Origin of the sequence: Microbacterium panaciterrae (assembly GCF_039541635.1) — a bacterium.
Taxonomy (GTDB): Bacteria; Actinomycetota; Actinomycetes; order Actinomycetales; family Microbacteriaceae; genus Microbacterium; species Microbacterium panaciterrae.
Genome location: NZ_BAABGP010000013.1, coordinates 1 through 57,224 on the forward strand (window position 1 = coordinate 1; position 57,224 = coordinate 57,224).

Below are 57,224 nucleotides of genomic sequence, written 5' to 3' on the forward strand. Positions count from 1 at the left end.
GGAGAAGTCGACACCTCCCCAGTTTCGCCACTCAATCACCAGGCATATAGGAGACACGCCCTAGCGAGCCGCGCCCTCACAGATGCTGGTCGGAGCGCAGCGCGAGCACGGTCAGCTCGTGGCGGGTGCGGACGTCGAGCTTCGCGAAGATCCGCCCGCCGTGCACCTCGACCGTGCGCACCGACACGTGCAGGGCGAGCGCGATCTCACGATTCGTACGCCCCTCCGCCATCCGCAGTGCGACGTCGAGCTCCCGCGGGGTCAGGATCGGCTCCCACGCCGCGCGACAGACCTCGAGCGGGGCGCTCGCGTGCGAGGGCGACTCGAACACCGCCGTGGTCCTGGTCGGACGCCGCAGCTCCCCGAGCCGGCGCAGCCGCTCCTCCACCATGCCGCGCCACGCCCGCGCGCCGGATTCGTCGAACAGGCTCCGCGCCGCGCGGAGATGGCGCACCCCGCCTGCGTGGTCCCCGCGGACCACGCAGGACGATCCCAGCAGCGCCTCGACCCTGGCCCGGTCGAACGGCGAGCGGATCGTGCGGCTCTGCTCGGCGACAGAGTCCAGATCGGTGCTCCAGGAGGCGTCACGGGCGGAGCGGATCCGCTCCCGCAGCGACCGCGCCGCGGTGGCGTCCGGTGGCTCCAGTGGCGCGCGAGCGCCCAGCGGCCCGATCTCGTCCAGTCCCGGCACGCCGAGCGACTCGGACGGCCGACCGCGGTCGGTCCAGATCCGCATGTGCACGGCGGCCTCGTCGCTGCGGCCCTGGAGGTAGGCGTCGATGGCGCGATCCACGAAGCCGTCCGGTTCCACCGCCCAGGGCACGGCGGCCGCGAGATCCCGGGAGAGGGGGCCGAGGCACCCGTCCACGGCCAGCTCGAGCCGCCGCGCGAGAGCGACGGCGAGACCGGCGAACGGCAGCGCGACCGGCAGTTCCGCCGCGGCGGCGGCAAGCAGATCGCGGGCGACGCCGATCCGTCCGCTCCACACGTGCAGCAGCGTCTCGGCGACCGCGCGGCGCGCCCGGAGCAGCGGGCTGCGATCGTGCAGCCCCGCGGACCCGTCCTCCGCTGCGGCAGCACCGGGTTCGGCGAGTGTGCGTACTCCGGCGTCCGGATCGCCGTCCAGACCTGCGCTGAGCGCGTGCACGACGCGCTGGACCCCCTCGCCGGCGTCGATGGAGCCGGGATCTGCGACGCCCGCGAGCGCGTCGCACCACGCCAGCAGCGGCGCCCGCGCGCCCGCTTCTCTGACCATGCGCCCGCCGACGGCCAGCCAGGCGGCGCTGCGCTCGTGGTCGCCGCGTTCCGCTGCGAGCAGGGCGCCCAGCGCCGCGGCATGCCGATACCCGTCGTCGCACGCCTCTGCGGGGATCAGCGATTCCGGCGCCGGCACCGAACCGTGTCGCAGCGCGAACGCCAGCACGAATCCGGCCACCGCGTCGGCGCGACGATCATCGTCCGCACCGAGGACGTGCTCGAGGCACGCCAGCGCGTCGGCGACCCATCCTCCGGCCAGCGCCGCTCGTCCGGCGCAGAGCAGCGCGCACGAGTGCGAGAGCGTGCCCGCCTCCGCATGATCCACCGCCTCGGCGGCCAGCGACCAGGCGGCCTGGGCGTCGCCCGTCTGCAGGGCCGCGGCCGCGCGATCGAGCAGGGGCGCGACCAGGTCGGGGTCGCTCAGCACGGCGCTGCGCGCGCGATGGTGCAGCGCGGCGTGCTGGTCCGTCGTCGCGGCGAGGATCGCCGCCAGTCGCTGATGCGCGGCCAGGCGCGCGGGCTCCGCCGCCGTGCCGATCAGGTGGATCCGCAGAGCCGGATCCGCGAATCGGAACGTGCCGGCGGTGAACTCCACAACCTGCGCCAGCGGAGAGAGCGCCACGTCGTCCGTCCCGCATCCGGCGATCGCGCAGAAGGTCTCGGCGCGACCCCGCTCGCACAGGGCGATCATCAGCAGCGCTGCGGGATCCGCTCCCAGGGGCACATGCGACGCCGCAGCCCGGGAGATCGCCGGAACGAGTGGCAGCGGGTCCGGTAGGACTCTGCTGCCGCCGCGCTGCTCGGCCGTCAGCGCGAACAGCATCTCGTCGACCGCGCTCGGGTCTGCGCCACAGGCGGCGACGACTGCCGCGCGCACGTGCGGTGCGGCGGGCGCCCCTTCGGAGGCGTCATCCTGCCGCGCACGGAAGACCGCACCATTCATCGCCACGCAGCCCCCCGCCGTCGTCGTCCTGTGCGCGTCCTCGTGCACATTCCGAGAATGCTATCAAACAGCTGGGAGCGTTTCTGTGCTCAGTCCTCTTGTGCGTCGTCCTCGACCCGGTACGGATCCGCCTCGCCGGCGTAGCTTCCGGTGGCCGCGAGCTTCGCGACCTCCTCGTCGCGCTCCCGCGCCTGACGCAGCAGCTCGCTGAGGTGATCCGCGTTCTCCGGCAGCGCGTCCGGGATGAACTCGAGCGTCGGCACCAGGCGCACGCTGAGCTGGCGCCCGACCTCCTTGCGCAGCAGCCCGGTGGCGGCAGTGAGCGCGGCGCCCGACGCCACGCGCTCCTCCTCGGTGCCGAGCACCGTGTAGAACGCGCTGGCGTGCTGAAGGTCCCCCGTGACGCGCACGTCCGTGATCGTCACGAATCCGAGGCGCGGGTCGCGCAGCCCCTTCTCCAGCCGCTCGGCGAGGATGACGCGGATCCGATCCGCGAGTCGTGCCTGTCGTTCTCCGGCCATGACCAAAACCTATCTCTTCTTCTCAGCGCCCCGAGGAGGGGCGAAGCCGGATGGCGTTCCGGACCGAGTATTGGGGAAGGGGCCCCACTGACTCGGTACGGAACGCCATCCGGCGTAGCCGGGTCCCACTCAGGAACGCGGCTTCTCCACCATCTCGGTGGTCTCGATCTCGTCGCCGATCTGGATGTCGTTGTACTTGCCCAGTCCGATACCGGCCTCGAAGTCCGTGCGGACCTCGGTGACGTCATCCTTGAACCGACGCAGCGACTCGATGGCCAGGCCATCGGCGATGACGATGCCGTCGCGGATGACGCGCGCCTTGGCGTTGCGCGTGATCGTTCCCGACCGCACGATGACACCGGCGATGTTGCCGAACTTGGAGGAGCGGAACACCTCGCGGATCTCGGCGACACCCGACTGGATCTCTTCGAACTCCGGCTTGAGCATGCCCTTGAGCGAGTTCTCGATCTCGTCGATCGCGTTGTAGATGACCGAGTAGAACCGGACATCCACGCCCTCGCGCGCCGCAGCCTCACGGGCCTTCGGGTCGGGGCGGACGTTGAAGCCCACGATGATCGCGTTGTCGATCGTCGCCAGGTTCACATCCGACTCGGTGACGGCGCCGACACCGCGGTGGATGATGCGCAGCTGCACCGAACCGTCGACCTCGATCTTGAGCAGCGACTCCTCCAGCGCCTCGACGGCACCGGACACGTCGCCCTTGATGATGAGGTTGAGCGTCTCGACCTTGCCCTCTTCCAGAGCACGGGTGAAGTCCTCGAGCGAGATGCGCTTGCGGGCCTTGGCCAGCAGGGCGTTGCGCTCGACGGCCTCGCGCTTCTCCGCGATCTGACGCGCCATGCGGTCTTCGTCGGTCACGATGAAGACATCGCCGGCGCGCGGGACGGAGTTCAGACCCTGCACCTGGACCGGGCGCGAGGGGTAGGCCTCGGCGACCGCGTCACCGTTCTCGTCCACCATGGCGCGGACGCGGCCGTAGGCGGTGCCCGCCACGATCGCGTCGCCGACCCGGAGCGTTCCGGACTGGATCAGCACCGTCGCGACCGAACCGCGGCCCTTGTCGAGCTTCGCCTCGATGGCGATGCCTCGCGCGGCCTTGTTCGGGTTCGCCGTGAGGTCCAGGCCCGCGTCTGCGGTGAGCAGCACGGCGTCCAGGAGGTCCTGGATACCGGTGTTCGCCCGTGCCGACACGTCGACGAAGATGACGTCGCCGCCGTACTCCTCAGCGACCAGACCGTACTCGGTGAGCTGCTGACGGACCTTGGCCGGGTTGGCCTCGGGCTTGTCGACCTTGTTCACCGCGACCACGATCGGCACACCGGCCGCCTGGGCGTGGTTCAGCGCCTCCACCGTCTGGGGCATGATGCCGTCGTCGGCGGCGACCACGAGGATCGCGATGTCGGTCACCTGCGCACCACGGGCACGCATAGCGGTGAACGCCTCGTGACCCGGGGTGTCGATGAAGGTGATCGCCCGCTCGATGCCGTCGTGCTCGGTCCACACCTGGTAGGCGCCGATGTGCTGGGTGATGCCACCGGCCTCGCCCTCGATCACGTTGGTCTGACGGATCGCATCGAGCAGTCGCGTCTTACCGTGGTCGACGTGACCCATGACGGTCACCACCGGAGGACGGATCTCGAGGTCATCCTCGCTCTCCGCCTCCAACTCGGCCTCGAGGTCGAGACCGAAGCCCTCGAGGAGCTCCTTGTCCTCGTCCTCGGGCGAGACCATCTGGATCTTGTAGCCCAGCTCGGCGCCGAGCACCTCGAAGGTGGCCTCGTCCAGCGACTCGGTCGCCGTGGCCATCTCGCCGAGGTTGAACAGGATCGTGACGAGCGTGCCGGGCTGCACGGTGTAGCCGCGCAGCGCCTCGAGCTTGTCCGCGAAGTCGGCGATCGACGCGCCACGGCGCAGGCGGATGATCTCGCCGTTGCCCTTGGAGACGTTGACGCCGCCGACGATCGGCGCCGACCGCATCTCGAATTCCTGGCGCTTCGCCCGCCGCGACTTGCGCTGCTTGCTCTTGCCCGCGCCCTTGCCGAAGGCGCCGGCAGTGCCGCCGCCGGGGCCGCGGCCACGACCGCCGCCCCCACCGGGACGACCGGCGAAACCGCCGGCCGGAGCGCCACCGGGACGCTGGAAGCCGCCACCGGCACCGGCACCGGCACCGCCGGGACGACCGGGACCGCCGGGACGCTGCTGGAACGGAGCACCGGGACGACCGCCACCGGCACCGGGACGACCCGGACGGGCGCCGCCCTGACCGGGACGAGGAGCACCGATGCGCGGCGAGTCAGCGCGCGGAGCCTGCGGACGCGGGATGTTTCCCGGCGTCGGCCGCGAGCCCATGCCCTGCGCCGAAGCGAACGGGTTGTTGCCCGGACGCGGTCCGGCAGGACGCGAGCCCATGCCCTGCGCCGAGGCGAACGGGTTGTTGCCCGGACGCGGGGCGCCGGGGCGAGGAGCCGCGGATCCACCCGGCTGGGGCGGAGACGACTTCTCGGCGGCCGGGGCCGTCGGCGCGGCCGGAGCGGACGCGGCCGGAGCGGCGGCCTTCTCCTCGACCGGAGCCGGAGCCTCGGCGGGCTTCGCCGGCCCGGGCTTGGGCCCAGGGGTCGGCGCCTTGGGACCGGGCTTGGGCGCACCGGAGGACGCCGACGCGGGCTTCGCCGCGGCGGTGGCCGTCTTGACGGGTGCGGCCGTGGCCGGCTTTTCGGCCTCGATGGCAGCACGCAGCTTGCGCGCGACCGGGGGCTCGATCGTCGATGAGGGGGACTTCACGAACTCGCCGAGCTCTTTGAGCTTCGCGAGTGCGAACTTGCTGTCGACGCCGAGTTCGGCGGCGATCTCGTGCACGCGTGGTTTACCAGCCACAATTCTCCTGTCAGGGTCGGTCCGCCCTGACAGGGCAGACCACTAGTCGCGGACGGGTCTCATTTCGAGCCGTTCACTTTGTTTCCATAGCCGTTCAGCCGTTTCTCGAGGGTCTGCATGTTCTCTGCTTCCGGGAACTCCAGGGCAGTGGACACACGGAGCGCACGGGCGAAGGCGCGGCGCCGCAGAGCGGTATCCACGCACTCCGGAGCCGGATGGACCCACGCACCCCGCCCCGGCAGCACGGCGGCCTCGTCGAAGACGAGTTCACCATTCCGGATCACCACCCTGAGCAGGGAGGCACGAGATGCACGAGCGCGGCATCCGACACACGTTCGTACTGCATCCATCTTACACCTCGGAACGACAGCGGAATTCCTGCGGCTCCGTCACGCGTCCAGGATCGAGTCCGGCTGGATGTCGATCTTGGCGCCCGTGAGCTTGGCGGCGAGGCGGGCGTTCTGGCCCTCCTTGCCGATCGCGAGCGACAGCTGGTAGTCCGGGACCAGCGCGCGCACGGCCTTGGTGTTCGCGTCCAGGACGAAGGCACTGGTGACCTTGGCCGGCGACAGCGCATGAGCGACGAACGTCGCCAGATCCGCGTGGTAGTCGACGATGTCGATCTTCTCCCCCGCGAGCTCCTCGGTGACGGCGCGGACGCGCCGTCCCATCTCGCCGATGCAGGCGCCCTTGGCGTTGATCGACGAGTCGTTCGCCCTCACCGCGATCTTGGTGCGGTGCCCCGCCTCCCGGGCGAGCGCCACGATCTCGACGAGGCCCGCCGCGATCTCCGGCACCTCGAGCGCGAACAGCTTGCGCACGAGTCCGGGGTGCGTGCGCGAGACGGTGATCTGGGGCCCCTTGAGCCCCTTCGCGACCGACGTCACGTAGACACGCAGCCGGGATCCGTGCGTGTACTCCTCGCCGGGGACCTGCTCCTCAGGCGGGAGGATCGCCTCGACGGAGCCGAGGTCGACGTGGATCATGCGCGGGTTGGGCCCCTGCTGGATGACGCCGGCGACGATGTCGCCCTCCTTGCCGCGGAACTCGCCGAGCACGGCTTCGTCGGCGATGTCGCGCAGCCGCTGGCTGATGACCTGCTTGGCCGCGAAGGCGGCGATGCGGCCGAAGTCGTCCGGAGTGGAGTCCTCCTCGCCGATCACTGCGCCCTCTTCGTCGCGGACGGGGACGAGCACGGCGACGTGGCCCGTCTTGCGGTCGAGTTCGACGCGGGCGCCGTCGGTGAGCTCGCCGTCGGCGGAGTCGTGCTTCGCGTAGGCGGTCAGGACGGCCTGCTCGATGATCCCGATGAGTTCGTCGAAGGGGATCTCCTTCTCGCGCTCGATCGTTCGCAGCAATCCGAGATCGATATCCATGACGGCCTCCCTGTTCAGCTCTCGTCGGCGCCCGAGTGCACGCACGACATCCGTACAACGATACCCTGGTCCGGCTCCCCCGCGCGATCGAAGGCCCCCGCCGCGGGGCTCGAGGAGGACCGAGTTGACCACGTACGAAACGATCGTGATCGGCGCGGGCATGTCCGGCGTCACGGCGGCCCGGCTGCTGGCCGATGCCGGACGCCGCGTCCTCGTCCTGGAGGCACGGGACAGGATCGGCGGGCGGATGCACACGGATCGCGCGGCCGGGTTCAGCGTCGACCTCGGCGCGTCCTGGATCCACGGCATCGACGGCTCCGAGCTGTGGAAGCTCGTGCAGGCGCTGGACATCCCGACGCGGGAGTTCACGGTCGGCAGCTTCCAGGCGGGCGGCCGAGCCATGTCGCACTTCGACGGGGACGGCGCTCCGATGGCCCCTGCCGCCTCCGCGCACTGGGTGGCCGATGTCGCGACGGCCGAAGCCGCGCTGCAGCGGGCGATCGCGGATTCCGCCCCGGGCGAGTCCTATCTCGACGTCACCGAGCGCGCGCTGGACGCTCTCGAGCGCGAGCAGGACGCGCTCGATCCCGAGCGCATCGACGAGATCCGGGAGTTCTTCCGGCACCGGGTCGAGGAGCAGTGCGGGGCGTGGATCGGCGACCTGGACGCGCACGGGCTGGACGAGGACGCGATCGACGGGGACGAGGTGGTGTTCCCCCGGGGCTACGACGAGATCCCGCACCGGATCGCGGACGGTCTCGACGTGCGTCTCGGGCAGGTCGTGCGGCGCGTGATCCGCTCGGCCGACGGCGTGCGCGTCGAGACCGGCGCCGACGTCTTCGAGGCCGCATCCGCGGTGGTCACGGTGCCGCTCGGCGTGCTGAAGTCCGACGCGATCCGGTTCGAGCCGGCCCTGCCCGAGAGCGCGGCCGGCCCCATCGCACGCCTCGGCATGGGGGTCTTCAACAAGATCTTCCTGCAGTTCCCCGCGCGGTTCTGGGACGAGAGCAGCTACGTGCTGCGCGCGCTCGGCGAGGCCGGGGAGCACTGGCATTCGTGGTACGACGTGTCGATGATCAGCGGTCTGCCGACCCTGCTCACCTTCGCTGCCGGCCCCTTCGGCAGGCACGTGCAGGAGCTCGACGACGCGGCCGTGGTGGCCGATGTCGTCCATGCCCTGCGCCGCATGTACGGCGCCGCCGTGCCGGATCCGTCCGCGCACTGGATCACGCGCTGGGGTCAGGATCCGTTCTCGGTCGGCTCGTACTCGCACATCGCGACCGGATCCTCGCACCACGACCACGATGCGCTCGCGGATCCGATCGACGGCGTGCTGCATTTCGCCGGCGAGGCGACCTGGGGATCCGAGCCCGCGACCGTCGGCGGCGCCTACGCCTCCGGCGTCCGCGCGGCGGAGCGGATCCTGGGTCGCGAGGTCGACCTCGCCGCCTTCGCGGACAGTGTCCGCGCCTCTTCCACACCGGTGTGAACCGCGGGCGGCGGATCGGTCAGGTCAGCCCCGGGGAGCGGATCCGAGCTTGTTGATCGCGCCGATCAGACGGAACAGCCCGCCGACGGTGCGCTGGTCCAGATGCAGCGCGAGCCGCGGCAGGTCCAGCGCGTCCTTGTCCGCGAGTTCGGCCGGAAGCGGCGCGGAGCGCTCGATCCGCCCTGACGCGAGCAGAGCACCGAACTCGTTGTTGAGCTCGTTGATCTCCGCATGCGTGGGTTCCGCGCGCAAGCGGAGCACGAGCACGTCGCCCACCCAGCGCAGCGAATCGTAGTTGCGCCAGAATCCGGTGATCTCGGCCGTCGCGTCGGCGACCGAATCCGTGATGACCACCCGATCGAAGTCGCCCGGCGAGATGACCCCCGTGGGCGCGAGATCCTCTTGCACGAAGCGCTCGAGCCCCCGCCAGAACGTGCCACCGGGCTCGTCCAGCAGCACGATCGGCATCGGCTCGGCCTTGCCGGTCTGCTGCAGCGTGAGCAGCTCGAACATCTCATCCAGCGTGCCGAATCCCCCGGGCAGGCAGATGAATCCGCGGGACTCCTTCATCAGCATGAGCTTGCGGGTGAAGAAGTACTTCATCGCGACGACGTGGTCCTGCTCGTTCACGACCTCGTTCGCCTGCTCCTCGAACGGCAGCCGGATCGAGACGCCGAGCGACCGCTCAGGACCCGCGCCCTCCGCGGCGGCCTGCATGATCCCCGGACCTGCGCCGGTGACCACCATCCAGCCGTCCGCGGCGAGGGCGGCCGCGACATCGCGCGCCTGCCGGTACAGCGGATCGTTCTGCGCGGTCCGGGCGGATCCGAACACCGTCACCTTGGGCACCCCGTGGAACGGTGCGAACAGGCGGAACGCGTCGCGCATCTCGCTCAGCGCCGCCGAGGCGATCTTCAGATCGAGCCGGCTGGTGTGATCCTCGCCGAGCAGCACCGCCGTCTGCAGCATCCTCATGATCAGGCGGCGGTCCGTGTGCACACCGGCATCGTCGAGCACGGCGTTGATCTCGGTACGCAGGGCTGGGGGCAGCAGTTCGTCGATCATGTCTCCAGCGTGTCACGCGCCCGTGAACGACGGGTGCCGCCACACGGATCGCCGACCCAGGCGGTCGCCTCAGTCCCAGGGCATCGGTCGCCCCGGCACGCGGGCGCTGTCGTCGGGCAGGTGCGGCAGCTCCTCTCCGCCGGCACGGATGCACAGCCAGCGCAGCTGTCCCGGGCTGTCGGGCCGCGCCCGCCAGGTGCGCACCATGTCCTGCCCGACCCGCACCACGGTGCCGGGCCCGACCTCGACCAGGTCGTCGCCGACGCCCATCTGTCCGCGTCCGCCGAGGAACACGTAGAGCTCCTCGATCCGGGAGTGCGTGTGCCAGTAGCCGGCCTCCTCCCCCGGTTCGAGCGCATTCGCCGTCATGCCGATGTACTGCATCGTCAGCTCGTGATCGACCACGCGGCGACCGTCGCGCGAGCGCGCCTCGTCGAATCCGCCATGATGCCCACGCCATTCGTCCGGCCCGCCGATCTCGGTGACCTCGTAGTCGCTCATGCGTGATGCTCCTCTCCGGCTTCGCGCCGATGTCGGATCACGATCGCACATGTCCGGGAGCGGCGACCAGTGCCTGCAGCGCGTCCGCGGCGGCGCCGGCCCCGTCGATCCCGCGCAACCGCAGGCCGATGCGCTGGGCCGCGGTCGTGAAGCCGGGCTCGCCCAGCAGACGCAGGACCGCCCGGCGGATCGACTCCGGCGACGCCGTGTGCTTCATCGAGAGGCCCGCCCCGGCGTCGACGACGGCCTTGCCGACCATGGGCTGGTCGAGCATCGGGTGCCCCGGCAGTATCAGCAGCGGGACCCCGTGAACGAGCGCGCGCAGGGTCGTGCTGTACCCGCCGTGTCCGATGACGAGAGACAGGTGAGGGAGCAGCTGCTCATGCGGAAGCCGTTGGTGCACCTGGACGTTGGGCGGCACGATCAGGTCGCCCGGGAGCGCCTGACCACCCGTGGTCACGACCGCTTCGACGGGCAGGGTGCCGAGCGCGTCGATCACGCGCCGATACACCTCGGGCTGGCCGGGCAGCGAGGTCGTGGACAGGCTGACCAGAACGCGCGGCGGATCCTGCCTCTGCGCGGGCACACCCGTCTCGCAGCTGCCGGTCCAGATCCAGTCCGACGTGGCGGGCGCCGGATCCAGTGCGCGATCTCCCGTCACGATCCGCAGATCGGCCGCGCCGTAGACCCGACCCAGCCGTGTGCCGCGCAGCGCCGCGAGAATGCCGACGGGCCCGTGTGCGAGCACGCCCGTCCAGTAGGTCGGGAAGGTGTGCGAGAGCACGGCGGTGGGCACGCCGGCCGCGAGCGCCGCGGTGGTGCCGACCGCGACGAGCGGGTCTGTGATCGCGACGTCGGGTCGGAGCCGGATCAGCTCCGTGCGGATCCGCTCCCGCGCGGCGTCGTCGGTCGCCAGGCGCACCGCCTCGCCGATCGCCGCGGCCACGGAGCGGGGCCGGGTCGGATCCCAGAACGAGAGCTCGTCGATCGCGGTGAACGAGGCCCCCATCTCCGCCGCGGCGGCCGCGGTGCGCGGATCTCCGAGGAGATGGAGCTCGTGGCCCCGTGCGGCGAGAGCCCGTCCCACTGCTATCTGGGGCGGAAGGTTGCCCCCGCCCTGGACCGTGATGAATGCGAACCGAGCCATGGCATCCTCCTCACAGAACTTTCCTGACAGCGCCGATCAGGCGCTGCATCCGCTCCCGTGTCTCGTCGAGGCTGAGCCCGCGGTCGATGCGCAGCAGCTTGTAGGTGTACAGATCGGTGGCGACGACCAGCAGGTCGACCGCCTCGGCGCGCGCCGATGACGGCAGCGCGGCCAGCGCCTGAGCGAACACCTCCTCGACCCAGGTGCGATGCAGAGCCTTCCCTGCGTCCACGATCTCGGCGATCAGCGGTTCCCACGTCTCCTGCCCGAGCAGGACCAGCGTGCTCGCGCTCGTGCGCTCGTAGTGCGCGAGGAGGGCGTCCACCGAGGCGTCCACATCCTCCGGGTGGATCGCCCGCTCGGCCAGCACGACAGTGCGGCCGTGTACGGCAGCCGCCTCGAACAGTCCTTCCCGACTGCCGAACTTGCGCAGCACGGTCTGCACGGTCACGCCCGCCCGCTCCGCGACGATCGGAAGCGTGACGGCGCTCAGCGGACGCTCACCGGTCAGCTCGATGGTGGCATCGAGGATCCGCAGCCGGCTCGACGCCGCCTGCGCCGCCCGGGTCGTCATGTCGTATTCGCGCGGCATTTTCATGTTGATTACGGTTTACATCAATTGCCGAACCATGTCAATGACAACAGACATGAATGTTGTCCGCGGCACGACGCGAGAAGGCCCCGAACCGATCCTTCCGGGATCCGCTCGGGGCCTTCTCGGCAGCGATCAGCGCCTCGTCAGGGCGTGCAGCGCGTCCGCGATCGAGACCGTGTCGCGCTCGCCGGTGCGGCGGTCCCACAGCTCGACCTGCCCCTCGGCAGCGCCACGGCCGACGACGAGGACACGCGGCACGCCGACCAGCTCTGCATCACCGAACTTCACGCCGGGCGAGACCTTCGGGCGGTCGTCATAGAGCACATCCAGACCGCCCGCCTCAAGCTGGGCTGAGACGTCGGCGGCGACGTCGAACACGACCTGGTCGCGGCCTGCGGCCACCACGTGCACGTCGAACGGCGCGACGGAGGCCGGCCAGATGAGACCCTTCTCGTCGTTGTTGAGCTCGGCGATGATCGCGAGGATGCGGGTCACGCCGATCCCGTAGGAGCCCATCGTGACGGTGACCAGCTTCCCGTTCTCGTTGAGCACCTTGAGGCCGAGGGTCTCGGCGAAGAACCGGCCGAGCTGGAACACGTGGCCGATCTCCATGCCGCGGGCGAGGTGCACCGGGCCGGAGCCGTCCGGCGCGGGATCGCCCTCGCGGACGTTCGCGATCTCGACGACGCCGTCGGCCGAGAAGTCGCGGCCGGCGACGACCGAGTGCGCGTGCTTCTGGTCGAGGTTCGCGCCGGTGATCCAGCTCGTTCCCTCGACGACGCGCGGGTCGAGGAGATAGCGGATCCCAGTGGCCGATTCCTCGCCGAGGACGGCTCCGGTCGGGGACCACGGGCCGATGTAGCCCTTGACGAGCAGCGGATTGTTCTCGAAGTCGTCGGCCGTCGCCGGCTCGACCTCGGCCGGAGCGAAGGCCACCTCGGCGCGCTTCTCGTCGACCTCGCGGTCGCCGGGAAGGCCGACGACGACGAGCTCGCGGGTCCCGTCGAGGTGGGTCAGCGCGAGCACCACGTTCTTCAGGGTGTCGGCGGCCGTGAATTCGCCGTCGAGATGCGCGTTCGCGTGCGCGACGAGCGTCTCGATCGTGGGCGTGTTCGGGGAGTCGAAGATGACAGGGGACCCGGCTGCGTCATAGGCGACGGGCTCGGGTGCGGCCGTGGAGAACGCCTCCACGTTGGCGGCATATCCGCCGGCGGAACGGACGAAGGTGTCCTCGCCGACGGGGGTCGGGTGCAGGAACTCCTCGCTGCGCGCACCGCCCATGAGGCCGTTGTCCGCGTTCACGATGACGTACTCGAGGCCGAGGTGCTGGAAGATGCGCTCGTAGGCGTCCCGCTGCGCCTGGTAGCTGACCTCGAGGCCGGCGTCGGAGGCGTCGAAGGAGTACGCGTCCTTCATCGTGAACTCGCGGCCGCGCAGGAGACCGGCGCGGGGGCGTGCCTCGTCGCGGTACTTGTCCTGGATCTGATAGATCGTGAGCGGGAGGTCCTTGTACGAGGAGTACAGGTCCTTCACGAGGAGGGTGAACATCTCCTCGTGCGTGGGCGCGAGGAGGTAGTCGGCGCCCTTGCGGTCCTGCAGGCGGAAGATCCCGTCGCCGTAGGACTCCCAGCGCCCGGACTGCTCGTAGGGGTCGCGCGGCAGCAGCGCGGGGAAATGGACCTCTTGCGCTCCGGCGTTCGCCATCTCGTCGCGGATGATCTTCTCGATGCGCGCCTTGACCTTCAGGCCCAGCGGCAGCCAGGTGAAGATTCCTGGGGCGGCGCGCCGGATGTAGCCGGCGCGGACCAGCAGCCGGTGGCTGGTGACCTCTGCATCGGCAGGGTCTTCGCGAAGCGTGCGGAGGAAGAAGTTCGAGAGACGAGTCACCACGTCTCAAGTCTAGTGACGCGAAAAGCCCGGCCCCGTGCGGGTGACACGCGGCCGGGCTCTTTGGGCAGGGATCAGTTCAGGGCGCGGGTGCCGGCCGGGATGATGCCGCCGGCGTAGATCTCGGCCGCGTTGTCCTGCAGCGCGGTGAGCGCGACGCGCTGGGGCAACGGCCCGTACGAGATGCGCGCGATGCCGAGCGCCTCATACTCGGTCGAGGTGAGTGCGCCGGGCAGGCCGATCACGCTCACCTTGCCATGGCCGATCCCGTCGACGAGCGCGCGGGTGGTGTCGGCGTCGAGGATCCCCGGTACGAACACGCAGGTCGCTCCGGCGTCGAGGAACGCGGTGCCCCGGGCGATCGCATCCGCGAGCGATTCGGCGGCCGGACGGCCGCCGCCGCGGACGAAGGCGTCGGTGCGGGCGTTCAGCACGAACGGCACGCCCTCCGCCTCGCCCGCGCGGATCATCGCCTCGACGTTCGCGGCGGCCTCGGCGAGCGGGCGCAGCCGGTCTTCGACATTCGCGCCGACCACGCCGGCGCCGATCGCGAGGCGCACGGTCTCCCCCGGGTCGCCGTAGCCGTCGTCGAGGTCGGCGGTGACGGGAAGCTCGACGGCCGCCGCGATCCGGCCCACCATGTCGAGCATGAGCTCACGCGGGATCGCGCCGTCGGCATAGCCGAAGGATGCGGCGATGGGGTGCCCGGCCGTGGCGATGGCCGTGGTCTCGGGGAGAGCGGCGATCGCCTGCGCGGAGACGACGTCCCACACGTTGACGACGCGGAGGATCTCTGAGGCCGCGTACAGCGCGGCGAGGGAACGGGCCTTGTCTGCGGAGCTGGTCATGACACCACGCTAATGCCCGGCCGGCAAGACGAGGGCGGCTTAGGCTGACCCCATGCCTCAACGTCGATCGCACGTCGCCCCATCCGCCGCGCAGAGCGACCTCGCCACCGCGCTCGCCGCGCTGCGCACCGAACTCGACGCGCCCACGGAGTTCTCCGCCGAAGTGCTCGCGGAAGCGGCTTCCGCGGCGCCCCCGGCACCGGATCTCGACCTCCGCGACGTGGCGTTCGCGACGCTGGATCCTGCCGGGTCCATGGATCTGGATCAGGCGTTCCAGCTGGAGCGGAGCGGATCCGGATACACCGTGCGCTACGCGATCGCGGACGTCCCCTCGTTCGTCGCGGCGGGTGGCGCCCTCGACGCTGCCGCGCGCGCCCGCGGGGAGACGCTGTATGCGGCGGACGGCACGATCCCGCTGCACCCGCGGATCCTGAGCGAGGATCACGCCTCCCTGCTCCCGGATCAGGATCGCCCCGCGCTGGTGTGGACGTTCGCGCTCGACGCGGCCGGATCCGTCACCGGCACCCGTCTGGAGCGCGCGCTGATCCGGTCCCGCGCGAAGCTCGACTACGTCACCACGCAGGCGGATCTCGACGCGGGTCGCGACTCCCCCGCCACGCTGCTCCCGGAGTTCGGACGACTCCGCGTGGAGCAGGAGGCCCAGCGCGGAGGCGCCAGCCTGAACCTGCCGGACGAGGAGGTCGTGCGGCACGACGACGGCACGTACGCGATCGAGCGCCGCAGCCCCCTGCCCGTCGAGGACTGGAACGCGCAGCTCTCGCTCATGACCGGCATGGCCGCCGCGCAGCTGATGCTGCAGGCGAAGGTCGGGATCCTGCGGATCATGCCGCAGCCCGACGAGGCGACGTTCGACACGTTCCGGCGGCAGACCGAGGCGCTCGGCGTACCCTGGACGACCGGCCGCTACGGCGAGTACCTGCGCGCGCTGGATCGCACGGATCCGCGCACGCTGCCGATCCTGGAGGCCGCCTCCGCACTGTTCCGCGGCGCGGGCTACGTCGCGTTCGACGGCCAGCTGCCCGCCGAGACCACGCAGGCCGCGATCGCCGCACCCTATGCGCATGCCACCGCTCCACTGCGACGACTCGTGGATCGCTGGTCCCTCGCCATCTCGCTCGCCGTGAGCCAGGGTGACGACATCCCGGCCTGGGTGCGCGAGAGCCTGTCGCAGGTGCCGGATCTCATGCGCGCATCCGCGCAGCGTTCCTCCACGCTGAACTCGAGGACCGTGAATCTCGTCGAGGCCGCGCTGCTCGCTCCGCGCGTGGGCGAGACGTTCGACGCCGTCGTCATCCGACGCAACGGCGGGCACGGATCCGTGCAGATCGCCGATCCCCCGGTGACAGCCCCGATGACCCTGCCGGATTCCGCAGCGGCAGGATCCACGATCCGGGTCACCCTGACCGGTGTGGATGTCGCGAAGGGCGAGGTGGTCTTCGCCGTCGCGTGACGCAGAGAGGACCCCGTGACAGGCGACCCGACGCCCTCCTATTCGGAGAGTTCTCCACACATCTCGACTTTCTCTGCGAATGTCGGAGGTGCCTGAGAGAATGAAGCATGGAACTTTTCACCGAGATCGACGCGCAGGTGCAGAACCTGCGTGCGATGGTTGGTGACGCGCTCGATCCCGCCGAACTGCGCGCGACCGTCGGCGCGCTGACGGACGACGAGGTCGTCAGCGCCCTGCGCGCGTGCTCCGCAGTGGTGCGCAGCATGGAGCGGATCCGCGTCGTCGCGTCCGGGGTCGCCGCGACCCGCTCCACGCGCAGCGCCGGTCAGAGCGGCCTGGCACAGTCTCGGGGTCATCGCAACGCGGCGGCGCTGCTTCAGGAGATCACCGGATGCACGAAAGCCGAGGCTGCTCGGCAGGTGCGCGTCGGAGAGTCCCTGTTCGCCGACGCGCCCCGCGACGAACAGAACGGCGAACCGTCGGGTCCGGACGACGGCCCGACGGGCACGGACGACGCACGCCCGGACCACGACGACGCAAGTGACGACGACGCCCTCCCGCCCTTCGAGCCGTGGCACGCCGCGCTCGATCGCGCATTGCTCGGCGGCGCGCTCACCCCGGCGCAGCACGACGCGATCCGACAGGGGCTCTCGGATCCACCCGCATCAGACGCGGCGGCCGGCGAGCGGGAGCGCGCGGAACACGAAGCCCTCCTGCGCGAGTTCTGGGCGCTCGCCGCCGACCAGCTCGTCGCTGCGGCGGCGCACGACACCCCTGAGATGCTCGGCGCCGCCGCCCGGGCGATCCGCGATCGGCTCGACCCCGACGGTGCCACCAGACGCTTCCAGGAGCGGTACGCGCGACGCTCCTTCCGGATCTGGACCACGGCAGACGGGCACCGGCGGGGCGCGATCGACTTCGACGATGAGGGCTATGCGTGGGCCGCCACGATCATCGCGAACGCCCTCCGGCCCCGCACAGGAGGCCCTCGCTTCGTGGATGCCGAGGAGAAGGCGCGCGCGAAGGAGTTGACGGAGGACACGCGCACGAACGACCAGCTCGGCTACGACCTCATCATGGATCTGCTCCGCGCCGGCGCTCTCGCCGACGCGGCCACCGTGTTCGGCACGCGCCAGGCCGGCGTCCGCCTGGTCCAGGTGGTCGACGCCCACGGCACCTCGTCGGCGGTCGCGCACTCCGAAGACGGCCTCGTCACCTTCCCGTCATCCGTCGCCGATCAGCACCGCTGCGACAGCGGCGCGGTCGCCGTCACCGTCGATGCCCGAGGAAACCCGCTGGATGTCGGGCGGGAGCACCGCCTCTTCACGCCCAAGCAGCGTCTCGCGCTCGCGATCCGTGACGGCGGGTGCCGGTGGCGCGGATGTGACCGACCCGCCTCCTACGGCGAGGCGCATCACATCGACGAGTGGCACAGGGACCGAGGTGGCACCGACATCGATCGCGGCATCCTGCTGTGCAGATTTCATCACATGCAGCTCCACCACGGGGGCTGGCGCATCACGCGGCACAATAAGGACGACTTCGTCTTGCATCACCGGAGTGGAGAGTCTTGGGTCCTCACGACGAAGCTCGCCCTGGCATACGCCTGGGCCGGGGTCGACCCGCCGCCGAAGAGATTCCGGCGAGCGGCGTGAGCCCGCTTCGCCCCAGACTCGCCGCGACGGACATGGCTTCGCCATCGCGCCGATCCGGCCTTCGCTCAGGCCGAGACTGCGACCGCTCAGGCGGGAACGGCTCCCGTCCGCATCACGAGCAGCTGCGGATCCGAAAGATCCAGCGAGACGCGGATCGATGTGAACTCCGCAAGCGATGACACATGCGTGCCGCCGCACAGGATGGACGCGGTGCCCTCGGGCAGCGCGCACACCCACCGTCGGCGGTCCACGATGGTGTCGCCGTCGACATCGATCCGGCTCGGCGCGGCCGATGCCACCCACGCGGCGAGTTGCGCGTTGATGTGCGCCTCCCGTTCGGCCAGAGTCGCGGCGAAGCCCTCGGTGTCGAAGCCGGCCTTGCGCAGGCTCTTGCCGAGCCGATACTCGTCGACCGCACCGTCGGAGTGGATGAAGCTGGTCTGGTTCGCCCGGCTCTCGAAGTCCGGGGATCCCAGCGCGTCGGATCCGGGATCCTTGCGCCACAGGTCGGCGATCGCGAGATCCAGCGCGAGCGAGGCGAGATGGCAGGCCGTGTGACCGCGGCTGAGCCCAGCCCGGCGCTCGGCGTCGACGACGGCCTCGACGCGGGTGCCAACGGGCAGCACGACCGGCGCATCCTCGACCCGGTGACCGACGAGCCAGGTCCAGCCCTCGGCCCCGCGCTTGACCGGGATCTCCGCCCCGGCCGCGATCTCACCCTCGTCGCTCGCCGCCGCCATCACGGCCTCGGTCACGACGAACTCGACATCCCCGGCCCGCAGCACGCCGCTGTCGCCCGGCTGATCCGGCCAGGTGTGGTCGACCGGGTGGAACGGGGTCCGGTCGAGGACGACGACAGCACCCTCACCCGCCGGCTGCACGCCGACGACGAGCGCGTGCTCACTGAGGGATCCCGAGGGGAAGGTGACGACGGTGCTGTTCTGCACGGCCGCTCAGCTCGTGACGACCTGCGCGGTGCCGAGCGGGGCCTCCGGGCCCATCTCGGCGGCGAGCCGGTTCGCCTCCTCGATGAGGGTGGCGACGATGTCCTCCTCGGGCACGGTCTTGATGACCTCGCCCTTGACGAAGATCTGCCCCTTGCCGTTGCCACTGGCCACTCCCAGGTCGGCTTCGCGCGCCTCACCAGGACCGTTCACGACGCAGCCCATGACGGCCACCCGCAGCGGCACGGTCATGTCCTTGAGACCCTCGGTGACGTTCTCCGCGAGAGTGTAGACGTCGACCTGGGCACGCCCGCACGACGGGCACGACACGATTTCGAGCTTGCGCTCGCGCAGGTTCAGCGACTGCAGGATCTGGTGGCCGACCTTGACCTCCTCAGCGGGAGGCGCCGAGAGCGAGACGCGAATCGTGTCGCCGATCCCCTCGCCGAGCAGGATCCCGAACGCGGTCGCCGACTTGATCGTGCCCTGGAACGCCGGGCCCGCCTCGGTCACGCCGAGATGCAACGGCCAATCGCCCATCTGCGCGAGCAGCCGATAGGCCTTCACCATCACGACCGGGTCGTTGTGCTTGACCGAGATCTTGAAGTCGTGGAAGTCGTGCTCCTCGAACAGCGACGCCTCCCAGCGCGCGCTCTCCGCGAGGGCTTCAGGGGTGGCCTTGCCGTACTTCTCGAGCAGGCGAGGATCCAGCGATCCGGCATTCACGCCGATCCGCAGGGACACCCCTGCGGCCGTCGCCGCCGCGGCGATCGCGCCGACCTGGTCGTCGAACTTGCGGATGTTGCCGGGGTTCACGCGCACGGCGGCGCAGCCCGCGTCGATCGCCTGGAAGACGTACTTGGGCTGGAAGTGGATGTCGGCGATGACCGGGATCTGGCTCTTCTTCGCGATGATGTGCAGCACGTCGGCGTCATCCTGCGACGGCACGGCGACGCGCACGATCTCGCAGCCGGAGGCCGTGAGCTCGGCGATCTGCTGCAGCGTCCCGTTGATGTCGGTGGTCTTCGTGGTCGTCATGGACTGCACGCTGACGGGCGCGTTGCCGCCGACGAGCACCTTGCCGACCTTGATCTGGCGGCTCTTGCGACGCGGGGCGAGGACATCGGGAATCCGGGGCATCCCCAGGTTGACAGCTGGCACGTCATACAGGTTACCCGCGCGCGGCTGGACGGGATCCGTGTGATAGTTTCGGCGCATGTCCGTGAACACCACCTGGTGGCCCGCCTCCTAGGCGGTGAGTTCGCGTTCCACGATCCAGACCGCCCCCTCCGGGGCGGTCTTGTCGTTTCTGCCGCGCCGGATCCCCCTTCAGGAGACCGAGATGACTGTTGCCGACCGGATCCGCGCGCTCGCGGCCGAGACCTCCTTCGTGCTGCTCGCCCGGGAGGGATCCGAGAGCGTGGAGCTGCTCACCGGTGAGCTGGTCGACGTCGAGAACCTCGCCGACATCCCGCTCGGATCCGCGTCCGATCGCCGCGAGGTCTTCGCGATGGTCCCCTACCGCCAGGTGCGCGAGCGCGGGTTCGAGGCGCAGGACGACGGCGCCCCGCTGCGCTGCCTGCTGGTCGCCGAGCACCTGCACCTTCCCGCGGACGAGGTGCGCGCGGCGCTCCCCTCCGACACTGTCGCCCTGCACGACGGCGGATTCGACCTCAGCGATGACGAGTACGCCGGCATCGTCGAGCGGGTGATCGCCGACGAGATCGGTCGCGGCGAGGGCGCGAATTTCGTGATCCGCCGCGACTACACCGCCACGATCGACACGACGGGCGAGAACGCCGAGCGGATCGCGGCGCTGACCTGGTTCCGCGCCCTGCTCGAGCACGAGCGCGGCGCGTACTGGACCTTCGCCGTGGTCACTCCCGGCGTCATCGCGGTGGGGGCGAGCCCGGAGGCGCACGTCGTCGCGCAGGGCGGCGTGGTCACCATGAACCCGATCTCGGGCACGTTCCGTCACCCGTCCGGCGGCTCGACCGCCGCAGCCCTCAGTGAGTTCCTCTCCTCGACGAAGGAGACCGAGGAGCTGTTCATGGTCGTCGACGAGGAGCTCAAGATGATGAGCGCCGTCTGCTCGGACGGCGGACGGATCACCGGCCCGCACCTCAAGCAGATGTCACGCCTGACGCACACCGAGTACATGCTGCGCGGCAAGAGCCGGCTGGATCCGCGCGAGATCCTGCGCGAGACGATGTTCGCCCCGACCGTGACCGGATCCCCGATGCAGAACGCCTGCACCGTCATCCGCCGGCACGAGCGCAAGCCCCGCGGGTACTACTCCGGAGTGGCGGCGCTGTTCACCCCGAACGAGGACGGCGGTCATGATCTGGACGCGCCGATCCTCATCCGCACGGTCTATCTGAAGGACGGCGAACTCAGCGTGCCGGTCGGGGCGACGCTGGTGCGTCACTCGGATCCGGCCGGCGAGGTCGGCGAGACTCACGGCAAGGCCGCGGGCGTACTGGGCGCGATCGGCGCCGTCGCGCGCGACGCGGTCGCCGAGGCCCGGGAGGATCCGGATGCGCCGGGTGCGGGAACGACCCCGGCCGACGATCCGCAGATCCAGGAGCTGCTCGCCTCGCGTAATGCGCGCCTGGCCGAGTTCTGGATCAACCCGCAGGACGGCGGATCCGAGTCCGCGGTCGTCGCGCCGTTCGCCGGGCGCACCGCGATCGTCGTCGATGCGGAGGATCGCTTCACCACGATGCTCGCCCACCAGCTGCGGCACCTCGGACTCGAGGTCCGGATCGTGCCCTGGGCCGCGGCGTCCGACGCCGACGTCGACGCGGCCGATCTGCTCGTCGCGGGCCCCGGCCCCGGAGACCCGCGCGACAGATCCTCGGCACGGATCGCCCGGATGCGCGAGCTCGTGACCCGCCGCCGCGACGCGGCGCGACCGCTGCTCGCGGTGTGCCTGAGCCACCAGATCCTCGCGGACAGTCTTGGCATCGAGCTCGCTCCCCTGGCCAGTCCCCACCAGGGGCTGCAGAAGTCGGTGCCGGTGTTCGGCGAGGTCGCGTCGATCGGCTTCTACAACACCTTCACCGCACGGGTCAGCCCCGGCACGACGACGGCAGGGCCGGCCGAGGTGTCCGCGGATCGTGTGACCGGCGACGTGTACGCGCTGCGCGGCCCCTCCTTCGCCTCGGTGCAGGGCCACCTGGAGTCGATCCTGTCGCGCGACGGCATGACGACGCTCGAGCGTCTGGTCACTCACGCGCTGAGCTGAGCAGAAAGCGCAACGAGAGCGCAGGGGTCGGGATCTCGGGCGCGCAGGCATCGGGACTGGCGGGGCGCGCGAAGCGCGCCGGGACCGCGCGCCCGAGATCCCGACCCCGGAGCGGGCCCGATCTACGTCGGCAGCTTCACCGATCTACGTCGGCAGCTTCACCGGGTTGAACAGGTCGGCGACGAGCAGCAGCGCCCCCATGGCGATCAGGATCCCGGCCACGACGATCGTGAGCGGGACGAGCCTCGTGGCGTCGACCGGCTTCGGCGGCGGGCGCCGGAACAGCTTCGCCCAGGCCCGTTTCAGGCCCTCCCAGAGCGCGACCACGATGTGGCCGCCGTCCAGCGGCAGCAGCGGGATCAGGTTGAACACGAACAGTGCGATGTTCAGCGATCCCAGCAGGCTCAGCAGCACGGCGACGCGGTTCAGCAGCGGAGCATCCGCCGCTGCCACCTCACCGGCGATCCGACCCACGCCCACGACGCTGAGCGGACCGTTCGGATCGCGCGGGGTGCCCGTGACGAGCGAGACCCCGACGTCCCACAGGCGCACCGGCAGGTTCGCGATCAGGGAGACCACCGCGCCCGAGTTGGTGACGGCCTGTTCGACACCGGCGCCGATCGGCTGCTGCACGTAGGCGACTTGCGCGCCGACGCCGGCATAACCGACCGTGTGCATCACGGCGTGACCCTTGTCATCCACGACGGCCCTGCCGTTGCCGTCCACCGCCTGCCGCTGCGCGGCCACCGGCGTCAGCTGCAGCGTCACCCGCGCGCCGCTCCGTTCCACGACGAGCGGGATGGTCCTGCCCGGGGAGGCCTGGATGATCGCGCTCGCCGCGGCGAACGTCGACACGGCCGTCCCGTCGACGGACACGATCCGGTCTCCCGGCTTCACTCCCGCCTGGGCGGCCGGGGCGATCGGGTCGGACGCGGCACAGGCGGTCTGGGTGGACCCCGCCGGCAGCACGCACTGCGACACCGAGGCGATCGTCGTCGTGCCCTGCTGGACCCCGATCCCGCTGAGCAGAACCGTGAAGATCACCACGGCGAGCACCAGGTTCATGAACGGGCCGCCGAACATGACGATGATCCGCTTCCATACCGGGAGCAGGTAGAACACCCGGCTCGCACGGCCGGGATCGATGGTCTCGTCGTTCGCGGCGCGGGCATCCTGGATCAGCGTCCGGAACGCGCCGCGAGACGCGGTGTGCTCGCCATCGGCGCCCTCGGGCGACGGCGGGTACATGCCCGACATCGAGATGAAACCGCCGATCGGCAGCGCCTTCACACCGTACTCGGTCTCGCCGAACTTCCTGGAGAACAGCCGCGGCCCGAAGCCGATCATGTACTGACCGACATGCACGCCGAACAGCTTGGCGGGCACCAGATGGCCGAGCTCATGCAGGGCGATCGATACGCCGAGCCCGACCAGCACGAACAGCAGGCCGCCGACGTATAACAGGATCTCCACCCCGCCACGCTACCGGTGCCGGGCTAGGAAAGCGCCGTGCCCTTCGACAGGCTCAGGGACCGAAAAGCTCAGGAGAGCTTCGCGATCGCCTTGTCGGCGGTCGCCCTCGCCCACGCCTCGGCCGCGGCCAGCGTCTCGACCGTGAGCGACTCCGGCGGATCGTGCGCGTCGACCACGCGCTCGATCGTGTCGACGATGCTGAGGAACGGGATCCGCCCCTCGTGGAACGCGTCGACGGCCTGCTCGTTCGCCGCGTTGTAGACGGCGGGGTACGTCCGGCCCGCCCTGCCGACCTTCTTCGCCAGCGCGACCGAAGGGAACGCGGCATTGTCCAGCGGCTCGAACGTCCAGCTCGCGGCCTTCGTCCAGTCCAGCGGGCGCCCGACGCCGCCGACCCGGTTCGGCCAGTCCAGCCCCAGCGAGATCGGCAGCCGCATGTCCGGCGGAGAGGCCTGCGCGATCGTGGAGCCGTCGATGAACTCGACCATCGAGTGCACGATCGACTGCGGGTGCACGACGACGTCGATCCGCTCGTAGTCCACGCCGAAGAGCAGGTGCGCCTCGATCACCTCGAGGCCCTTGTTCACCAGCGTCGCCGAGTTCGTCGTGACCATCCGCCCCATGTCCCAGGTCGGGTGAGCGAGCGCCTCGGCCGGCGTGACCGCGTTCATCTGCTCGCGCGTGCGCCCGCGGAACGGTCCGCCCGACGCTGTCACGACGAGTCGGCGCACCTCCTGCTTCGTGCCGGCGCGCAGCGCCTGCGCGAGGGCCGAGTGCTCCGAATCGACGGGGACGATCTGACCCGGCTCGGCGAGAGCGGTGACCAGCGCCCCGCCGACGATCAGAGACTCCTTGTTCGCCAGTGCCAGCGATCGGCCGGCCTTCAGCGCGGCGAGCGTGCTGCCGAGCCCGATGGATCCGGTGATCGCGTTCAGCACGACATCGGCCTCGACGTCACGGACCAGCTGCTCGGCCTCGGCCGCACCGAGCGCGGTGTCGTCGACACCGAACTCCTCGGCCTGCGACGCGAGAGCGTCCGTCTGCGAGCCTGCGGCGAGCCCGACCAGCTCGAAGCGATCCGGATGGGACCGGATCACGTCCAGAGCCTGAGTGCCGATGGAGCCGGTGGATCCGAGGACGATGACGCGACGCATGGGTTCAGCCTATGCGGACCGGGCCCGCCGCGAATCGATCACGACGGGCCCGGTACCAGGGAGGCGGCGTCCCGCTACTGCGCGGCGGCGGCCGCCGGGACCGTGCCGAGGATGTCGACGACGAACACGAGCGTCGAGTTCGCGGGAATGGATCCCTGCGCCGTCGCCCCGTAGCCGTCGGCCGGCGGGATCACCGCGAGCACCTGCGATCCGACCTTCTGCCCCTCGAGCGCCTTCCGGAATCCGGGCACGACGCCCGTGGTCTGGAACTGCGTCGGGGCGCCCCGGGTCCAGCTCGAGTCGAACACCTTGCCGTCGGCCCAGGTCACGCCCGTGTACTGCACGACGACGAAGTCGCCGCTGCCGACGGTCGCGCCGTCGCCCTGCTTCAGCACGGCGACCTGTGTGGCGGTCGGCGCATCGGCCTTCGGCACGGTGATCGTGGGCTCGCCGTTCTTCGCGAGCTTCACGGTCGGCAGGCCCGCCTCCGGGGCGACGGCCTTGCCGGTCGCGACGGTCGGGAGCTTCTTGGTGGACTGCGCGTACACGACGAGCGGCTTGGCGCCTTCGCCGAGCAGCTTGCTGGGCAGGGCGAGCACGACGGCGGATCCGAGGGGCTGGCACTCCAGCGCGGCGACGAACAGCGACTGCTGCTGCGGGTCGAGCAGGATCGGGAGCTGGTCGTCGACGCCGCGCGTGCTCGAGTCGAGCACGCTGTTGTCGGTGGCGTTCACGATCCGGTACTGCACGGAGACGAGGTCGCCGGCGACGACATCCTTGCCGTCCCCCTTCTTCACGACTGACCGCTGCGCGGCCGTGGCGGCGTCGATGTTGGTTCCGGAGGGCACGGTGACGGTCAGGTCCTTGCCGGACCCGGAGACCTTCACCGCGTCGGACGCCGTGCCCGGCTTCGCGTTGAGCAGGCACTTGGAGGAGGCGGACGGGGAGGGCGTCGCCGAGGGATTCCCGGCGCCGGCACAGCCGGACAACAGCAGGGCTGTCGCGGCGACAGCGGAAAGAGCGGCGGCAAGACGGATGCGCACGAAAGACCTCGAGACGTTGAGACGAACCCGCCTATCCTGCCTCATTCCGCTTTGTCGCCGCTGAGTGGTCGAGCGATTTCGACATTCCACCCTGGGAATAGACCCTGATCTAGCCTTGACGAGTGACTGAGGACCCCGAACCCGACGCGCCCGCCGACGAAGACGTCGCCGAAGAGCTGCACCGCGCCGGCGCCACCTACCTGCTCGGACGGATGATCCTGGTCCCGCTCACGCGACTCGTCTACCGTCCGCGTGTCGAGGGCCGCACGAACGTGCCGAAGACCGGGCCGATCATCGTCGCCTCGAACCATCTGTCGTTCATCGACTCGATCGCCATTCCGGTCGCCGCCCCTCGTCGCGTGCACTTCCTGGCGAAGTCGAGCTACTTCGAGGGCACGGACTTCAAGGGACGCCTGGTCGCGAACTTCATGCGCGCGGTCGGCGCGATCCCGGTCCGCCGCGGGGCGGGCCAGGCCGCACTCGACGCCCTCGACGAGCAGCGCCGACTGCTGGATGCCGGGCTCGCCGTCGCGCTCTACCCGGAGGGGACCCGCTCCACCGACGGGCGGCTGTACAAGGGGCGCACCGGCGTCGCGTTCCTCGCGCTGCAGACCGGCGCGCGCGTGGTCCCGGTCGGCGTGATCGGCACCGACAAGGCCATGCCCGTCGGCGCGAAGATGCCCAAGATCGGCTCGAAGGTCACAATCCGGTTCGGCGAACCGCTGGATCTCTCGCACCACGGTGCCGCGAACTCGGGGCGCGCGCGCCGGGGCGCGACCGACGAGATCATGGCGGCGATCCACGCGCTCAGCGAGCAGGAGCTCGCCGGCGTCTACAACGAGGTGCCCGCTCAGGGCGCCATCGAGAAGATCAGGCAGGCGCTGCCGCACGAGCGGCGCTGACCTCCTCGGCTCAGGGCGGCTCAGGCGACGAGGATCGTGGCTTCGTGGCGCACCGGGAACGACACCGAGTTCGCGATGAAACACCACGCGTTCGCCTGCGCGTGCGCCGCCTCCGCCGCCGCACGCATCGACTCGTCCGCGATCGTCACGACCGGATGCAGCACGACCTCGGTGAACGCGCCGCCACCACGGCCGTCCTCCTGCATGGTCCCGCTCGCGTCGTCGCGGTAGTCGAGGACGACGACGCTCGCGGTCACGCACGCGTGCAGGTAGGACAGCAGGTGGCACTCGGAGAGGGCGGCGAGCAGCAGATCCTCAGGGTTCCAGCGGCTCGGATCCCCGCGGAACGGCTTGTCGGAGGACGCCAGCAGCTCGGGCTTGCCGGCGACCCCGATCGTGCTGGCACGGTCGTAGTCGCGGTAGCCGGAGGTACCGGTCCCGCGGTTCCCGGTCCAGGTCGTCGTCAGCGCGTAATGGTGCGTTCCGAGGCTCATGGACCCATCGTGGCATTCCACGAGGTCGCACCGGGCCCGTAAGCTGGCTCCGTGGTGCAGACTCTGACCGTCCAGGATGCCGTGGAACTCGCCGTCGTCGAACGCAACGGCTTCATCGAGTCCCGTCACATCGGAGCGGCGGTCGTGCTCTCCTCGGAGGGCGAGGTGATCGTCCGACACGGCAACATCGACGCGCTGGTGCTGCCTCGCTCGAGCATGAAGCCGCTGCAGGCCGTGGCCTGCCTCACCGCGGGTGCGCCTCTGGAGGGCGAGCAGCTGGGCATGTCGACCGCGAGCCACAACGGCACCGATCGGCACGTCGCCGTCGTGCGGGAGATGCTCGCCGGCGGCGGCCTCACCGAGGACGACCTCGGCTGTCCTCCGGATTGGCCCGGTGACTCCGAGACCCGTGACGAACTGGTCCGGGATCACGCGGGCACGGCGCGGATCCGGATGAACTGCTCCGGCAAGCACGCGGCGATGCTGCGCGCCTGCGTGGCCGCCGGCTGGCCCACCGAGGGGTACCTCTCCCCCGACCACCCGCTGCAGCAGCACATCAAGGAGGTCGTGGAGCGGCTCAGCGGCGAGCGCGTCGCGGCGACCGCCATCGACGGCTGCGGCGCGCCCGTGCACGTCATCACGCTGCTCGGCCTCGCGCGGGCGCTGCACCGGATCGGCACCGCCTCGGAGCGTTCGCCGTTCGCGATGCACCGGTTCGCCGGCGCCCTGGTGCGCATCGTGCGGGAGAACCCGTGGACGATCGAGGGCCCGGGGCGCCCCGACACCATCGCGATCGAGAAGCTCGGCGTGTTCGCCAAACACGGCGCCGAGGGCGTGATGGTGATGGTCGCCCCCAACGGCGCCACCGTGGCGCTGAAGACGCTCGACGGCTCCGGCCGTGCGGCGACGATCGTCGCCGCCACCCTGCTCGCCCGCGCGGGCGCGCTGACCGATGCGCAGGTCGACGACCTCGCCTCGGGCCTTCCTCTTGCCGTCCTCGGAGGCGGCAGCGACGTGGGGGCCATACGCCCCGGCGCCGGAATCTGAGCGCCCTCACAAGGGGCCGTACCCGCTTGGGAAGAAAGGAGCCACGATGAGGATTTCGGTCCCCACCGAGGTCAAGAACAACGAGTTCCGCGTCGCCCTCACGCCCGCCGGAGTGCACGATCTCGTGCTCGCGGGCCATGAGGTCTTCGTGCAGTCCGGCGCCGGTGCCGGATCCTCCATGTCCGATGCCGACTACCTCGAGGCCGGAGCGACGCTGCTCGATGATGCCGACGAGGTCTGGGCGCGCGCCGAGCTGGTGCTGAAGGTGAAGGAGCCGATCGCCAGCGAGTACCACCGCTTCCGCAGCGACCTGGTCCTGTTCACCTACCTGCATCTCGCCGCCGACCGCCCGCTCACGGATCGCCTCGCCGAATCCGGGATGACCGCGATCGCGTACGAGACGGTGCAGCTGGCGTCGGGCGGGCTCCCGCTGCTCGCTCCGATGAGCGAGGTCGCGGGGCGTCTCGCCCCGATCGTGGGCGCGAACACGCTGATGCGGTCGAACGGGGGCCTGGGCCTGCTGATGTCGGGCGTTCCCGGCACCCGCCCGGCCACCGTCACGGTGATCGGCGGCGGCGTCGCCGGCGCGAACGCCGCGGTGATCGCGGCCGGCATGGGCGCCGACGTGACCATCTTCGACACCAACATCGCCCGGCTGCGCTATCTGGACGACTTCTTCGGCGGTCGTGTGAAGACGGCCGCGTCGAACCCGCTCGATCTGCGCCGCGCGGTGATCGCCTCCGACCTCGTCATCGGATCGGTGCTGATCCCCGGGGCGAAGGCGCCGAAGCTGGTGACGAACGACATGGTCGCGCAGATGCGTCCGGGCAGCGTGCTCGTGGACATCGCGGTCGACCAGGGCGGCTGCTTCGAGGACACGCACCCGACCACGCATGACGACCCGACGTTCCGCGTGCACGACACCGTGTTCTACTGCGTCGCGAACATGCCGGGCGCCGTGCCGAACACGTCCACCTCCGCGCTGACGAATGCGACCCTGCCCTACGTGCGCGCGATCGCGTCGCGCGGCTGGCAGGCCGCTCTCCGTGCGGATGCGGCTCTCGCCGGGGGCCTGAACGTGACGGGCGGCCGGATCGCGAACGCCGGCGTCGCCACAGCGCACGGACTGCCGCTCGCGTCGCTGGACACGGTGCTCGGCTAGATCCACCCGTACGGCCCGCCCGCTTCAGTCGCGGGGCGGGCCGTGCAGGATCACCCGCGACGGCCGTCCGTCGGCATCGATCGTCCAGGCACGCCCCGCGAACGGCGTCGCATATGGTGCGATCTCGCGCACCCCGACGAGCGTGCGCAACTCGCGTGCCGCCTCGGCGAGCACGAGCACCTCGCCGGTGCGCGCGATGCGCTGCCACAGCGCGTACTGCCGCTGCCACGAATCCGCGTCGCCGACGATCATCCGCAGCTCGTCGGTCGCCCGCGGGCCCTCTGCCAGCATCACCGGCGCGCCGTCCGCCAGAACCTGTACGGCACCGGCCCCGAATCGACCGGCGAGCGTCTCGGCGGTCCGCGCCGGGGAGGCGCTGACCACCCCCACCAGCGGTTCACGGGGCTCCCAGAGCACCGGAAGCACCGCCGTCCCTCCCCTCGCGTCGTCCGGTACGGCTGCGGCGTCCTCCGCCGTGGGCAGCACGAACTGCACCTCCACGGCCCCTATGCTCGCTCTGCCCGGCGGACGCTCCGGGTCGAACCCACTCGGCTCCCCGCCCGCGGCCAGGTGCTCGGTCCGGCTCGAGGTCCGCAGGATCGCCCGGGCCGGCAGCAGCTCGGCGAGCCCGGAGATCTGCCCGCTGCACCGCGCGGCACTGAGCAGGACGGTGCAGCCGTGCTCCCCCGCCGTGCGGATCACCCGCTGCAGGCGCTCCAGCCAGGCTCCGGAATATTCGATGGGGAAGGCCGCAAGGTGACGGTCCACATCGTCGACGGCGAGCAGCGGCGGCATGGGGCGCCGCCCGTCCGCGATCTCATCGACGATGCTCCAGGCCTGTTCCGGGTCCTGCGGAAGCCGGACGGCCGCGGGAACCTGCGCGCTGAGCGCCCGCAGCATGCTGCTCTTGCCGGAACCCGGCCCGCCGAAGACGATCAGCCCGCGGTCGCGGCCCGGCCGCAGCGTGCGCAACGTCTGCTGTTGCCGTTCCGGCTCATCCGCGATGCCGACCACGATCGCGTCGTCCTCGGGCACGGCGAGCTGGGAGAGTTCCAGCCGGCGCGGCAGCGGCGGCTGCCAGGGGCTGCGCGCACGATCCTGCCCGCGCGATCGCTCGATCACCGTCCGGAGCTCGTCGGATGCCGTCCTGGCCACGCGGAACATCGCGGGGACATCGTCCTTCGGACGCCGCACGAGCGCGAGACCCCGGCCGGCCGCGTCGCCGGGCAGCATCGCAGCCGCCTCCGTGCCGATCATCGCCCGACTGTCGGCCGGGTCGGTGACCCGCAGGGCGATCCGCAGCGGACAGTTGGTCGCGAGCGCGTCCCTGACCACCCCGGTCGCGCGCTGGGTGCCCAGGATCAGGTGCATGCCCAGCGCTCGCCCGCGGGCCGCGATGTCTGTGAACACGGCCGCGAGATCGGGATGCTCCTGCAGCAGCGCGGCGAACTCGTCGACGACGATGACCAGCCGGCCCAGCACGCCTCCGGCCTCGGCGATGCTGCGCAGGCCATGCTCGGCGAGGATCTGCTCCCGGCGTCGCAGCTCGGCACGCAGGCTCCGCACGCCGCGCTCCGCACCGCCCGCGTCCAGATCCGTGATCACGGCTGCCACGTGCGGCAGGGCGCGCAGCGGTTCGAACGCGGTGCCGCCCTTGAAATCCGCGAGCACGAAGCTCACCTCGGATGCTGGGTGAATGGCCGCGAGCCCCGTCACCCAGCTGACGAGGAGCTCGCTCTTGCCCGCCCCGGTCACCCCGGTGACCAGGGCGTGCGGGCCGTCGGCGACGAGATCCACCGCGACCGGACCGTGCGCGTCACGGCCCAGCGCGATGCTCAGCCCGTCCGTACCGCCCCCGCTGCCCGGCGCGGACACGATGTCGGCGCCCAGCGCGTCCTGCAGTGACACGGCGGCCGGGATCTGCGCGTCGCCCTCCGCAGCTCCGATGAGCGCCGCGACGAGCGCGTCGGCCTGATCCTGCGAGATCCCCTCCACCGCGCAGGTCCGCACGCCCAGCGGCGAGCGGACCTCCGCCGCACCCGGCTCCACGATGTCGATCACCGCCTCATAGCCGGCGGGCGGGGCCGCCCCCGGCGCTGCCAGGGCCAGGCGCGCACCCGTGGACGCCGTGCGCCGATCCCCGACGTGCACGACGAGCGCTTCGGGACCGCGCCGCTGCGCCTGCGGCAGACCGGCGATCCCCAGCCGCGCGATGCCGTCCCCTTCGAGCCGGATCGCACCCGGCGCGTGCCGCAGGCAGAGCTGCAGCACCATCGCACGCGCCACGGCGAGAGCGAGCGGCGCGGGCCCCCGCACGCAGACACCCGCGGTCACGGCCACCGTGAGCGGCACACCGGCCAGGGTGCCGTGCTGGGCGCGGAAGACGTCCGCCCGATCTCCTGTGCCGCTGAACCGCAGCGGCGAGGGGCCGTGCCCCCGCCCGACGGTCAACTCCGCCTCGCCGGACAGCGCCCCCCGCCGCAGCGGCGGGTCGGACAGACACCCCCTCAGGTCGGGCGCCGCACGGAGCTGTCGGGCGCGTTCCGCCTCGGTCCGCGCCGCGACGATCTCCTCGACGCGCTCCCACGCCGCCGCCTCGTCCACCGCGGCGAGCCTGGTCGCGCGCCGACGCTGCCTCATCCCGTCCAGGAACGAGGCGAGGATCATCACCGGCCCGAGCGCCGCGAAGCACAGCGACAGCGGTGAGCGCGTGACGGCGAAGAGCACCACCCCGGACGCGACCGGCACGATCGCCGCGAGCAGCGGCAGCGGGGCGCGCGGTGGTGCCGACGCGGGATTCGGAAGGACGATCGTCTCAGCGGGATCCATGCTGATATCTCAGCCGGATCCTCTCGGTCGCGGAGCGGTCCTTGCGGAACCGGTGGACTACTCGGCCGCGAGCGCTTCGGTGGAGGACGTCGTGGGGTGGCGCTGCGCGTCCACCACGACGATGGTGACGTTGTCGCGGCCGCCGTTCTCCAATGCCGCCGCGAGCATGGCGTCGACGGCGGCGTCCGGGGCCGGGTTGAGGCCGAGGAAGTGCTGGATCCCGTAGTCCGTGAGCTCCTTGGTGAGCCCGTCCGAGCAGATCACGAACCGGTCGCCGTCCTGGACGCTCAGCTCGCGGTAGTCCGGCGGCAGCGCTTCACTGACCCCGACCGCGCGGGTGATGACGTTGCTGTAGGGGTGCCCCTCGGCCTCTTCCGGGCTGAGGCGCCCCGCGGTGATGAGCTCCTGCACGACGGAGTGGTCGGTGGTGATCTGGGTGAGCGCGCCATCGCGGAGCAGGTAGACCCGGGAGTCGCCGATGTTCAGCGACACCCAGCGGGCGTCATCGTCGACCAGCGCGAAGAGCACGCCGGTCAGGGTCGTGCCGGTGCCCTCGTCCGTGGTGTCGGGGTGCGCGAGGATGTCTTTCACGGCGGCGCCCAGTGCCGTCTCGATCGCCGCTGTGGTCACCTCTCCGGACGCCACGACCTCTTCGAGTCGCGCGATCGTGCGCTGACTGGCGATCTCTCCGCCGGCGTGCCCGCCCATGCCGTCCGCGACCACGAACAGCGGGAACTCGGCGAGATACGAGTCCTGATTGTTCTCTCGTCGCCGCCCGGTGTCTGTCGCGCCCGCCCACTGCAGGACGATCGTGTCGCCAGACGCCAGCACCACCTCACGCGTGTGCGCCGTCGAACTCTGACTCACTGCGGTTCTCCCCATCCTCGGGCGATCGGTGCGACCGTTGAAGTCTCACACATCGTAGTGGAATATCGTCGTCGCCGTGCGGCTCAGACCGCGGGGTCCGCGGGCAGCGGGAACAGCGCATCGATCGCGGCGAGCTCCTCTGCCGTGGGCGACCAGGCGGCCCCGGCTCGGGCGTTCGCCTCGATCTGGGCGGGGCTGGTGGCGCCCGCGATCACGGACGCGACCCCGGGCTGTGCGAGCAGCCACCCGAACGTCGCGTCCAGCATCGAGATGCCGCGCTCTTCGCAGAACGCGCGGTACGCGTCCAGGGCGTCCCAGGGGGCGTCCTGCCACAGGTGCGCGCGGGTGCGCATGATGCGGCTCTGGGCCGGACCTCCATCCCGCGTGAACTTCCCCGTGAGCAGCCCGTTGTGCAGCGGGAAGAACGGGAAGAAGCCCAGGCCGAAGTGATTCGCGGCCGGGAGCACCTCGCGCTCCGCCGCGCGGGACAGCAACGAGTACTGATTCTGCGACGAGATGAACCGGGCGCTGCCGGTGGCGCTCAGCTCCGCCTCCGCGATCTGCCAGCCCGCGAAGTTGGAATGTCCGAAGTAGCGGATCTTCCCCTCGCTCACCAGGTCGTCCAGGGCGTCGAGCGTCTCCGCGACGGGCGTCAGCGGATCGGGCGTGTGCAGCTGGTAGAGATCGATCCATTCCGTGCGCAACCGGCGCAGCGACTCCTCGACGGCCTTGCGCACGTAACGGCGCGAGCCGAGGCCGGCCGGGAAGTCGTACCCCATGTCATAGGACGCATGACCGAACTTGGTCGCCAGCACCACGCGTTCGCGGCGGCCCTCCAGCGCCTCCCCCATCAGCGTCTCGCTGAGACCCGGATCCTTGCCGTACATGTCGGCCGTGTCCAGGAAGGTGACGCCGTGCTCGATCGCGGCGTCGAGGACGGCTCTGGTGCCCTGGATCGTCTCGGTCACGGTGCCGGCGCGACCGAAGTTGTTGCAGCCCAGTCCCACTGCGGAGACCAGGAGTCCGGACGACCCGACCCGACGTTCAGCGCTCATCCCTCCACGCTACCCGAGCGGGAGAGCCGGAACGCGCTGGCGCTCTCAGGCCGGCATGACAGAAGCCCCCGGTCCGAGGACCGAGGGCTTCCGGCAAGGATCACTCCGAAGGCTGCTCACCGTTCGCCGGAGCGTCAGGCGCGGCGGCCGGAGGTGCGGGCGGAGCCGGCGGGGCGGGGGGCGTGACCGGCGGGGCCGGGGGCGTGACCGGCGCGGCGGGAGCAGCGGCGGGCGGGGTCACCGGCGGCGCCTGCGGGGCGGCTGGCGGCTGGAAGCCCTGCTGCGGCGCCTGCGGGGCGGCCGGCGGCTGGAAGCCCTGCGGCGGCTGCGGGTACGTCGGCTGCTGCGGCGCGGCCGGTGCGGCGTAGCCCTGTGCGGCCGGCGGCTGGTAGCCCTGCGGTGCGCCGTAACCACCAGCCGGAGCGGCGGACGGCTGAACCGGAACACCCTGCCACACGGTGCGGTCGCCGAAGAAACCGTTGCCCGCCCAGGACGCCGGCGCGATGTTCGGGTTCCAGCGGGACTTGTCGAACGCGTTGATGCCGAGCCAGACGATGCTCAGGAAGAAGTACAGGACGACCCAGCCGGCGCCCTTCTGCAGCTTGAGGCCGATCCGCCACGCGGCGATGCACAGCAGCACGGCGGACGCGATCCCCGTGAAGAAGTTGAGGATCGGGATCACCGACGCCACGATCGTGATCAGGATCAGCCACGGCGACAGGTCGCCCAGCTTCAGGAACACCATCTGGTTGTAGATCGGAACCCACGCACGCCAGCGTCCCTGCACGCCGGCCTTGTCGAAGATCTTCATCATGAAGATCGAGCCGACCACGTACACGGCGATCAGGAAGATGAAGAAGGTGAGATAGAACCCGGCAAGGGCTGCGTACACCGCTGTCGGATCGGAATAGCTGTCCATGATTTCCTCCGGAGAGTTTGTGATGCGTGCGCATCGAGGAACGCTCACTGTGAATCAGCTGAGCACTTCGACGCGATCACCCTACCGTGTCTGGGCGTCGCACTCACGAACTATCTGCGGGCCGTCGGCTGATCCGTCACCAGTTCCCACACATCGCGCTCCTGTGTCTCGCGCAGCGGTACGCCGGATCGCCGCGCCCAGCCGAGCAGTGTGCGCCTCGACCCGGCCCGTGGGCGCTCCTCCGCGAGCCGGCGCACGAGCTCGCCCTTCGCATGCTTGTTGAAGTGGTTCAGCGCCTTGCCCTGTGCCGTGACCACGCGCACGTATGCCGATGCCACGCCGTGGGGCACCGGCCCGAGGTCCGCATACGCCTCGGAGCGCAGGTCCAGCACGAAGTCCGGCGCGGCCGCGGCGATGTGGGCGGACACCGCATCGGCCCAGAGCCGGCGCAGCGCCGGCAGCCCCGGGACGGACGCGGCAGCGCCCAGCCGGTAGGACGGGATCGGATCCAGGCCGCCCACCGGACCGAACGGCGCACTGTGGATCCGCACGTGCGCGCCGAGCCAGCGTCGGGCGTAGCCGTCCAGCGAGGCCGCGTCGAGTGCGTCGTAGAGCACGCCGGTGTAACGGTCCACGGCCGGCATCACCGGTCCTTCGCGCAGCGCGGCGTTGTCCCGCACCGCCTCGGCGAGCTGCTTGTCGCTGAGCTTCAGCACGCGGCGGGTGTTCTCCGCATCGCCTGCGAGCGCCACGAGGGCGCTGAGCACCTGCTCACGCTGCGGCAGCAGGCCGGGCAGAGCCCAGGACGACGGATCCGCCGGTCCTCTCGTTCCGCCGGGACGCTTCGTCTCCGATGGCGGCAGCAGGATCATCATGCGGCGAACTCTCCTCGAAGGTCCGTGGACGGCGAATGCACGAAAGCGCCGGACCCCCGCAGGGATCCGACGCTTCCGCGACGTGTGGGCGTGATCAGGCGACGAGCGCCGCGTTGCCCGCGACGATCGTCAGCGAGTCGCCCTCCATCGAGACGAACCCGTCTCGCGCGGTGGCGAGGACCTTGGTGCCGTCCAGCTGGGTGATGCGCACCTGGCCCGCAGCGAGGATGGCCAGCACGGGTTCGTGCCCGGCCATGAAGCCCAGTTCGCCTTCGACGGTCTTCGCGACGACGAGGCTGGCCTCTCCGGTCCAGAGCTCCGCATCGGCGGAGACGAGGCTGACGTGCAGAGCCATGCTCAGGCGTTCTCCTTCTGGATGCGCGCCCAGTTCTCCTCGACGTCCGAGATCGGGCCGACGTTGAAGAAGGCCTGCTCGGAGATGTGGTCGAAGTCGCCCTTGCAGATCGCGTCGAACGACTCGATCGTGTCCTTCAGCGGCACCGTGGAGCCCTCGACACCGGTGAACTTCTTCGCCATGTAGGTGTTCTGGGACAGGAACTGCTGGATGCGGCGGGCGCGGGCGACGACGATCTTGTCCTCTTCGGAGAGCTCGTCGACACCGAGGATCGCGATGATCTCCTGCAGTTCCTTGTTCTTCTGCAGGATCTGCTTGACCGTGGTGGCCACGCGGTAGTGGTCCTCGCCCAGGTACCGGGGGTCCATGATCCGCGAGGTCGAGGTGAGCGGGTCGATCGCCGGGTACAGACCCTTCGAGGCGATCTCACGGCTCAGCTCGGTGGTCGCGTCGAGGTGCGCGAACGTTGTGGCGGGGGCCGGGTCGGTGTAGTCGTCGGCGGGCACGTAGATCGCCTGCAGCGAGGTGATCGAGTGGCCGCGCGTCGAGGTGATGCGCTCCTGGAGCACACCCATCTCGTCGGCGAGGTTCGGCTGGTATCCCACCGCGGACGGCATACGGCCGAGCAGCGTGGAGACCTCGGAACCGGCCTGCGTGAAGCGGAAGATGTTGTCGATGAACAGCAGCACGTCCTGCTTCTGCACATCGCGGAAGTACTCCGCCATGGTCAGCGCGGACAGCGCCACGCGAAGACGCGTCCCCGGCGGCTCGTCCATCTGGCCGAACACGAGGGCGGTCTTGTCGAAGACACCCGCCTCTTCCATCTCGGCGATGAGGTCGTTGCCCTCACGGGTGCGCTCGCCGACACCGGCGAACACCGACACACCGCCGTGGTCCTGCGCGACGCGCTGGATCATCTCCTGGATGAGGACGGTCTTGCCGACACCGGCGCCGCCGAACAGGCCGATCTTTCCACCCAGCACGTACGGGGTGAGCAGGTCGATCGACTTGATGCCGGTCTCGAACATCGTGGTCTTCGACTCGAGCTGGTCGAAGTTCGGCGCCTTGCGGTGGATCGGCCAGCGCTCGGTGACCTCGATGGTCTCGCCGGGCTCGAGGTTCAGCACCTCGCCGATGACGTTGAAGACCTTGCCCTTGGTGACGTCGCCGACGGGGACGGAGATCGCCTCGCCGGTGTCGCGCACCTCCTGGCCGCGGACCATGCCGTCGGTCGGCTTCAGCGAAATGGCGCGGACCAGATCGTCACCGAGGTGCTGAGCGACCTCGAGCGTGATCTCGGTCGACTCCTCGCCGATGGTGATGGTGGTCTTCAGCGCGTTGTAGATGTCGGGGATCGAGTCGTGCGGGAACTCGATGTCGACGACCGGTCCGGTGACGCGAGCAACGCGCCCGACGACCGTCGTGGCGTTTGCCGTGGCGGTGGCAGTCATATCTTCGTCTCTCTCCTGAGGGTCTTACTTCTTCGACGACAGTGCGTCGGCGCCGCCGACGATCTCGGCGATCTGCTGCGTGATCTCGGCCTGACGCGCGTTGTTGCGCAGCCGGGTGTAGTCGGTGATGAGCTTGTCGGCATTGTCGCTGGCCGACTTCATCGCCTTCTGCGTCGCGGCCTGCTTGGCGGCGGACGACTGCAGGAGAGCGTTGAAGACGCGGCTCTGGATGTACACCGGCAGGATCGCGTCGAGCACCGTCGCGGCGTCCGGCTCGAACTCGTACAGCGGGTAGACCGCAGTGCCGGCCTCGGACTCGTCGGCCTCCGCGATCTCCAGCGGAAGCAGGCGGACCGTCTCCGGCGACTGCGTCATCATGCTGACGAACCGGTTGTAGACGAGGTGGATCTCATCCACGCCGCCCTGTTCGCCACCGCGCTCGAACGCCTCCAGCAGCGAGGCCGCGATGGCCTCCGCCGTGTGGAAGGACGGGGTGTCCGTGTCGCCCGTCCACTCGGCCGCGGCCTGAATGCCGCGGAACTGGAAGTAGCCCACCGCGCGGCGGCCGATGAGGTAGAACACCGGCTCGCGACCCTCCGAGCGCAGCAGCTCTGCGAGCTCCATGCCCTCGCGGAGGATCTGCGAGTTGAAGGCGCCCGCGAGTCCGCGATCCGAGGCGAAGATCACGACCGCGGAACGGCGGATCCTCTCGGGCTCGCGAGTGAGCGGGTGGTCGACGTTCGAATGCGTCGCGACGGCGGAGACGGCCCTCGTCACAGCCCGCGCGAAGGGCGAGGACGCGTTGACGCGCGCCATCGCCTTCTGAATGCGCGAAGCCGCGATGAGCTCCATCGCCTTCGTGATCTTCTTGGTCGTCTGAGCAGAAGAGATCTTCTGCTTGTAGACCCGGAGTTGTGCGCCCATAGCTCTGAATCCCCGCGACTACGCGCGGCGGCCCTTGACGATCTTCTCCTGGTTCACGTCTTCGACGTCCGCGGCGCTGTGCTCCTCGTGGCCCGGGGCGCCGATGGCGTGGCCCTTGCCGCTCTGGAACTCGAGGACGAAGGCGTCGGTGGCCTTCTCCAGCTCCGCGACGGTGGCGTCGTCGAGGACGTTCGTCTCACGCAGGGTGTCCAGCACCTTGGTGTGACGACGCAGGTGATCCAGCAGTTCGCGCTCGAAGCGCAGCACGTCGGAGACCTCGATCGAGTCGAGCTTGCCGTTGGTGCCGGCCCAGATCGACACGACCTGGTCCTCGACCGGGTACGGCGAGTACTGCGGCTGCTTGAGCAGCTCGGTCAGACGCGCACCGCGGGACAGCTGACGGCGCGAGGCCTGGTCGAGGTCGGATGCGAACATCGCGAAGGCCTCGAGCGAGCGGTACTGCGCGAGCTCGAGCTTCAGCGTTCCGGAGACCTTCTTGATCGACTTCACCTGGGCGTCGCCACCGACACGGGACACCGAGATGCCCACGTCGACCGCCGGACGCTGGTTCGCGTTGAACAGGTCGGACTGCAGGAAGATCTGGCCGTCGGTGATCGAGATCACGTTGGTCGGAATGTACGCCGAGACGTCGTTCGCCTTGGTCTCGATGATCGGCAGACCGGTCATCGATCCCGCGCCGAGCTCGTCGGACAGCTTCGCGCAGCGCTCCAGCAGACGGGAGTGCAGGTAGAAGACGTCACCCGGGTAGGCCTCGCGGCCCGGCGGGCGGCGCAGCAGCAGGGACACGGCACGGTAAGCCTCGGCCTGCTTCGACAGGTCGTCGAAGATGATCAGGACGTGCTTGCCGGCGTACATCCAGTGCTGGCCGATGGCCGAGCCGGTGTAGGGGGCGAGGTACTTGAAACCGGCCGGGTCGGACGCGGGAGCAGCGACGATGGTCGTGTACTCCAGGGCGCCGGCCTCTTCCAGCGCGCCCTTGACGGAGGCGATGGTCGAGCCCTTCTGGCCGATGGCGACGTAGATGCAGCGCACCTGCTTGTTGACGTCGCCGGACTCCCAGTTGGCCTTCTGGTTGATGATCGTGTCGATCGCGATCGCCGTCTTGCCGGTCTGGCGGTCGCCGATGATGAGCTGGCGCTGGCCGCGGCCGACCGGGATCATCGCGTCGATGGCCTTGATGCCGGTCTGCATCGGCTCGTGCACGCTCTTGCGCTGCATGACGCCGGGCGCCTGCAGCTCGAGAGCACGCTGGCCCTCGGAGGCGATCGCGCCGAGCCCGTCGATCGGGTTGCCGAGCGGGTCGACCACGCGGCCGAGGTAGCCGTCGCCCACCGGGACCGAGAGCACCTCTCCGGTCCGGGTGACCTCCTGGCCGGCCTCGACACCGGAGAACTCGCCCAGGACGACCACACCGATCTCGTGCTCGTCCAGGTTCAGTGCGAGGCCCTTGGTGCCGTCGGCGAAGGTCACGAGCTCGTTCGCCATGACGCCGGGCAGGCCCTCGACGTGCGCGATGCCGTCCGCCGCGTCGATGACCGTGCCGACCTCGGTCGCCACGCCGCCCGTGGGCTCGTACGCGGCGACGAAGTCCTTCAGCGCGTCACGGATGACGTCGGGGCTGATCGAAAGTTCTGCCATTGTCTTCCCTTTGTGTTCGGGGTGCGCGGCTTCCCGCGCGAAAGTCGTGTTTCAGCCCGCGAGCTTCTGCCGGAGATCGGCGAGGCGGGCGGAGATGCTGCCGTCGATGACGTCGTCCGCGACCTGCACGCGCAGGCCCCCGACGACCGAGGAGTCGATGACCTCGTTCAGCGCGACCTGCCGGCCGTAGCGGCCGGTGAGGACCGCCCCGAGCCTGGCGCGCTGCGGCGCGCTCAGCGGTGCAGTCGTGCGCACGGTCGCGACGATCCGATCGCGCTGCGCGGAGACGATCCGCATCGCGCGGCTCAGCAGCCGGCGCACGCGGCGCCCGCGCGGCTGGCGCACGAGCGAGGTGACGATGAGGGTCGTCGCGGGATCCAGCCGGGCGCCCACGAGCTTCCGCACGAGCGCGGCCTTGCCCTCCCCCTCGCCCAGGCGGCTGCCCAGCGCGAGCTCGAGCTCGGCGTTGTCCGCGACCAGGCGCGAGACCGAGAAGAGCTCGCCCTCGAGGTCGACGTCCGGTGCGGCGATCGCCGTGGCCCGCACCGCGAGCTCCTCCACACCGTCGACCAGGTCGGCGGCGGAGGACCAGCGCTGCGCGACGACCGTCTTCAGCAGATCCTGGACAGGCGCGGACGCGCCCGAGAACACTCGCGACACGAGTGCCGCGCGGGCCTCGGCCGGCGCCGCCGAATCGGCGAGCGCGCCGCTCAGCGCGGTGGATTCACCGATCAGCCGCGTGGCGGAGAACAGCTCGCCTGCCGCGTCGAGGGTGATCCCCTGCGCGGCGGTCAGAGCGCTGCTCGACGCCACCAGGGCCTGAACGGTCGCGCTGCCCATTACTTGGCCGCCTCTGAGGCTTCGAGGTCCGCCAGGAAGCGGTCCACGACAGCGGTCGCACGGGCGTCATCGGAGAGCGTCTCGCCGACCACGCCGCCGGCGAGGTCGAGGGCCAGGCCGCCGACCTCGGAGCGCAGCGAGACGAACGCCGACTGACGCTCCGCCTCGATCTGCGAGTGCGCAGCGGAGGTCAGGCGCGCGGCCTCTGTGGCCGCCGCGTCCTTGGCCTCGGCGATGATCTTCTTGCCGTCCTCACGGGCGGTCTCGCGGATCTCGCCGGCCTCGGTGCGGGCCTCGGCGAGCTGGCGGGTGTACTCCTCCAGCGCGGCCTCGGCCTGCTTCTGGGCCTCGTCCGCCTTCGCGATGTTGCCCTCGATGGCTGCGGAGCGCTCGTCGAGCATCTTCGTGAACCGGGGAAGGGCGACCTTCCATACCACGATGAGGATCACGATGAACCACAGCGCCGACCAGACCAGGTCGTACCACGCGGGCAGCAGCGGGTTGTTCACCGGCGCCGCCTCGGCCGCGAGATGCGTGACAAGAGCGTTCAGCATCCTGTCTCCTTCGGGATTCGGGTGCGGATTACGGGAACGGGATGAAGCCGACGGCGATGCCGACGAACGCGAGCGCCTCGGTGAAGGCGATGCCGATCCACATCAGAACCTGCAGGCGACCGGCCAGCTCGGGCTGGCGGGCGACACCCTCGATCGTCTTGCCGACGACGATGCCCACGCCGATGGCCGGGCCGATGGCGGCGAGGCCGTAGCCGATCGTCGCGAGGTTGCCGTTGACTGCTGCGAGAACCGTAGTAGCGTCCACGGATTTTTCCTTTCGTTGTGGGCGGCTCTTCGCCGCCCGCAGGGGGTTGTCAGTGCTCTTCTGCGACCGCGAGCTGGATGTAGACCGCGGTGAGGACGGTGAAGACGTAGGCCTGGAGGACGGCGACCAGGATCTCGAAGACCGAGAAGGCGCCGCCGAAGGCGAGGGTTCCGACGCCGAGCGCGGCCCAGCCGCCGCCCGCCGTGAAGAAGAAGAACGCGGTGGCCGAGTAGCACAGCACCAGCAGCATGTGGCCGACGACCATGTTCATCAGCAGACGCAGGGTGAGTGTCACCGGCCGCACGATGAAGGTCGAGATGAACTCGATCGGCGTCACGATGATGTACACCGGCCACGGCACGCCGGACGGGAACAGGGCGTTGCGGATGAAGTTCTTCGGGCTCTTCCTGATGCCGGCGTAGATGAACGTCACGTAGCTGATCACCGCGAGCAGCAGCGGCACGCCGATGATGCTCGTTCCGGCGATGTTCAGGAACGGGATGATGCCGGTGATGTTCATGAACAGGGTCATGAAGAAGATCGTGGTGAGCAGCGGCAGGAACCGGTCGCCGTCCTTGCGGCCGAGCAGGTCGTGCGCGATGCCGCCGCGGACGAAGTCGAGGCCCATCTCGACGACGCTCTGGAAGCGTCCGGGGACGATCCTCATGCGCCGGGTGCCGAGCACCAGGATCACCACGATCGCGATGACGGAGACGAGCTGGACGAGGTGGATCCGGTGCACGGGAACGCCGAAGACGTTGAACAGGATCTCCGGGAAGAACTCGTCGATGGACGGACCGTGGAAACCGCTGTCGGAGGCCAGTCGTGGGATCAAGGTCGCAGCAAGATTAAACAGCGCGGGCTCCAGCTTCGGGGCACCGGGGGCTACCGGGGCGGCGGTCGATGTGGCTTCACGGCGCAGCGCTCACAGCACGGCGAGCGGGCACTTGCCCAGCCTATCAGACGTGTGAGTTTCCTGAATCCGCGTCCGGCTCGGACGAGGCGTCGTATACGCTCTCCGCCGCGCTCCCGCGCGTGGGTGCGACGTCCTCCGGCGCGACCGTCGGCAGAGTGGCGTCGCTGACGTGCGGCAGGCGCATCCGCAGGAAGATCACGCCGTCGATCGCGAGCGAGACGAGCACCCCTGCCAGCAGCGCCCAGAAGAACACCACGGGCTCCAGCCACGGCTGTCCGCGCAGCACCAGGATCAGCACCACGAACAGGCCCAGCTTGAGGAACCAGCCGCCCATCACGATCGCGAAGAACAGCTGCACGTACAGCTCCTGGCCGAACCAGCGATTCGCGATGAGGATGCTGGCGGCCGTGATCGCTCCGAACACCACCGCGATGAGGGCGCCGATCAGGCCGCTCCACACCCCCGGGGCGCCCTTGAGCACTCCCCCGATGATCGCGGCGACGATCGCGAGCACGACGGCGGCGATCCCGGACGCGATGAGCGCGGTGCGCAGGATCGGCGTGCTGGTGACGGGGCTGGGGCTCATGAGGGCTCTTTCGGAGGTGCGCCGGCGGCGGACGGGGACGGGGGCGATACGGGGACCGTGCGCCGGCGCGACGGGATGAGGGTGACCACCAGGCACGCCGCGGCGCCGACGACGCCGAACAGCACACCGGCGGCGTACTCGCCGTACCAGCCCTCCCTGGATCCGATGTACATCAGCAGCACCGCGATCGAGATGATCGCGGTCCAGGCGTAGAAGATGAGCACGGCGTCGCGCCCGCGATGCCCGAGATCGAGCATGCGGTGGTGCAGGTGCTTGCGGTCCGGCGAGAACGGCGACTTGCCGGCGCGCATCCGGCGCAGCACCGCGAGCCCGAAGTCCAGCAGCGGCAGCAGCACGACGACGACGGGCAGCAGGATCGGGATGAACGCGCCGAGCAGCTGCGAACGGCCGATCTGCGCCTGGGTGAGCACGGCCGGATTCAGCTGACCGGTGATCGCGACGGCGGACGTCGCCATGAGCAGGCCGAGCACGAGAGCGCCGGAGTCGCCCATGAACAGCTTCGCGGGGCTCCAGTTCATCGGCAGGAAGCCGAGGCAGGCGCCGATCAGGACGGCCGCGATGAACGGGGCGAGGCTGAAGTAGCTGGACTGCCCGATGTCACGCGCGATGATGTACGAATAGGCGAAGAACACCCCGTTCGCGATCAGGCAGACCCCGGCTACGAGGCCGTCCAGGCCGTCGATGAAGTTGACCGCGTTCATCACGATGACGATCGCGAACATCGTGATCGCGATGCTCAGCCAGCTGGATCCGATGATCGGCTCGGCGAGCGGGAGCGACACGATCTGCAGTCCGCCCACGATCGTGATCAGGCCCGCCGCGATGAACTGTGCGCCCAGCTTGATCATCCAGTCCAGGTCCCACAGGTCGTCGATGACGCCCACGATCGCGATCAGCAGCACGGCGCCGAGCACGGACCACATGGTCTGCGGCTGCGCCCAGATGATCCCGAAGAACGGACTCGCGGCGCTCGCGGCGAACGCGGCGAGGATGCCGATCAGGATCGCCACTCCCCCGAGCCGCGGCGTGGGCGTGGTGTGCACGTCGCGCTCGCGGATGCCGGGGTAGAGCTTGAACCGCAGGCTCAGCTGCCACACGCCCCACGAGCACGCCAGCGTCACCGCGGCGGTGAGGATGACGGTGAACAGGTACTGCTTCATGCCGGCTCTTCGAGCAGGTCCCCGAGCACCCGGGCGAGCTCCTCGCGGCTGATCGCGCCGTCTCGGAGCACACGCACCTTCGCGTCCTCGCCGCCCGGACGCACCAGGGAGGTCGCGTCGACGATCGTGGACGGTACGCCCGCCGCCTGCTCGTCCGGGGTCAGCCGGCCGTGGTCGAGGTACACCGTGACGCTGTCGCCGAGCATGCGCTCGGCGTCGTCGATCTCGACGGCGGCCTCCTGGCCGGTCAGGTTCGCGCTGGACACCGCCAGCGGGCCGGTCTCCTCCAGCAGCGCGAGGGCGATCTTGTGATCGGGCATGCGCACCGCGACCGTGCCGTGCGTCTCGCCCAGGTCCCAGACCAGCGAGGGCTGGGCGGGCAGCACGATGGTGAGACCGCCGGGCCAGAACTCGTCGACGAGCAGCCGCACTGGCTCCGGCACGGACTCGACCAGGGCGGTGAGGGTGGCGACGCTGCCCACGAGGACGGGCGGCGGCTGCTGACGGCCACGCCCCTTCGCGTCGAGCAGTCGCTGCACGGCGGCGGGGCTGAAGGCGTCGGCGCCGACGCCGTAGACGGTGTCGGTGGGGAGCACGACCAGTTCACCGCGGCTGATGGCCTGGCGCGCCTGGCGCATTCCGGTGAGGATCTGATCCGCGTCGCGGCTATCGAAGACTGGGGACATGACCGTCTCAGTCTACGCGGCACCACCGTCCAGCCTCGTGTCGGGGTGGCGCTCGGATGGGGGCTACGGCCGGATCGCGGTGGTCGCCCTGTCGCGCTGCGTGAGGTCGCGGTGCGTCGCGGTCGCGCGCCAGCCGTCTGCGGCGAGCAGCGCCCGGATCGCGGCGCCCTGCACCTCGGCGTGCTCCAGCACCAACGTGCCGCCGGAGTGCAGCAGCGCCCACGCGCGCCGACTGATGGCGCGCACCACGTCGAGACCGTCCGGCCCGCCGTACAGGGCGAGCGCGGGATCGAACAGCCGCACCTCCGGATCGCGCGGGATCGCGTCGTCCGGCACGTAGGGCGGGTTTGAGATGACGACGTCGACGGTGCCGTCCAGTTCGGCGAGCGCGTGGGAGAGGTCACCCCGCACCAGGGTCAGATTCTCCTGGCCCGCGGTGTTGCGCACCGCCCAGGCGTGCGCCTCGGCGGAGAGCTCGACGGCATGCACCCGTGCATGCGGCACCTCGGTGGCCAGCGCGAGCGCGATGGCGCCGGATCCGGTGCACAGGTCGACGCCGATCGGCTCCGGCGAGGCGGCGGCCAGCAGCGCGTCGATCGCGAACTGCGCGACGATCTCGGTCTCCGGCCGTGGCACGAACACGCCGGGCCCGACGGCGAGCTCGAGGTGGCGGAACGGGGCCGTTCCGGTGAGGTGCTGCAGCGGTTCCCGGCCTGCCCGGCGGGCGATCAGCGCGTCCAGGGCGGCCCGATCCTCGTCGGACAGCGCATCGCCGCGGATCGTCGCTGCCTGGACGGCGCCGCGGCCGAGACCCAGCACGTGCCCCGCGAGCAGTTCCGCGTCCACGACAGGATCCGCCACACCGGCCTCGGCGAGGGTCGCGGCGGCACGGCGGAGGACATCGGCGAGAGGGGCGGGCACAGTCGTCCAGCGTAATCGCCGCGCGGCGTAATCCCCGTGTCACATTCACCCCGTGCACACGAGGGCACCCTAGGCTGTGCTGGCACTGCAATCTGCGTCATCGACGCGTCGCCCATCGAAAGGTCAGTCATGGCAGGCATCCACTCCGACATCACCTCCACGTTCGGCAACACGCCGCTGGTCAAGCTGAACCATCTCACCGAGGGCCTCGGCGCCACGGTGCTGGTCAAGCTGGAGTCGTTCAACCCTGCCTCGAGCGTCAAGGACCGCATCGGCATCGCGATCGTCAACGCCGCGGAGGCGTCGGGTGAGCTGAAGCCGGGCGGCACGATCGTCGAGGCCACCAGCGGCAACACCGGCATCGCCCTCGCGATGGTGGGCGCCGCGCGCGGCTACCGGGTCATCCTGACGATGCCGGCATCCATGTCGAAGGAGCGTCGTGTGCTGCTGAAGGCGTTCGGCGCCGAGCTCGTGCTGACCGACCCGACCAAGGGCATGAGCGGCGCGATCGAGGCGCTGCAGGAGATCATCCAGAGCACCCCGGGCGCCGTGTGGGCGCGTCAGTTCGACAACGAGGCGAACCCGCAGGTGCACCGTGAGACGACCGCGCAGGAGATCCTCCGCGACACCGACGGCAACGTCGACGTGTTCATCGCCGGCGTCGGCACCGGCGGCACCGTGACCGGCACCGGCCAGGCGCTCAAGGCCGCCAAGCCCGACGTGACCGTGATCGCCGTCGAGCCCAAGGACTCCCCGCTGCTCAGCGAGGGCCGTGTCGGTCCCGCCAAGATCCAGGGCATCGGCCCGAACTTCGTCCCCGCCGTGCTCGACCGCGACGTGATCGACGAGATCATCACCGCCGAGTTCGACGAGTCGCTCGCCACCGCGCGCGCGCTCGCGGCGAAGGAGGGCCTGCTCGTCGGCATCTCCAGCGGCGCCGCCGTCGCCCAGGCGCTGAAGGTCGCCGCCCGCCCGGAGAACGCCGGCAAGACGATCGTCGTCGTCGCCCCGGACACCGGTGAGCGGTACCTGTCCACCGCTCTCTTCGAGGACCTGCGCGAAGACTGATGCCGGTCCCTGAGTCGCTCGAAGGCTCCGGCGCGCGCTGGGCCGGGCGGATCCGCGAAGACATCGCGTCCGCCCGGCTCCGCGACCCCGCAGCGCGCGGAGGGCTCGAGATCGCCCTGCTCTATCCCGGCCTGCACGCGATCTGGGCGCACCGGGTCAACCATGCGCTCTGGACGCGCGGACTGCGCTTTCCGGCCCGGATGGGCTCGCAGATCGCCCGGTGGATCACCGGCATCGAGATCCATCCCGGAGCGACGATCGGCCGGCGCTTCTTCATCGATCACGGCATGGGCGTCGTGATCGGCGAGACCGCCGAGATCGGCGACGACGTGATGCTCTATCACGGGGTCACCCTCGGCGGGCGCACCCGCGATTCCGGCAAGCGCCACCCCACTCTCGAGGACGGCGTCGTCGTCGGCGCGGGGGCGAAGATCCTGGGTCCGATCGTGATCGGCGCCCGCTCCGCGATCGGGGCGAACGCCGTGGTCACGAAGGACGCCCCGGCCGACTCGGTGCTCACCGGCGTCCCCGCACGGGCGCGTCCCCGCGTCCCGGGCGAGAACACGGCACGGATCCTGTCCGTGCCGGACTACTCCATCTGAGCGCGGCGCCTCTCCGGCCCGCGCTCGCGCCAATGGCTCAGCGCTTCTTGGCGGCGGCCTTCAGCGCGGCCGCCTCGCGCACCTCGCGCTTGATCAGCAGCAGCGGCAGCACGACCGTGCACAGCGCCGTGATGATCCACACCACGACGGGTCCGAGGATCCAGCCGAGCGCATCGGTGATCCGCAGGCCCCCGATCGGCAGCAGCACGACGATCAGCAGCGCGACGAACGTGGAGATGATCCCGATCCCGCCCAGCAGCGCGGGCGCGTAGCGGGTGGCCATCGAGGTGATCCATGGGGCGAGCAGGCTCTGCAGCACGGTGAAGATGAGCACGCAGAGCACGAAGCCCCACCACTTGCCCCACTCGATCGTGAAGCCCTTCAGCAGCAGGTCGGCCACGATGAGGCCGACCGCGGAGGAGGCGAGGAAGATCAGGGTGCGCGTGAAGAAGAGGCCCATGGCCGGAGCCTAGCGTCAGGCGGGTGACGGACCGCGCCGCCCCGCGTACTGTCGAGGACATGCACTGGGTGCTCCATGTGGACCTCGACCAGTTCATCGCGGCCGTCGAGGTGCTGCGCCGTCCGGAGCTCGCCGGACTCCCCGTCATCGTGGGCGGCCGCGGGGACCCGACCGAGCGCGCGGTGGTGTCGACCGCCTCCTACGAAGCCCGGGCGTTCGGCGTGGGATCCGGGATGCCGTTGCGCATCGCCGCCCGCAAGGTGCCGGATGCCGTGATCCTGCCGGTCGACGCGCCCGCGTATCTCGCCGCCTCGTCGGAGGTCATGTCGGAACTGCGCGCCCAGCCCGGCGCCGTGGTGCAGGTGCTGGGCTGGGACGAGGCGTTCGTGGGCGTCGACACGGACGACCCGGAGGCGTACGCGCGACGGATCCAGCAGGCGATCCTCGCCCGCACCCGGCTGCACTGCAGCGTCGGGATCGGCGACACCCTCGTGCGAGCGAAGATCGCGACCGGGTTCGGCAAGCCGCAGGGCGTGTTCCGGCTCACCGCGCACAACTGGGAGGAGGTCATGGGCGAGCGCGGGGTGATCGAGCTGTGGGGAGTCGGCTCGAAGGTGACCAAGCGCCTGCTCGGACTCGGCGTGCGCACGGTCGCGGAGCTCGCGGCGGCTCCCGACGCCGCGCTCACGGCGGAGTTCGGCCCGCGGATGGGGCTCTGGTACCGCGAGCTGGGCCGCGGCGGCGGATCGGCCGTCGTCGACGACACGCCGTGGGTGCCGCGCGGGCACAGCCGCGAGACGACGTATCAGACCGACCTCGCCGATCGCGCCGAGATCGAGCAGGCCGCACTGGCGCTGCTGGAGCAGGTGCTCGACGACGTGACCCAGGACGGACGCCCCGTCGTCGGTCTCGGCCTCAAGGTGCGCTACGCGCCGTTCACGACGAAGACCTTCACGAAGCGGATCCCGGAGACCACCGACCGGGAGGCCGTCCGGGAGCGAGCACGCGAGCTCATCGGCCGGATCGCCCCGGACCGTGCCGTGCGGCTGCTGGGCATGCGCGTGGAGATGGCGTTGCCGGACGATGCGCGGGAAGGACGCACTCCGACACGCGGAGCCTGGTGACGGATCCGGATGTTCGAGAGCGGATCCGGCCGCGCTCAGGCCTGGGTGCCGAGGGCGGCGAGCTGCGCTTCCTCGTCCGCCTGGATCGCGGATTCGATGATCGGCTCGAGGGCCCCGTCCATGACCTGATCGAGGTTGTACGCCTTGAACCCTGTGCGGTGATCCGCGATCCGGTTCTCCGGGAAGTTGTAGGTGCGGATCCGCTCCGAGCGGTCCATGCCGCGGATCTGCGAGCGGCGGGCGTCGCTGGCCACGGCGGCGAGCTCCTCCTGCTGCTTCGCGAGCAGCCGCGCGCGCAGCACGCGCATGCCGGCCTCGCGGTTCTGCAGCTGCGACTTCTCGTTCTGCATCGACACGACGATGCCCGTCGGAAGGTGCGTGATGCGCACCGCGGAGTCGGTGGTGTTCACGGACTGCCCGCCTGGGCCCGAGGAGCGGAACACGTCGATCTTGAGGTCGTTCTGATTGATCGCGATCTCGTCGGGCTCGTCGACCTCGGGGAACACCAGCACGCCCGTCGTGGAGGTGTGGATGCGCCCCTGCGACTCGGTGGCCGGCACCCGCTGCACGCGGTGCACGCCGCCCTCGTACTTCAGGTGCGCCCAGACGCCCTGGGCGGGATCCGTCGACGATCCCTTGATCGCGACCTGCACGTCCTTGTAGCCGCCGAGGTCGGACTCGGTGCGCTCCAGGAGCTCGGTCTTCCAGCCCTTCGACGCGGCGTACTGCACGTACATGCGCAGCAGGTCGGCGGCGAAGAGGGCGGATTCGGCTCCGCCCTCCCCCGCCTTGATCTCCATGATCACGTCGCGCGCGTCGTCGGGGTCGCGCGGGATGAGCAGACGCCGGAGCCGCTCCTGCGCGTGCTGCAGCTGATCCTCCATGCCGGGGATCTCCGCGGCGATCGACTCGTCCTCGCGGGCGAACTCACGGGCGGTGTCGAGATCTTCGCCCGCGGCGATCCAGTCGTCATGCGCCTTCACGATGCGGTTGAGCTCGGCGTAGCGACGATTGACGCGCTTCGCCCGCGCGGCGTCGGCGTGCACCTCGGGGTCGGAGAGCTCCCTCTCCACCCTGCGGTGCTCGTCGCGCAGCGACTCGACCTGTTCGAACATGACGACCGGATCCCGGAACCGTGGCTGATCCGCGTGCGCGGCTCAGCGGATGCTGTTCTCGGACGCGTGGCTGTGGCCGGTGCCGTTCTGCGGCTTGCCCAGCTGCGCGTTCTGCATCTGCAGCAGGAACTCGACGTTGGAGTCGGTCTCCTTGAGCTTGCCCAGCACGACCTCGAGGGCCTGCTGCGGGTCGAGCCCGGCCAGCGCGCGGCGCAGCTTCCAGGTGATCTTGACCTCGTCGGGGCTCAGCAGCATCTCCTCGCGACGCGTGGAGGATGCGTTCACGTCGACGGCAGGGAAGATGCGCTTGTCGGCGAGCGCGCGCGACAGGCGCAGTTCGCTGTTGCCGGTGCCCTTGAACTCCTCGAAGATGACCTCGTCCATCTTGGATCCGGTCTCCACCAGCGCGGTGGCGAGGATCGTGAGCGATCCGCCGTTCTCGATGTTGCGCGCGGCGCCGAAGAAGCGCTTCGGCGGGTACAGCGCGGACGCGTCCACGCCGCCGGTCAGCACGCGGCCGGAGGCGGGCGCCGCGATGTTGTAGGCACGGCCGAGACGGGTGATCGAGTCGAGCAGCACGACCACGTCGCGGCCCAGCTCCACCAGGCGCTTGGCGCGCTCGATCGCGAGCTCGGCGACCGTGGTGTGGTCTTCCGCGGGGCGGTCGAAGGTCGAGGCGATGACCTCGCCCTTCACCGTGCGCTGCATGTCGGTGACCTCTTCGGGCCGCTCGTCCACCAGCACCACCATGAGGTGCACCTCGGGGTTGTTCTGCGCGATCGCGTTGGCGATCTGCTGCAGCACGATCGTCTTGCCCGCCTTCGGGGGCGCGACGATCAGGCCGCGCTGGCCCTTGCCGATCGGGGCGACGAGGTCGATGATGCGCTGGGTGAGCTTCTCCGGCGCGGTCTCCAGGCGCAGGCGCTCCTGCGGGTAGAGCGGGGTGAGCGCGGAGAACTCGACGCGGTTCGCGGCGTCCTCGGTGCTCAGCCCGTTGATCGAGTCGACCTTCACCAAGGCGTTGTACTTCTGGCGGCCCTGCTGCTCGCCCTCGCGGGGCTGCTTGATGGCGCCGACAACGGCGTCGCCCTTGCGCAGGTTGTACTTCTTCACCTGGCCGAGCGAGACGTACACGTCGCTCGGACCGGACAGGTAGCCCGCCGTGCGCACGAACGCGTAATTGTCGAGCACGTCGAGGATGCCGGCGATCGGGATCAGGACGTCGTCCTCGCCGATCTCGGTCTCGAACTCGTCGACGTTCGCGTTCACCGCAGGGCCACGACGCTTGTTGCGCTGGCGACCGCGACCGGCGCCGGCGCCGTCCTCGTCGTTGTCGACGGATCCGCCGCGCTGGTTCTGGTTGCCGCCGCCCTGGTTGCCGCTGTTCTGGTTCTGGTTGCCGTTGTTCTGGCGCGGGTTGTTCTGGCCGGGGGCGGCGTTGTTCTCGCCGTCCTGGGCGCTCTGCCCGTTGCGGCTGCGGCTGCGCGAACGCGAGCGGCTGCGCGAGCGGGATCCCTGCTCCTCGCCGGTCTCGGCGGGGGTGTCGGCGCCTTGCTCGGCCGGGGCGTCGGAGGCGGCGGCGGGAGCCTCCGCCGCCGGCGCGTCGGCGACGGGAGCGGAGGCGGAGGCCGGTGCCTCGTCGGCCTTCTTCGCACGGCTGCGGCGCGGGGCCTTCGCCTTCGGGGCGTCCTCGGCCGGGGCGTCGGATGCCGCGGCGGGAGCCTCAGCCGCCGGAGCCTCTGCGGTCGGCGCGTCAGCGGCGGGTGCCTCATCGGCCTTCTTCGCACGGCTGCGGCGCGGGGCCTTCGCCTTCGGGGCGTCCTCCGCCGGTGCGTCGGTGGCTGCGGCCGGTGCGGCAGCGACGGCCGGCGCGTCGGCGGCGGGTGCCGCGGCGGTCTCCGCCGCCTTGGCGGCAGCGGTCGCGGTGGTGGCGCGACGCGGGGCGCGCTTGCGGGGCGGCGCCTTCGGTGCGTCCTCGGCGGACGCGGATCCGGCCTGCGCCGCCGAAGCGGACGGGGCCGAGGTGTCGTTCTGGGTCTCGGAGATGGTCTCCACGAGTACTCCTCTGTAAGTCGTCGGAAAGGGAGCGGCGCTCGGCAAAGGCCGGGCGCGACCGCACGATCATGCGGAGAACAGGCTGTCCCCTGCATCCCACCCGATGGACACGCCCACGACGAGCACGTAGGACGGCTCGCGGTGCGGTTTCGGGTGGTGTGCGGTTGACGCAGAGATTGCGTCGCGGGCCGGGATCACGATTGTGACGAAGAACCCTCCGCTCGTTCCCTCACTGTACCACCTCGCACATCGACGGCGACCATGCGCGCATCCCACGGAGTGTCCGTGATGCCGTCCGCGATCCGGGCCGCTTCGAGGCGGCTTCCCGGCCCGTCGCAGAGCACCAGGACGCTGGGGCCCGCCCCCGAGACGACCGCGGCGAAGCCTTCCGCCCGCAGCGCCCGCACCAGCCGATGGGTCTCCGGCATCGCAGGCGCCCGGTAGTCCTGGTGCAGCCGGTCATCGGTCGCGTCCAGCAGCACGTCCGGGCTCTGCGTGAGGGCGGCGATGAGCAGGGCCGAGCGGGACACGTTGAACACGGCGTCCTCGCTGGGCACGTGCTCGGGCTGCAGGCTGCGCGCGGCCTTGGTCGACATCGTGTAGCCGGGCACCAGCACGAGAGGCGAGACGCCGCGGTGCACGAGCAGCTTCTTGTGCTGCGGGCCGCGTTCGGCCGTCCACGCGATCGTGAGGCCGCCGAAGAGCGCCGGCGCGACGTTGTCGGGGTGCCCCTCGAGTTCGGTGGCCAGACGCAGCAGCGCGGCGTCGTCGAGCTCCGCCGCACCGGCCAGCAGTCCCTTCGCGGCCAGGACGCCCGCGGCGACGGCGGCGCCCGAGGATCCCAGGCCCCGCCCATGCGGCACGCCGTTGCACGCGACGAGCCGGATGCCGGGCATCGGAACGCCGACGTCGGCGAAGACGTGCGCGATAGAGCGGATGACGAGGTTCGTCGCGTCCCGCGGGATCTCCTCGGCGCCGGATCCGGACACCTCGACCTCGATCCGTCCCGGTTCCAGGGCTGTGACCGCGAGCTCGTCGTACATGCTCAGCGCGAGGCCGAGGGTGTCGAAGCCGGGGCCGAGGTTGGCGCTGGTGGCCGGCACGCGCACCTCGACGGTGCGTTGCTGCGTGCTCACGTCACTCCCCTTCGACGCGCAGCACGGAGACCACGCGGGTGACGGCGTCGTTCTCGGCCAGGCGCGCCACGGTGTCGCTGAGCGCCTGCTCCGTCGCGCGGTGAGTGCCGATCACGATCCGGGCGATGCTGCTCTGCTCCCCGCGCTCGACGGTCTGCAGCGCGGTCGCGACGGACACGCCCCCGTCGCTGAGGATGCCGGCGACCCTCGCCAGCACTCCGGCGACATCGGCGACCTCGATCGTGATCTGGTAGCGCGTGGTGATGTGCCCGAACGGGGCGATCGGCAGGCTCTGCCGGGCCGACTCGCCGATGCCGACGCCGCCCGCGATGTGCCGGCGCGCGGCCGAGACGACGTCGCCGAGCACGGCGGACGCGGTCTGCACGCCTCCGGCGCCCGCGCCGTAGAACATCAGGGGCCCCGCGGCCTCCGCCTCGACGAAGACGGCGTTGTTGCCGCCGTGCACGCTGGCCAGCGGGTGCTCGCGGTCGATGAGCGCGGGGTAGACCCGCACCGAGACGGCGTCGCCGGATTCCTCCGTCAGGCGCTCGCACACGGCGAGCAGCTTGACGACGTATCCGGCACGGCGGGCGTCGGAGATCATGTCGGCGGTCACCGACTCGATGCCCTCACGGTGCACGTCGTCGATCGAGACCTGGGTGTGGAACGCGAGGCTGGCGAGGATCGCCGCCTTCTGCGCGGCGTCGTAGCCCTCCAGGTCCAGAGTCGGGTCGGCCTCGAGGAAGCCGAGCTCGGTCGCGATCCGCTGCGCCTCCTCGGCGCTCAGACCCTGGCGGTCCATCGCGTCCAGGATGAAGTTGGTGCTGCCGTTCACGATGCCGAAGATCCGCGCGATCCGGTCCCCGGCGAGCGAATCGCGCAGCGGGCGGATGATCGGGATCGCCGCGGCGACCGCGGCCTCGTAGGAGACGGACGCCCCGACCTGGTCTGCGGCCTCGAAGATCTCCGCGCCGTGCGTGGCGAGCAGCGCCTTGTTGCCGGTGACCACATCGGCGCCGGAACGGAGCGCCTGCAGCACGTAGCTGCGGGCGGGCTCGATACCGCCCATCAGCTCGATCACGATGTCGGCGCCGAGGATCAGCGCCTCCGCATCGGTCGTGAGCAGCTCCCTCGGCAGCGGGCTGTCCCTGGGCGCCTCCGGGTCCCGCACCAGGATCCCGGCGAGCTCGAGGCGTGCGCCGCTGCGCTCGGCGAGGTCGTCGCCATGCTCGATCATCAGGCGCGCGACCTGCGATCCGACGGATCCGGCCCCGAGCAGGGCGACGCGGAGGGTGCGGGTGGTACCGGGAAGATCCGTCATGCTTCTCCTTCTCCGGCGCGGGCGCCGGCGCTGCGTTCCGTCTTCCGGGGCGCGGCGATGCCCGCGTCCCGGGAGAGCAGGTCGTCGAGGGTCTCCCCCCGCACGATCACCCGCGCGACGCCGTCGCGCACGGCGACGACCGGGTGGCGCGGGGTGTGGTTGTAGTTGCTGGACAGCGTGTGGCAGTACGCCCCGGTCGCCGGCACCGCGAGCAGATCTCCCGGGGTGACGTCGGAGGGGAGGTACTCGTGATCCACGACGATGTCCCCCGATTCGCAGTGCGAGCCCACGACGCGCACGAGCGCGGGCTCGCCGGTGCCCTCGCGGGACGCGATCCGCGCCGAGTACTGCGATCCGTACAGGGCCGGGCGGGCGTTGTCGCTCATGCCGCCGTCGACGCTCACGTACAGGCGCTCACCGCGCTCGCCCAGCGACACCGGTTTGGTCGTGCCGACCTCGTAGAGGGTCACGCCGGCCTGGCCGATCACGGCGCGGCCCGGCTCGAACGCGAGGGTCGGGATCGGGATGCCGCGCACCTCGCACTCCCGTGCGACCGCGTCGACGATCGAGCTCGCGAGCTCCTCGATCGGCGTCGGGTCATCGGCGGACGTGTACGCGATCCCGAATCCGCCGCCCAGGTTCAGCATCGGCAGCTCACCGCCCTCGCGGAGCTCCGCATGCAGCTCGACGAGACGCGAGGCCGATTCGGCGAAGCCCGCGGATCCGAAGATCTGCGAGCCGATGTGGCAGTGCAGGCCGCGCAGCTGCAGGCTGGGGATCTCGCGGATCCGCTCCACGAGCGCCGGCGCCGCCTCGAGCGAGGTGCCGAACTTCTGGTCCTCATGCGCGGTGGCGAGGAAGTCGTGGGTCTCCGCGTGCACCCCGCTGTTCACCCGCAGCAGCACGCGCTGCACGTAGCCGTGCGAGCCCGTGCCGTTGCGCTCGGTGCCGCGGCGTTCCGCGATCGCCCCGAGGCGCTCGATCTCGATGGCCGAGTCCAGGATGATCGAGCCGACCCCGACCTGGACAGCGCGCTCCAGCTCGGACACGCTCTTGTTGTTGCCGTGGAATCCGATCCGCGACGGCTTCACGCCGGCGGCCAGAGCGACCTCGAGCTCACCCCGGCTGCACACGTCGACGCGCAGCCCCTCCTCGGTCACCCAGCGCGCGACCTCGGTGCTGAGGAACGCCTTTCCGGCGTAGTACACGCGCGCCTTGGTTCCGTGCGCGGCCGCAGCCTGAGCGAAGGCCGCCTTGATGCGGGACGCGTGCGCCCGCACCTCCGCCTCGTCGAGCACGTACAGCGGGGTGCCGAACCGCGCGCGCAGCGCGGCGACCCCGACGCCGCCGATCTCCAGCTCTCCGTCACGGTCGCGCCGGGCCGACGCGGGCCACACCCCCGTCGCGAGATCGTTCGGATCGGCCGGGATCTCCAGCCAGTCCGGGGCGAGCGCATCGTCGGGCGAAGCGGGAAGCACGGAGCACCAATCGTCGGGGTTCGTCACGGGGTGATCCCGGCCCAGAACGGTGCCGAGTTCTGAGAATTCTAGGGCACGACGCCTCCCCGTCCCGACGGGTGTGACGCCGCTCGCTACGCTCGGGGCATGGGCACTCGCACCGCATCCGAGCGCACACCGGCGCAGAAGCCGTGGCTCGCACGCACGATCGACGCCGTCGTCGCGCGGGTGCTGCGGCTGCGGATCGCGCGCGCCTGGCTGCTCTACTCCGAGGTGCACGGCCCCGCCCTCGCCGACGGCGTCACCTACCGCGCGCTGTTCAGCGTGTTCGCGGCCGTGCTGCTGGGCTTCTCCCTCGCCGGACTGTGGCTGGCCGGCAATCCGGCGGCCCTCGCCGCGCTGGTCTCCGCCGTGGACGCCGTGATCCCCGGGCTCGTCGGATCCGGCGGACTCGTGGATCCTCGGAGCATCACGGCGCCGACAGGGCTCTCGATCGCGGGGATCCTCTCCTTCGCGGGCCTGATCGGCGCCGCCCTCGGCGCGATCGGGTCCCTGCGCATCGCCCTGCGCGCGCTCGCCAGCCGTCGCGCCGACGACGTGCAGTGGTACTGGGTGACCCTGCGCAATCTCGGCCTCGCCGTCGGGATCGGCGTGGGCTTCGCGCTGTCTGCGGCGGCCACCGTCATCGGCTCGGTGGGCCTGGACCGGATCGCGGCGCTCCTGGGCGCGGAGCACTCCCCCGCCGCCGCATGGACCGAGCGCATCCTCTCGCTCGTCATCGTCTTCGTCCTCGACACCGCGCTCATCGCGGGGCTCTTCGCCGTCCTGTCCGGAGTGCGCGCCGACGCCGGCACGCTCTGGTCCGGGGCGGCGCTGGGCGGGGCGGG

At 70.6% G+C, this 57,224-nt stretch carries 51 protein-coding genes (1 of these 51 running past the window's edge); 11 read left to right on the forward strand and 40 right to left on the reverse strand.

Features of this window, described 5'->3' with window-relative positions; genetic code table 11:
• Positions 1 to 76: 76 nt before the first annotated feature.
• From ABD882_RS09075 to nusA, 5 genes are all read right to left on the reverse strand, one after another.
• Entirely contained in the window at positions 77 to 2,200 is a 2,124-nt protein-coding gene (locus ABD882_RS09075) for a LuxR C-terminal-related transcriptional regulator (RefSeq protein ID WP_345186248.1), read from the reverse strand.
• 89 nt (positions 2,201 to 2,289) lie between these two features.
• Positions 2,290 to 2,721, reverse strand: a complete 432-nt coding sequence (rbfA, locus tag ABD882_RS09080; RefSeq protein WP_345186250.1) for a 30S ribosome-binding factor RbfA — start codon at positions 2,719 to 2,721, stop codon at positions 2,290 to 2,292.
• Positions 2,722 to 2,850: 129 nt separating this feature from the next.
• Positions 2,851 to 5,616, reverse strand: coding sequence for a translation initiation factor IF-2 (infB, locus tag ABD882_RS09085; RefSeq protein WP_345186252.1), 2,766 nt, complete (start codon positions 5,614 to 5,616; stop codon positions 2,851 to 2,853).
• Positions 5,617 to 5,675: 59 nt separating this feature from the next.
• A complete protein-coding gene (locus tag ABD882_RS09090) occupies positions 5,676 to 5,966 on the reverse strand; it encodes a YlxR family protein (RefSeq protein WP_345186254.1) in 291 nt (96 codons plus the stop codon).
• A 39-nt stretch (positions 5,967 to 6,005) separates the two neighbouring features.
• Entirely contained in the window at positions 6,006 to 6,992 is a 987-nt protein-coding gene (gene nusA / locus ABD882_RS09095; protein WP_345186255.1) for a transcription termination factor NusA, read from the reverse strand.
• Positions 6,993 to 7,116: 124 nt separating this feature from the next.
• Between nusA and ABD882_RS09100 the strand changes: the two genes are divergently transcribed.
• Positions 7,117 to 8,481 carry a flavin monoamine oxidase family protein gene (locus ABD882_RS09100; protein ID WP_345186257.1) on the forward strand — a complete coding sequence of 455 codons (1,365 nt, stop codon included), beginning with the start codon at positions 7,117 to 7,119 and terminating at the stop codon, positions 8,479 to 8,481.
• Positions 8,482 to 8,505: 24 nt separating this feature from the next.
• Here the strand turns inward: ABD882_RS09100 and ABD882_RS09105 are convergent, their stop codons facing one another.
• From ABD882_RS09105 to ABD882_RS09130, 6 genes are all read right to left on the reverse strand, one after another.
• Positions 8,506 to 9,546 carry an LOG family protein gene (locus tag ABD882_RS09105; protein WP_345186258.1) on the reverse strand — a complete coding sequence of 347 codons (1,041 nt, stop codon included), beginning with the start codon at positions 9,544 to 9,546 and terminating at the stop codon, positions 8,506 to 8,508.
• 69 nt (positions 9,547 to 9,615) lie between these two features.
• Entirely contained in the window at positions 9,616 to 10,047 is a 432-nt protein-coding gene (locus ABD882_RS09110) for a cupin domain-containing protein (protein WP_345186260.1), read from the reverse strand.
• A gap of 37 nt (positions 10,048 to 10,084) precedes the next feature.
• Positions 10,085 to 11,194, reverse strand: coding sequence for a glycosyltransferase (locus ABD882_RS09115; RefSeq protein WP_345186263.1), 1,110 nt, complete (start codon positions 11,192 to 11,194; stop codon positions 10,085 to 10,087).
• A gap of 10 nt (positions 11,195 to 11,204) precedes the next feature.
• On the reverse strand, positions 11,205 to 11,792 hold the full coding sequence (locus ABD882_RS09120) for a TetR/AcrR family transcriptional regulator (protein ID WP_345186264.1): 588 nt from the start codon (positions 11,790 to 11,792) through the stop codon (positions 11,205 to 11,207).
• Between the two features lie 129 nt (positions 11,793 to 11,921).
• Positions 11,922 to 13,679 carry a proline--tRNA ligase gene (locus tag ABD882_RS09125; RefSeq protein WP_345186267.1) on the reverse strand — a complete coding sequence of 586 codons (1,758 nt, stop codon included), beginning with the start codon at positions 13,677 to 13,679 and terminating at the stop codon, positions 11,922 to 11,924.
• A 71-nt stretch (positions 13,680 to 13,750) separates the two neighbouring features.
• A complete protein-coding gene (locus ABD882_RS09130; RefSeq protein WP_345186268.1) occupies positions 13,751 to 14,524 on the reverse strand; it encodes an isocitrate lyase/PEP mutase family protein in 774 nt (257 codons plus the stop codon).
• A 52-nt stretch (positions 14,525 to 14,576) separates the two neighbouring features.
• Between ABD882_RS09130 and ABD882_RS09135 the strand changes: the two genes are divergently transcribed.
• Both ABD882_RS09135 and ABD882_RS09140 read left to right on the forward strand, forming a co-directional pair.
• The gene (locus ABD882_RS09135) at positions 14,577 to 15,995 is read left to right on the forward strand and encodes an RNB domain-containing ribonuclease (protein ID WP_345186270.1); all 1,419 of its coding nucleotides are present in this window, start codon (positions 14,577 to 14,579) and stop codon (positions 15,993 to 15,995) included.
• A 107-nt stretch (positions 15,996 to 16,102) separates the two neighbouring features.
• Positions 16,103 to 17,650: an HNH endonuclease signature motif containing protein gene (locus ABD882_RS09140; RefSeq protein ID WP_345186272.1), complete on the forward strand. Its 1,548-nt coding sequence runs from the start codon at positions 16,103 to 16,105 to the stop codon at positions 17,648 to 17,650.
• An 86-nt stretch (positions 17,651 to 17,736) separates the two neighbouring features.
• Here the strand turns inward: ABD882_RS09140 and ABD882_RS09145 are convergent, their stop codons facing one another.
• On the reverse strand, positions 17,737 to 18,597 hold the full coding sequence (locus tag ABD882_RS09145; RefSeq protein ID WP_345186273.1) for an alanyl-tRNA editing protein: 861 nt from the start codon (positions 18,595 to 18,597) through the stop codon (positions 17,737 to 17,739).
• A 6-nt stretch (positions 18,598 to 18,603) separates the two neighbouring features.
• On the reverse strand, positions 18,604 to 19,755 hold the full coding sequence (ispG, locus tag ABD882_RS09150) for a flavodoxin-dependent (E)-4-hydroxy-3-methylbut-2-enyl-diphosphate synthase (protein WP_345186275.1): 1,152 nt from the start codon (positions 19,753 to 19,755) through the stop codon (positions 18,604 to 18,606).
• Positions 19,756 to 19,936: 181 nt separating this feature from the next.
• On the opposite strand from ispG, the gene ABD882_RS09155 reads away from it, so the two are divergent.
• Positions 19,937 to 21,841 carry a chorismate-binding protein gene (locus tag ABD882_RS09155; RefSeq protein ID WP_345186276.1) on the forward strand — a complete coding sequence of 635 codons (1,905 nt, stop codon included), beginning with the start codon at positions 19,937 to 19,939 and terminating at the stop codon, positions 21,839 to 21,841.
• A gap of 144 nt (positions 21,842 to 21,985) precedes the next feature.
• Here ABD882_RS09155 and ABD882_RS09160 read toward each other — a convergent pair whose 3' ends face one another.
• The 3 genes from ABD882_RS09160 to ABD882_RS09170 all read right to left on the reverse strand — a co-directional run bounded on the left by ABD882_RS09160 (position 21,986) and on the right by ABD882_RS09170 (position 25,511).
• On the reverse strand, positions 21,986 to 23,314 hold the full coding sequence (locus ABD882_RS09160; RefSeq protein WP_345186278.1) for a M50 family metallopeptidase: 1,329 nt from the start codon (positions 23,312 to 23,314) through the stop codon (positions 21,986 to 21,988).
• A gap of 68 nt (positions 23,315 to 23,382) precedes the next feature.
• Entirely contained in the window at positions 23,383 to 24,468 is a 1,086-nt protein-coding gene (gene dxr / locus ABD882_RS09165) for a 1-deoxy-D-xylulose-5-phosphate reductoisomerase (RefSeq protein ID WP_345186279.1), read from the reverse strand.
• Positions 24,469 to 24,542: 74 nt separating this feature from the next.
• Complete coding sequence (locus tag ABD882_RS09170; protein ID WP_345186281.1) at positions 24,543 to 25,511, reverse strand: FKBP-type peptidyl-prolyl cis-trans isomerase; 969 nt, start codon at positions 25,509 to 25,511, stop codon at positions 24,543 to 24,545.
• Positions 25,512 to 25,633: 122 nt separating this feature from the next.
• Between ABD882_RS09170 and ABD882_RS09175 the strand changes: the two genes are divergently transcribed.
• On the forward strand, positions 25,634 to 26,413 hold the full coding sequence (locus ABD882_RS09175; protein WP_425563350.1) for a lysophospholipid acyltransferase family protein: 780 nt from the start codon (positions 25,634 to 25,636) through the stop codon (positions 26,411 to 26,413).
• 20 nt (positions 26,414 to 26,433) lie between these two features.
• On the opposite strand, the gene ABD882_RS09180 is transcribed toward ABD882_RS09175, so the two are convergent.
• Entirely contained in the window at positions 26,434 to 26,907 is a 474-nt protein-coding gene (locus tag ABD882_RS09180; protein WP_345186282.1) for an OsmC family protein, read from the reverse strand.
• Between the two features lie 51 nt (positions 26,908 to 26,958).
• Between ABD882_RS09180 and ABD882_RS09185 the strand changes: the two genes are divergently transcribed.
• Together ABD882_RS09185 and ald are read left to right on the forward strand one after the other, a co-directional pair.
• A complete protein-coding gene (locus ABD882_RS09185) occupies positions 26,959 to 27,954 on the forward strand; it encodes an asparaginase (RefSeq protein WP_345186284.1) in 996 nt (331 codons plus the stop codon).
• Positions 27,955 to 28,000: 46 nt separating this feature from the next.
• A complete protein-coding gene (gene ald, locus ABD882_RS09190; protein ID WP_345186285.1) occupies positions 28,001 to 29,116 on the forward strand; it encodes an alanine dehydrogenase in 1,116 nt (371 codons plus the stop codon).
• Positions 29,117 to 29,140: 24 nt separating this feature from the next.
• On the opposite strand, the gene ABD882_RS09195 is transcribed toward ald, so the two are convergent.
• The 17 genes from ABD882_RS09195 to prmC form a co-directional block, all read right to left on the reverse strand.
• Positions 29,141 to 31,945, reverse strand: coding sequence for an FtsK/SpoIIIE domain-containing protein (locus ABD882_RS09195; protein ID WP_345186287.1), 2,805 nt, complete (start codon positions 31,943 to 31,945; stop codon positions 29,141 to 29,143).
• A gap of 57 nt (positions 31,946 to 32,002) precedes the next feature.
• Positions 32,003 to 32,827, reverse strand: coding sequence for a PP2C family protein-serine/threonine phosphatase (locus tag ABD882_RS09200; RefSeq protein ID WP_425563351.1), 825 nt, complete (start codon positions 32,825 to 32,827; stop codon positions 32,003 to 32,005).
• A gap of 68 nt (positions 32,828 to 32,895) precedes the next feature.
• Positions 32,896 to 33,867 (reverse strand): aldo/keto reductase, encoded by a 972-nt coding sequence (locus tag ABD882_RS09205; RefSeq protein WP_345186290.1) that lies wholly within the window; start codon positions 33,865 to 33,867, stop codon positions 32,896 to 32,898.
• Between the two features lie 100 nt (positions 33,868 to 33,967).
• Positions 33,968 to 34,786: a DUF5684 domain-containing protein gene (locus ABD882_RS09210; protein ID WP_345186292.1), complete on the reverse strand. Its 819-nt coding sequence runs from the start codon at positions 34,784 to 34,786 to the stop codon at positions 33,968 to 33,970.
• Positions 34,787 to 34,896: 110 nt separating this feature from the next.
• On the reverse strand, positions 34,897 to 35,661 hold the full coding sequence (locus ABD882_RS09215; protein WP_345186293.1) for a YaaA family protein: 765 nt from the start codon (positions 35,659 to 35,661) through the stop codon (positions 34,897 to 34,899).
• Between the two features lie 94 nt (positions 35,662 to 35,755).
• Positions 35,756 to 36,016, reverse strand: coding sequence for a F0F1 ATP synthase subunit epsilon (locus ABD882_RS09220; protein ID WP_345186295.1), 261 nt, complete (start codon positions 36,014 to 36,016; stop codon positions 35,756 to 35,758).
• A 2-nt stretch (positions 36,017 to 36,018) separates the two neighbouring features.
• Complete coding sequence (atpD, locus tag ABD882_RS09225) at positions 36,019 to 37,467, reverse strand: F0F1 ATP synthase subunit beta (RefSeq protein ID WP_345186296.1); 1,449 nt, start codon at positions 37,465 to 37,467, stop codon at positions 36,019 to 36,021.
• 24 nt (positions 37,468 to 37,491) lie between these two features.
• Complete coding sequence (locus tag ABD882_RS09230; RefSeq protein WP_345186297.1) at positions 37,492 to 38,391, reverse strand: F0F1 ATP synthase subunit gamma; 900 nt, start codon at positions 38,389 to 38,391, stop codon at positions 37,492 to 37,494.
• Positions 38,392 to 38,409: 18 nt separating this feature from the next.
• Positions 38,410 to 40,050 carry a F0F1 ATP synthase subunit alpha gene (atpA, locus tag ABD882_RS09235; protein WP_345186298.1) on the reverse strand — a complete coding sequence of 547 codons (1,641 nt, stop codon included), beginning with the start codon at positions 40,048 to 40,050 and terminating at the stop codon, positions 38,410 to 38,412.
• A gap of 51 nt (positions 40,051 to 40,101) precedes the next feature.
• Positions 40,102 to 40,890 carry a F0F1 ATP synthase subunit delta gene (locus ABD882_RS09240; protein WP_345186300.1) on the reverse strand — a complete coding sequence of 263 codons (789 nt, stop codon included), beginning with the start codon at positions 40,888 to 40,890 and terminating at the stop codon, positions 40,102 to 40,104.
• Positions 40,890 to 41,444: a F0F1 ATP synthase subunit B gene (locus ABD882_RS09245; protein WP_345186302.1), complete on the reverse strand. Its 555-nt coding sequence runs from the start codon at positions 41,442 to 41,444 to the stop codon at positions 40,890 to 40,892. The genes ABD882_RS09240 and ABD882_RS09245 overlap by 1 nt, the downstream gene beginning before the upstream one ends.
• Positions 41,445 to 41,472: 28 nt before the next feature.
• Complete coding sequence (atpE, locus tag ABD882_RS09250; protein WP_233310701.1) at positions 41,473 to 41,709, reverse strand: ATP synthase F0 subunit C; 237 nt, start codon at positions 41,707 to 41,709, stop codon at positions 41,473 to 41,475.
• A 49-nt stretch (positions 41,710 to 41,758) separates the two neighbouring features.
• The gene (gene atpB / locus ABD882_RS09255; protein ID WP_345186306.1) at positions 41,759 to 42,544 is read right to left on the reverse strand and encodes a F0F1 ATP synthase subunit A; all 786 of its coding nucleotides are present in this window, start codon (positions 42,542 to 42,544) and stop codon (positions 41,759 to 41,761) included.
• 124 nt (positions 42,545 to 42,668) lie between these two features.
• A complete protein-coding gene (locus ABD882_RS09260; protein WP_345186307.1) occupies positions 42,669 to 43,211 on the reverse strand; it encodes a Cg1360 family ATP-synthase-associated protein in 543 nt (180 codons plus the stop codon).
• Complete coding sequence (locus tag ABD882_RS09265) at positions 43,208 to 44,392, reverse strand: MraY family glycosyltransferase (RefSeq protein WP_345186310.1); 1,185 nt, start codon at positions 44,390 to 44,392, stop codon at positions 43,208 to 43,210. Before ABD882_RS09265 ends, ABD882_RS09260 begins: the two co-directional genes overlap by 4 nt.
• Positions 44,389 to 45,078 (reverse strand): L-threonylcarbamoyladenylate synthase, encoded by a 690-nt coding sequence (locus ABD882_RS09270; RefSeq protein WP_345186311.1) that lies wholly within the window; start codon positions 45,076 to 45,078, stop codon positions 44,389 to 44,391. Before ABD882_RS09270 ends, ABD882_RS09265 begins: the two co-directional genes overlap by 4 nt.
• Before the next feature lie 63 nt (positions 45,079 to 45,141).
• Positions 45,142 to 45,999 (reverse strand): peptide chain release factor N(5)-glutamine methyltransferase, encoded by an 858-nt coding sequence (prmC, locus tag ABD882_RS09275; protein ID WP_345186313.1) that lies wholly within the window; start codon positions 45,997 to 45,999, stop codon positions 45,142 to 45,144.
• Positions 46,000 to 46,128: 129 nt separating this feature from the next.
• On the opposite strand from prmC, the gene cysK reads away from it, so the two are divergent.
• Both cysK and epsC read left to right on the forward strand, forming a co-directional pair.
• Complete coding sequence (gene cysK, locus ABD882_RS09280; RefSeq protein ID WP_345186314.1) at positions 46,129 to 47,067, forward strand: cysteine synthase A; 939 nt, start codon at positions 46,129 to 46,131, stop codon at positions 47,065 to 47,067.
• Positions 47,067 to 47,669 carry a serine O-acetyltransferase EpsC gene (epsC, locus tag ABD882_RS09285; RefSeq protein ID WP_345186316.1) on the forward strand — a complete coding sequence of 201 codons (603 nt, stop codon included), beginning with the start codon at positions 47,067 to 47,069 and terminating at the stop codon, positions 47,667 to 47,669. The genes cysK and epsC overlap by 1 nt, the downstream gene beginning before the upstream one ends.
• 37 nt (positions 47,670 to 47,706) lie before the next feature.
• Here epsC and ABD882_RS09290 read toward each other — a convergent pair whose 3' ends face one another.
• Complete coding sequence (locus ABD882_RS09290; RefSeq protein WP_345186318.1) at positions 47,707 to 48,129, reverse strand: hypothetical protein; 423 nt, start codon at positions 48,127 to 48,129, stop codon at positions 47,707 to 47,709.
• Between the two features lie 59 nt (positions 48,130 to 48,188).
• Between ABD882_RS09290 and ABD882_RS09295 the strand changes: the two genes are divergently transcribed.
• Positions 48,189 to 49,253, forward strand: coding sequence for a DNA polymerase IV (locus tag ABD882_RS09295; RefSeq protein ID WP_345186543.1), 1,065 nt, complete (start codon positions 48,189 to 48,191; stop codon positions 49,251 to 49,253).
• Positions 49,254 to 49,288: 35 nt separating this feature from the next.
• On the opposite strand, the gene prfA is transcribed toward ABD882_RS09295, so the two are convergent.
• From prfA to lysA, 5 genes are all read right to left on the reverse strand, one after another.
• Complete coding sequence (prfA, locus tag ABD882_RS09300; RefSeq protein WP_345186320.1) at positions 49,289 to 50,368, reverse strand: peptide chain release factor 1; 1,080 nt, start codon at positions 50,366 to 50,368, stop codon at positions 49,289 to 49,291.
• Positions 50,369 to 50,410: 42 nt separating this feature from the next.
• Positions 50,411 to 52,423 carry a transcription termination factor Rho gene (rho, locus tag ABD882_RS09305; RefSeq protein WP_345186322.1) on the reverse strand — a complete coding sequence of 671 codons (2,013 nt, stop codon included), beginning with the start codon at positions 52,421 to 52,423 and terminating at the stop codon, positions 50,411 to 50,413.
• 194 nt (positions 52,424 to 52,617) lie between these two features.
• Complete coding sequence (thrB, locus tag ABD882_RS09310) at positions 52,618 to 53,559, reverse strand: homoserine kinase (protein WP_345186324.1); 942 nt, start codon at positions 53,557 to 53,559, stop codon at positions 52,618 to 52,620.
• Position 53,560: 1 nt separating this feature from the next.
• Entirely contained in the window at positions 53,561 to 54,880 is a 1,320-nt protein-coding gene (locus ABD882_RS09315) for a homoserine dehydrogenase (RefSeq protein ID WP_345186326.1), read from the reverse strand.
• On the reverse strand, positions 54,877 to 56,385 hold the full coding sequence (lysA, locus tag ABD882_RS09320; protein WP_345186328.1) for a diaminopimelate decarboxylase: 1,509 nt from the start codon (positions 56,383 to 56,385) through the stop codon (positions 54,877 to 54,879). The genes ABD882_RS09315 and lysA overlap by 4 nt, the downstream gene beginning before the upstream one ends.
• A 99-nt stretch (positions 56,386 to 56,484) precedes the next feature.
• Between lysA and ABD882_RS09325 the strand changes: the two genes are divergently transcribed.
• Positions 56,485 to 57,224 carry the 5' portion of a YhjD/YihY/BrkB family envelope integrity protein gene (locus ABD882_RS09325; protein WP_345186330.1) on the forward strand. The gene runs 193 nt beyond the window's last position, so the window shows 740 of its 933 coding nt (coding positions 1-740); it begins with the start codon at positions 56,485 to 56,487; the stop codon falls past the right edge of the window.

Bases quoted from the DNA above. Each gene is read 5' to 3' on its own strand.
- ABD882_RS09135 (WP_345186270.1), top strand. From the start codon at position 14,577: ATGCCTCAACGTCGATCGCACGTCGCCCCATCCGCCGCGCAGAGCGAC.
- ABD882_RS09215 (WP_345186293.1), bottom strand. From the start codon at position 35,661: ATGATGATCCTGCTGCCGCCATCGGAGACGAAGCGTCCCGGCGGAACG.
- ald (WP_345186285.1), top strand. From the start codon at position 28,001: ATGAGGATTTCGGTCCCCACCGAGGTCAAGAACAACGAGTTCCGCGTC.
- ABD882_RS09315 (WP_345186326.1), bottom strand. From the start codon at position 54,880: ATGACGGATCTTCCCGGTACCACCCGCACCCTCCGCGTCGCCCTGCTC.
- cysK (WP_345186314.1), top strand. From the start codon at position 46,129: ATGGCAGGCATCCACTCCGACATCACCTCCACGTTCGGCAACACGCCG.
- ABD882_RS09195 (WP_345186287.1), bottom strand. From the start codon at position 31,945: ATGGATCCCGCTGAGACGATCGTCCTTCCGAATCCCGCGTCGGCACCA.
- atpD (WP_345186296.1), bottom strand. From the start codon at position 37,467: ATGACTGCCACCGCCACGGCAAACGCCACGACGGTCGTCGGGCGCGTT.
- nusA (WP_345186255.1), bottom strand. From the start codon at position 6,992: ATGGATATCGATCTCGGATTGCTGCGAACGATCGAGCGCGAGAAGGAG.
- rbfA (WP_345186250.1), bottom strand. From the start codon at position 2,721: ATGGCCGGAGAACGACAGGCACGACTCGCGGATCGGATCCGCGTCATC.
- ABD882_RS09290 (WP_345186318.1), bottom strand. From the start codon at position 48,129: ATGGGCCTCTTCTTCACGCGCACCCTGATCTTCCTCGCCTCCTCCGCG.
- ABD882_RS09140 (WP_345186272.1), top strand. From the start codon at position 16,103: ATGGAACTTTTCACCGAGATCGACGCGCAGGTGCAGAACCTGCGTGCG.
- ABD882_RS09230 (WP_345186297.1), bottom strand. From the start codon at position 38,391: ATGGGCGCACAACTCCGGGTCTACAAGCAGAAGATCTCTTCTGCTCAG.
- ABD882_RS09210 (WP_345186292.1), bottom strand. From the start codon at position 34,786: ATGGACAGCTATTCCGATCCGACAGCGGTGTACGCAGCCCTTGCCGGG.
- ABD882_RS09130 (WP_345186268.1), bottom strand. From the start codon at position 14,524: ATGACCAGCTCCGCAGACAAGGCCCGTTCCCTCGCCGCGCTGTACGCG.
- ABD882_RS09265 (WP_345186310.1), bottom strand. From the start codon at position 44,392: ATGAAGCAGTACCTGTTCACCGTCATCCTCACCGCCGCGGTGACGCTG.
- ABD882_RS09205 (WP_345186290.1), bottom strand. From the start codon at position 33,867: ATGAGCGCTGAACGTCGGGTCGGGTCGTCCGGACTCCTGGTCTCCGCA.
- ABD882_RS09120 (WP_345186264.1), bottom strand. From the start codon at position 11,792: ATGAAAATGCCGCGCGAATACGACATGACGACCCGGGCGGCGCAGGCG.
- ABD882_RS09245 (WP_345186302.1), bottom strand. From the start codon at position 41,444: ATGCTGAACGCTCTTGTCACGCATCTCGCGGCCGAGGCGGCGCCGGTG.
- ABD882_RS09295 (WP_345186543.1), top strand. From the start codon at position 48,189: ATGCACTGGGTGCTCCATGTGGACCTCGACCAGTTCATCGCGGCCGTC.
- ABD882_RS09090 (WP_345186254.1), bottom strand. From the start codon at position 5,966: ATGGATGCAGTACGAACGTGTGTCGGATGCCGCGCTCGTGCATCTCGT.
- ABD882_RS09220 (WP_345186295.1), bottom strand. From the start codon at position 36,016: ATGGCTCTGCACGTCAGCCTCGTCTCCGCCGATGCGGAGCTCTGGACC.
- prfA (WP_345186320.1), bottom strand. From the start codon at position 50,368: ATGTTCGAACAGGTCGAGTCGCTGCGCGACGAGCACCGCAGGGTGGAG.
- ABD882_RS09240 (WP_345186300.1), bottom strand. From the start codon at position 40,890: ATGGGCAGCGCGACCGTTCAGGCCCTGGTGGCGTCGAGCAGCGCTCTG.
- ABD882_RS09075 (WP_345186248.1), bottom strand. From the start codon at position 2,200: ATGAATGGTGCGGTCTTCCGTGCGCGGCAGGATGACGCCTCCGAAGGG.
- atpA (WP_345186298.1), bottom strand. From the start codon at position 40,050: ATGGCAGAACTTTCGATCAGCCCCGACGTCATCCGTGACGCGCTGAAG.
- ABD882_RS09105 (WP_345186258.1), bottom strand. From the start codon at position 9,546: ATGATCGACGAACTGCTGCCCCCAGCCCTGCGTACCGAGATCAACGCC.
- epsC (WP_345186316.1), top strand. From the start codon at position 47,067: ATGCCGGTCCCTGAGTCGCTCGAAGGCTCCGGCGCGCGCTGGGCCGGG.
- ABD882_RS09180 (WP_345186282.1), bottom strand. From the start codon at position 26,907: ATGAGCCTCGGAACGCACCATTACGCGCTGACGACGACCTGGACCGGG.
- ABD882_RS09155 (WP_345186276.1), top strand. From the start codon at position 19,937: ATGACTGTTGCCGACCGGATCCGCGCGCTCGCGGCCGAGACCTCCTTC.
- ABD882_RS09260 (WP_345186307.1), bottom strand. From the start codon at position 43,211: ATGAGCCCCAGCCCCGTCACCAGCACGCCGATCCTGCGCACCGCGCTC.
- ABD882_RS09115 (WP_345186263.1), bottom strand. From the start codon at position 11,194: ATGGCTCGGTTCGCATTCATCACGGTCCAGGGCGGGGGCAACCTTCCG.
- dxr (WP_345186279.1), bottom strand. From the start codon at position 24,468: ATGCGTCGCGTCATCGTCCTCGGATCCACCGGCTCCATCGGCACTCAG.
- ABD882_RS09110 (WP_345186260.1), bottom strand. From the start codon at position 10,047: ATGAGCGACTACGAGGTCACCGAGATCGGCGGGCCGGACGAATGGCGT.
- ABD882_RS09200 (WP_425563351.1), bottom strand. From the start codon at position 32,827: ATGGGGAGAACCGCAGTGAGTCAGAGTTCGACGGCGCACACGCGTGAG.
- ABD882_RS09270 (WP_345186311.1), bottom strand. From the start codon at position 45,078: ATGTCCCCAGTCTTCGATAGCCGCGACGCGGATCAGATCCTCACCGGA.